Source organism: Paenibacillus sp. FSL R7-0210 (assembly GCF_038009085.1).
GTDB lineage: Bacteria > Bacillota > Bacilli > Paenibacillales > Paenibacillaceae > Paenibacillus_AQ > Paenibacillus_AQ silagei.
The window spans coordinates 5016560-5073155 of sequence record NZ_JBBPAR010000001.1; the positions used below are offsets into that span (position 1 = coordinate 5016560).

The following is a 56596-nucleotide window of genomic DNA, read 5'->3' on the forward strand; positions in this document are numbered from 1 at the left end:
CCTGTAGCGAGCTGCAGATCCTTAGTCGCTGCCAGCGCTTCTGTAATCTTGGCCGGATCAGCTTCACCCGCACGGGTAATCGCATCAGCCACCAGCTTCAGGGCATCATAGCCCAGGGCTGCCATACCATCGGGAACCGCTCCGCCGTTAGCCGCCTTGTAGGCGTCTACGAAGCTGGTAACTTCAGGAGCTGTATCTTCAGGCGAGTAGTGATTGGACATGAACGTGTTCTCCAGCGCTTTGGCACCGGCGATTTCCGCCAGCTGCGGGGAATCCCAGCCATCGCCGCCGAGGAACGGAACGGTGATGCCCATTTCACGGGCCTGCTTCACAATTTTACCTACTTCTTCATAATAACCAGGCAGGTAGATGACATCCGGGTTCGCTGCTTTGATTCGGGTCAGAACTGCTTTGAAGTCCGAATCCTTCTGCTGGTAGGACTCCTGGCTCAGCACTTCGCCGCCTTTGGCCTTGAAGGTCTCTTCGAAGAACTTCTGCAGACCCTTGGAGTAGTCAGACGAAGTATCGGTATAGATAACAGCCGTCTTAGCCTTCAGGGAATCGAGCGCAAAGTTAGCCATTACCTCACCCTGGAACGGATCGATGAACGCCGCGCGGAACACGAATTCATTCACATTGCCGCTGCGCTCATCCACAGTAACCTTTGGATTGGTAGCCCCTACCGAGACAAGCGGAATCTTTTTCTCCGTAGCTACCGGAACGATCCCCAGCGTGTTGGTCGAAGTGGAGGCGCCGATAATGGTCACGACCTTGTCATTGGTGATCAGCTTCTGTGCCGCCTGGGTAGCTTCTTCAGACTTCGATGCATTGTCGGCTACTACCAGTTCGAGCTTCTTGCCGAGTACACCGCCTGCGGCATTGATCTGGTCCACCGCCAGCTTCGCGCCCTTGGAGGCCGAGTCGCCGAAAGAAGCCTGGCCGCCGGTAAGCTCCAGGTCAGCCCCGATTTTGATCGTGCCTCCGGCACTGTTCCCGCCGCTTGCAGAGTTACCGCTGTTCTCTGTGTTGTTGCCGCAGCCGGATGCTAATACCGCAGTCAATACTGTCGACAAGATAATGGCCCCAATTTTCTTCATAGTTTCTCCCAGCCTCCTAATTATTTAGTTTATATATGTTGTTTCTGTGATGCTGCTGTAGTATGGATAGCCTGCTAGTGCCCGAGATAAGCCATTTTGATCTCATCGGAATCGGCCATTTCCTTGGCATCCCCTTCAAGCACTACCCGGCCTGTCTCCAGGACATAGGCACGGTCGGCGATTTTGAGCGCCTGGTGGGCATTCTGCTCAACCAGCAGTACAGTGGTTCCGGCATCGTTGACTTCCTTGATAATCCGGAAAATATCCTGGACAAGCAGCGGCGCCAGCCCCATCGACGGTTCATCCAGCAGCAGCAGCTTCGGGTGGCCCATAATAGCCCGCCCCATCGCCAGCATCTGCTGCTCCCCGCCGGATAAGGTTCCGGCCTGCTGCTTCTTGCGCTCAAGCAAACGCGGGAAGGTGTTGTACACCTTCTCGAAGTCAGCAGCCAGGCTGCTTCCATCCTGCAGGTAAGCGCCTAATTCGAGATTCTCCTCGACCGACATATTGGCGAATACGCGCCGTCCTTCGGGACAATGGATCAGCCCTTCTTTGACAATCGCCTGAACACTTTGATTCGCTATGGATTTATTCAGGAATTCGATACTTCCTGTCTTGGGCTTCAGCAGCCCCGAGAGCGTCTTAAGCAGTGTAGACTTGCCGGCACCATTGGCACCGATCAAGGTCACGATCTCTCCCTGCTTCACGGTGATGCTGAGCTCCTTCAAGGCATGAATCGCTCCGTAATAGACATTAATCCCTTGTACTGTAAGCATGGCGCTACGCCTCCTGTCCCAAATACGCTTCGATGACCTTCGGATTGTTGCGGATCTCCGCCGGCGTTCCGTCAGCAATCAGGATTCCGCGGTCCAGCACGTAGATGCGGCTGCAGACCCCCATAACAAGTGACATATCATGCTCGATCAACAGAATAGTCAGGTCGAACTCCTCCCGGATCCAGGCGATCAGATTCATCAGGTCACGCGTCTCATTCGGGTTCATCCCGGCGGCCGGCTCATCGAGCAGCAGCAGCTTGGGTCCGGCCGCAAGCGCCCGGGCAATCTCCAGACGCCGCTGATTCCCATAGCTCAGGTTGCTCGCCACCTCCTCACTCTGGTCAGCCAGATTGAAGATTTTGAGAATATCCATCGCCTTCCGGGTAATCTCCTCTTCGCCCTGGAAATGCTTCGGCAGACGTAGCATCGAAGAGAACAACGAGTGCTTCGCATGCTGATGGAAGGCAATCTTGACGTTCTCCAGCACGGTCATAGCCGTAAACAGGCGGATGTTCTGGAACGTACGCGCAGCACCTTTATGATTGATCTTGTAGGGCTTCATCCCGCCGATAGACTCATTGTTCAAAAGAATGCTGCCCGACGATGGCGGGTACACTCCGGTCAACAGGTTGAACAGTGTGGTTTTACCGGCACCGTTGGGTCCGATCAGGCCGATCAGCTCGCCTTTATCAATATGAAGGGATACCTCACTGACCGCCTTCAGTCCGCCGAAGGCCCGGCTGGCCGCTTTCACATCAAGGAGTACCGCTGCTCTCGATTGCGTCATTTGCCTTCGCCTCCTTTTTGCCGAACTTGCCAAATGAGAATTTGCTTACGCCAAGCAGGCCGCTCGGACGGAAAATCATCATCAGAATGAGCACAATCGAGTAGATAATCATGCGCCATTCCGGGAATTCACGTAAGTAGGTGTAGAGCAGGGTAACGAACACCGCACCCACGATAGAACCCGCCGTACTGCCCAGCCCCCCGAGAACTACCATGACGATGATTTCAAAAGACTTCAGGAAGTTGAAGCTGCCCGGCGTAATAACATAGAACGTATGGGCCGACAGGCCGCCCGCCATACCGGCAAACAGTGCACCGATGGTGAAGGCGATGATTTTGTAGCGTGTCGTATTGATCCCCATCGCCTCAGCGGCAATCTCATTCTCGCGAATCGCAATACAGGCCCGGCCGTGAGTGGATCTAATGAAGTTATTAATCAGTACGACTGAGATCAGAGTGAAGAAGAAGAGCATGGTCCAGGTCGTCTTGGCCGGAATACCGCTAAGCCCTGAAGCTCCGCCGACATATTCCGTATTCAGCATAATAATGCGGATAATCTCACCGAAGCCCAGCGTCGCAATAGCCAGATAGTCCCCGTTAAGCCGGAGCGTAGGCATCCCGATCAATACGCCGAACACCGCAGCCAGGAGGCCGCCCGCAAGAATCGCAGGAATGAACGGCACATTGTAGTCAAGGGTAAGGATCGCCGAGGTGTACGCACCCACCGACATGAACCCGGCATGACCAATGGAGAACTGCCCGGTAATCCCGGTAATCAGGTTCAGCGACACGGCCAGCATGATATTAACCCCGATGAGGAGCAGCATAGACTGATTTACATCACTAAGTATTCCTGTTGTTAGAAGAACTTTTACGATTCCATAGAACGCAAGGGCAATAAGAATGCCCAGCCAGAATTTTTTATTTATCTTTGTCACGGCAGCTTCCCCCTACACTTTCTCCCGGACATTCTTGCCGAACAGCCCGGATGGTTTGAAGATAAGGATTAGAATCAGTACCGCAAAGGCTACACCGTCACGCCAGGAGGAGAACCCGAGCGAAGAAATCTCTGTCTCAACCGTTCCCAGCAGTAATCCGCCGACAAGCGCACCCGGTATACTGCCAATTCCTCCAAGCACTGCCGCGACAAAAGCCTTAAGCCCGGGCATTACGCCCATGAGCGGATCAACCGAATTGTACGTCATGCCGAAAATCACGCCCGCCGCAGCGGCCAGCGCCGAACCGATGGCGAAGGTGGCTGAAATGGTGCGGTCTACGTTGATGCCCATCAGCCGCGCCGCTTCTACATCGAAGGATACGGCCCGCATGGCTTTGCCCGTTCGGGTGTACCTGACGATATACTGCAGCACTAGCATAAGAATTATCGTTGTTAGCAGAATCATAATCTGATTGGATTCGACCTGGATGGAAGAACCGAACAGGTGATATTGCTTCTTATCCATAATATCCGGGAAGCCCTTGGCCTGCGGCCCGAGGATCAAGACTCCGGTATATTCGAGCAGGAAGGATACGCCAATCGCAGTAATCAGAGCTGCTATCCGTGTGGACTTACGAAGCGGCTTATACGCCAGACGTTCAATGCTGATACCTAGCAGCGCACTGATCGTCATCGAGATCATCAGCGACAAGAGCAGTACAACGATAGGCGGCAATCCCGCATTCGCCAGGTATTTGGCACTGTACAGACCGATGAACGATCCTACCATGAATACATCGCCATGCGCAAAATTAATCAGCTTGATGATACCGTACACCATTGTGTATCCAAGGGCGATCAGAGCGTAAATGCTGCCTACGGATATCCCGTTTATTAATTGCTGAATGAAGTACTCCATCGCCATCCCCTTCTCCCCATATTCATCTTGTATACCCCTTTCTCTGTGCTGCTTCTCTTTTCTTGGATTATGATGTCATTTATATTAACACAAGGTCAGAGAATCGTCACTAATTTTTGTGGGAATTAATACAAAATTCAATAGTTGGTGTTATATTACATAACATGATATATGTAGGATTCGGTAGGTTATTGTAGGTTTACGAAAAATGCGCAGAAAACAGGAGAAAAACAGAGGATTTTTAAGCAGGAACGTTTTAGAAGTTGTTTCCTTTTCTTATACAATACTTTTTTTCTGCGGAATTAATATAACATTTGTCTCTTTACAGCATCATTCCTTCAATTAATTAAAGGGGTAACGGATTGAACCGGTAAATAAGCCGGCCCTCGATCATCGGAGGTCCGGCTTCTTGTCAGATATAGTCTTGCAAAGGTCGTGTAGCGTTAATCCAAATAGACCGCCTTCCCCGTCTGGGCCGATTCATAGATTGCCTCCAGAATCCGGGAGACCACGTAAGCCTGTTCAGGAGTCACGACCGGATCTTTATCCTGTTCGATCGCTTCGATCCACTTTCTTAATTCGATATCCGTAGATTTCTCTTCTTTGCCTTCATAGAAGGCCACTCCCCCGGCACCAAGCTCAATTTCATTCGTGTATAGCTTGCTATGCTTCTCCCCGTTAATCCGGAGACCGTCCCTCATGTCCGCCCCCGCTTCGGTTCCGCTTAAGCTACACTTAGCTTCATCCACATCCAGCGAATTCAGCGCCCAGCTAGCTTCCAGCGTAATCGTTGCGCCGTTCTCCATCACAATCATCCCGAACGCCGAGTCTTCGACGGTGAATTTTTTCGGGTCCCAGGGTCCCCAGGCGTTGGCAGCGTCTTCTTTTTGGGAGAGCTCGTGGTATTTGGTCCCCAGCACAACCTTCGGTTTGTAGTTGTCCATCATCCAGAGCGTCAGATCCAGCGCATGGGTTCCAATATCGATAAGCGGGCCGCCCCCCTGCTTCTCCTCATCCAGGAATACACCCCAGGTAGGGACCGCTCTGCGCCGGATGGCATGTGCTTTCGCATAATAGATATGGCCGAGCTCGCCAGCTTCACAGACTTTTTTCAGATACAAGCTGTCTTGCCGGAACCGGTTGTCGTACCCAATGGTCAGCTTCTTCCCTGCACGTTTCGCTGCTTCAGCCATACGTTTGGCGTCTGCTGCTGTTTTGGCCATTGGCTTCTCACACATCACATGCTTGCCCGCTTCCAAAGCCGCAATAGATATTTCCGCATGCGCATCATTGGGAGTAAGCACATGAACAATATCAATGGAAGCATCCTTCAATAACTCCTGATAGTCCGTATAGACAGCAGCATCCGCACTGCCGTATTGTTCAGCAGCAGCCTCAGCCCGTTCCTTGATAATATCGCAAAAAGCTACCACTTGAACCTTATCCTGTCTGCTTAAGGCAGGCAAATGCTTCCCGTTCGCAATCCCTCCACAGCCGATCACTCCAACACGATACACTTTGCTCATCGCCATCTCATCCTCACTGTTCATGTATTTTTCGGGCCTTGCGGTAGGCAGCCGGGGTCATGCCCAGCCGCTTGCGGAATACCGAATGCAGATAGGTCGCATTGGTGAACCCCTCGGACTCCGCGATGTGTTCGATCGACAGGCTGCTGGCTTCAAGCTTGCTGCACACTGCCTTCAACCGGATCTCTTCAAGAATCCGGCTGAAGGGTTGATCCGGATCAACCTGCTTAAATATCCGCTGTAGCTGCCTCGGGCTGATATTCAGCTTCTCCGCAACATTCTCCAGCGTCACGGCTGCTGAATAATTCGCTTCCATGTACTGAACGGCGTATTGATAGCGGTAGGTCAACATATCCCGTACGGGTGCCGCAGCTCCCATCCCGCCTGTATCATAAGCTCTGGTTACCTTCAGCAGGATACTGATCACGAGATGCTTGATGGATGTATAATATCCCGCAAGCTTGCCGTCACAGGCTTCATAGGCTTCCAGAAAACACTTCATCGCCCTGTGATAATCCTGCGCCGGGATAAGCGGCAGCCGCCTCAGCTTCTCCACACATTCCTCCGCTTCCGCAACCTCCCACGGGTCTGCATCGTCCCTCTGCTTCTCCGCAATATGGATATGCAGACATAGCTCCTCCATCGACTCTTCCGTATCTGCTTCCTGACGATGCATAACGCCCGGTCCGGTCAAATAGAGCATTCCCTCCGATAAAGGATACTGCTGATCGCCAAGAATGACCGTTCCCTTGCCCCGCGGTATGAAATGAAATTCAAATTCAGCATGGTTATGGAAATCAATGACCTTCCCCGGCGGAAAAGAGGTCAAATGAAACCGGAGAACAGAAATTTCATAATGTCCCCACAGGATGGAAATATCCAGTCTTTCCAGCAGATCCATCTTCTCAAACATAATCTCGAAAGGAAAAGGGCTCATGTTAACCTCCTGCTTAAGCTACGTCAGGTATCGGGTAAGTGATCAAGACTTCAGTTCGGCTAACCGGACCACCCGTCCTGCCTTCGCCGAGAGATTCGCCGCCTCCATTAACCGGGTAAGCTCCGTTGCCGCTTGAATATTGTCAGAAGCAAGCGTGTTGTTCTGGATGTGGGCAACCCACTGCTCAAAAGCGCTGTCACGGTTGGCCAGCACAGGCGTATCGTTCCAGGCAGCCCCTTGATCTGCCGCTTTGGTACTTCTGACGAGCAGCTTCGCTTCAGGCGTTCCATAGAGCAGAGTTCCTTCCGTTCCATGCACTTCTATGGTAAAAGGGGAGTAGCTGTTCACGAAGCCGGCTTCCACCACACCGATCGCTCCCGAACCGGTATAGAGCGTCGCTACTGCGTTGTCTTCCACTTCCTTGCCCGTAACATATCCGAAGCTCGCGCTTACTCCGGTCACCTCTTGACCCAGAAACAGTCTGGTCAGGTACATAGGATGACATCCCAGATCAATCAAAGCCCCGCCCTGGCATTGCTCCAGGCTATAGAAATGCTCGGGAAGCCAATTGGCCGTTGCGCCGTTATGGGATAAACGGACTCTGACATAAGTGATCTCCCCAAGCAGTCCCTGGCTTAGAATGTCTGTAACCGATAACGTGTAACCGTCATTTAGCCGCGGCAGAGACACGGTTAGCTTCACTCCATGATCCACGACCTCGGAGAGGATTTCATTCACCTCACTCAGCGTTGCAGCTACAACCTTTTCGGTGAAGATGTGCTTGCCTGCTCTGGCCGCCGCAATCATGACCTCCCGGTGCATATGGGTTGGCGCGTCGACAATCACGGCATCGATATCCTTCCGCGCAAGCATGTCCTCCAAAGAATCATAAAACGGAACATTCAAGCTCTCTGCCGCCTTCCTGCCCCGCTCCGCATCCTCATCCCATACCGCAGCAATTTCCGTATCGCCATGCTCCTGAGCCTGCTTCGTATAATCCCAGGCATGTACATGCCAAAAGCTGATCTTGCCAATCCTAATGCTCACCCGCCTGCACCTCCATATACATTATTCTGACATCACCTATAAAGTATCATATAATAAGCAGGATTTTTAGTAGATAAATGCGACATCGACTATATGGAATTACGACATCAGACAGGGAGATCGTATCATCCAGAGATTCAGCCACTCCCGCTGGGTGGACGCAAAAAAGGAGCTCGTTATGAGCTCCTCCAACGAACCACTGAGGGTTCTCATCCCTGGCTGGCAGGGAAGTTTAATCAGAACGGAGAGAGAGGGATTCGAACCCTCGCACCGCTTACGCAGTCTAACCCCTTAGCAGAGGGTCCCCTTATAGCCACTTGGGTATCTCTCCAAGTAATGGCTCCCCGAACAGGACTCGAACCTGTGACAACTCGATTAACAGTCGAGTGCTCTACCAACTGAGCTATCAGGGAACATTAACATGAACAAGGTTTAATTTATCATGATTCTACAGGTTAGTCAAGCGCGTAGCGAGAGATTATGAGATCGTTTACAAACTCTACCTATCTGTAGGGTATCCCTATAGGTGTCGCTTATGTCAGACCCACTCTCCATCCAGCGGAACAGCCACGCGGCTCAGTAAGCCCTCCTGTTCAAGGCGTTGCTTCAATAGTTCCCTCGTCACATGGCAGTGGTTAATCGTATCCATATGCACAGCAATTACCGAAGCAGCCGGAGCGGCATGGCATACCTCCACCACATCCTGTTCGTTCATGGTAATGGGGCCTCCGCTCAGGAAGCTGGCACCTCCGGCATTGACTATAATGACCTCCGGTGTCTGCGCCGCTATCACCTGCTGAACCTCTTCGCACCAGATGGTATCTCCCGCCAGGTACAGCACAGGTTCGCCCTCCGCCCGGAAGACGAAGCCGGAGACCTTGCCCATTAATTCCCCGATCTCCCCTGTCCCGTGATGCCCGCCTGTACGTGTCAGGGTCACACCGCCGACGGACACAGAGCCGGTATCCATAATTTCTGTAACACGCCCAAAGCCCTGGGCAGCAATTCGCTCCCCATCACCTTCCTGGCAATACACCGGCAACTCCTTGGACAACTGCTCTACTGCTGCAGCATCCCAGTGATCCTGATGCAGATGCGTGACCAGTACAGCATCCGGCTCCAGCCACTGCTGGACAGGCCCCGGCAGAGGCACCAGTGGATTCCGGCGGTCATCGCCTGAATTCATAATCGGCGGATTCACACCCTGCGCACTCAGCATGGGATCGATCAGAAACGTCGCACCGCCGTATTCCAGCCATAGAGTGGCGTGGCGGATCAGCTTAATTTTCATCATATGCACCTCTTCCCGGATGTCTTACTTAAGATCAATTTCTGATACAATAAGTATAAATCAGGGCAAGAATAGAAGACATTGCGCCGCGAAAGAGATTCTTACGTTCTGCTTTCAGCCGGAAAGGAATTCAAGGAAATGACCTCTTACCTCATCGACAATACCGATTACCGCATCCTCCAGCTCCTTATCGATGATTCCACCTTAAGCCATAAGGATATCGGGGCGATGGTCCATCTGACCGGCCAGGCTGTAGGCGCACGTGTCCGCAGATTGCGGGAGCTTGGCATCATTGAAGGCTACACCATCCGGTGGAACCCGCTGCGGATCGGTCAGAATATTCACGCCTTTATAACGGTTTTTCTCAGCAGCAACAAGGATCATCCGCCTTTTCAGGCTTTTGCGAAGACCCATGAGAGTGTCACCGAGCTGTACCGCATCAGCGGGGAGGGCTGTTACTGGATGCGGGTGCGTACGGTGGATCAGGAGGCGCTGACCGCTTTGTTGGATGAACTGCTGAAGTATGGCAATTACCGGGTCAACCTGGACATGGGCCAGATCAAATAAGGACAAATAAGGATAGGAACTGCCAAGGAGGCCGACATGAGTAACAAAATAGAACCACCCAGAATCACAGATCTCGGGCTACTTATGCCGCAGGATATTCACACCCTTGCTTCCAAAGACGAATTCAGCCGCTGCCTCATCGAAGGAGCGCTCATTGAATATCAGGAGGCTACCCGGGTAGCTTTCGACAAGACCATTTTCAAAAACGTCACCATCACGGAATCCTCGCTGCAGCGCATTGAGCTTACCGATGTGGTCTTCGATCATTGCGACCTGTCCAATGTGGATTTCAGTGATGCCTTCATACACCGGACCGAGTTCAGGGATTGCCGCTTGATCGGCACAGACTTCACCAGAGCACGGTTTCAAAATGTATCCATTACAGCATGTATTGGGGAATTCGCGGTCTTCCGTTTTGCCAACTTCAAAGGGGCTTCCTTCGAGCGCAGCTCGCTGGTCAGCGCGGATTATTACCAATCCACCCTGAAAGACCTGTATTTCTCGGAATGTAATCTGGAGCAGGCCACGCTGGCAGGATGCAAGCTGAAGGGCGTTGACCTGAGCGACTGCGAGTTCACCGGCCTGCTGGTGGATCTCCAGGATCTGGAGGGCTGCATCATCTCTGCGGAGCAGGCGGCTTCTTTTGCCGGACTACTAGGTCTGGTTATCAAAAATTAAGTAGCCGGACCCGCGCCCGCCTCTAACGCAATCAGCTTCAGCTTGCCGGAGCATTTACCGCAGCGGTACCGCCCGGGATCGGCCCGGCGCTTACGCAGATATTCAGTGGCACAGACGATGCATACCAGCTTATACCGGTAAGGCTGCGGCTTACGGGCCTTGGCGCCCGGCAGGGTCTGACAATACCGGCTGCCGCCTACGCGGGCCAGCAGTGTTTTGAAATCAGCATCCCGGTGCATATATCCCCGCTTCGCAAGATGCAGGTGGTAGTGGCAGAGTTCATGCTTGATGATCTTCTCCGTCTCCTCCCGTCCGTACATCGCCAGCTGCTGGGGGTTGATCTCTATATTATGGCTCTTGGTAAAATATCGTCCGCCGGTTGTCGTAAGTCTGCTGTTAAAGCTCGCCGTATGCCGGAAAGGCACGCCAAAGCTCTTCAGTGACACCTGCTCAATCCATTGCTGCAGCTCTTCGTTGCTCATACTGGTCATAGCGCTCCTTCACGGTCCTCTCCACCTGAAATTAGATCACTACTTGAATTGTAACTTGCCCATACGCTACACTGTCAAGAAGGAAGACAAGTCCGGAGGGAGAATGAAAGATGCCTAGAATGCGTTACGTAATTATGCAGCAGGATCAGGAATTGCTATTCGTGGAGATGCCGGAGGAATATGCTTACCAGCTAAGCGCCCTCAATCTTCGCCTGAACAAAGAAATCGACAAGCTGACAGCCGAGAATGTACCCGGACTGCCGCGGGCGGTGGCCGAATGCGAGGCGCTGGAGCTGCTGCGCGAAGAGCATCACTTGGAGTCGGGGCTGGCGTATATTAACCGGCTGGAGCAGGCTTTTGCCTCCATTAAGGAGGAGCATTACCCGCTGATCTCACTATTGACCGAAATCCGGGCGCTCCAGGCCCAGCTCGAACAATGGTATGAAGAGGAAGAAGAACGGGTGCTGTAACGCTGGTTCCGGGCGGCCTTGTGAAATTCGGCTTGGCTACCTGAAACTAACCGTGCACCTTTGGGCGTATTCCCCCATATGCTATCTATACACAGGAAGCATGCAGAGGAGGGGTACCCTTGCCACAATGGCTTCGCCAACAGCTCATGAAGGCCTATTTCAAGAAGGACTGCCGTCAGATTAGACTGCTGAATGAATGCTGGTTCTTTTACCGGAATACCGCCGATTCCCACGAGATGATCCAGAAGAACGTATAACGGTTATGTAACAAAAAGCCGCGATCCCCTGAGGGGCATCGTGGCTTTTTGGCGTGAATCCGGCCAAGTCTGCGCTTGGCAGCCGGCTTATTTAAACATCGGGAATACGTATTTCACCAGGAAAAACAGAACTCCGAAGGTGATTATAATGTAGGCTGCATATTTAATGAACGTGGATGCGACCAGACTGGAATCCGATTTGCGGTGCACCTCTGTCCGTTCAACCTCAACACTTCTGTCCTTGTAATTCGGCTCCATCTTCAATCTCTCCTCTCGGGGGTTAGCTGCATGTCAACCATTAACCCGGGGATTTGGAGCTGAAACAGTAGTATAGAGACGCAGACTGCTTGTAAAATATGACTGTCGTCTTAATCGAAACGGCGGGTGCTTGGCCAGGAGCCCTGCAGCTTGCGGACCAGTACAATCTGTCCCGTATGATAGGCATCATGCAGAATCAGGCTCATTACCTCTTCGCCCGGTGCATGCCCGGAGCCGCCCCATTCATAAGCGCCTTCCTCCAGAGCTACAATAATCTCGCGTAGTGAGGCATGAATGGACTTCAGCTTGTCTACCGCCTGCTTCCAGTCCTCTTCCCCGCTTCCTGTTACAGTGAACGTGGCGTCATTGCTCTCCAGATCAGGCAATTTCTCCATCCCCTTAAGCTTACGCAGCAGACGCTCCTTATAATACGTCAGATGGTTAACGTTCTCCCAGATCGAATTGCCCGCCGCTCCCTCCGGCTTCCAGAGGGCCTGCTCACTGTTCACACCTTCAAGCGCAGCACTCAGCGGCGGTTGCCAATCCTCTACATCCATTACATAATCCCAATTCTCCAATAGAACATCGCTGATTTTGTTTTCCATTTGAATTCCTCCTGTAATTTGTGGGTGTTAATGATTTGGTAACGACTAAACAACCATAATAACAGTTACACGAGCACTTTAACATATTTGCCGGAGTGTATCAAGTAACTAGCATAACTCATTTTTAACTGTTACAATCAAGGGAAAGATCATGCGAAGGGACAGATGAAGCTTGCTGTGGGTAGATTTCATGAACAGCTATTGGCGGAATTGGCGGACTAGTGACCGGAGCAAGGACGAGGACCGGCTCGAAGAACCGGAGTGGCTGGAGCAATGGCTGGTGGAGCAGAAACTGCCGGCGGCAGGCCCTCTCCTCCCGGAGGAGCTGGAGCAACTGAAAGAACTACGCGGCTTGTTGTGGGACGAGCTGCAGCGGCTGGTCGCGGGAGAGTCTCCGTCTACAGAACTGCTTGCGCAGTTAAATACTTACATGGGCAACGGGCCGGTTGTTCGCCGTGTGGTCTGGACGCCCGCAGGTGACGCTGAGATCTCCCTCCAACCGCAGCGTGCGGACTGGGGGCAGATTATGGCGGAGATTGCCGCCTCTTTTGCGGCTGCGCTGCTGGAGAAGGAGCCCTCTCGCTTCCGTATTTGCGGGAATCCTGACTGTCTCTGGGTCTATTACGACGATACCCGCAACCGCTCGAAGCGGTACTGCGATGACAAGCTGTGCGGGAATCTGATGAAGGTGCGGCGGTTCCGGGCACGCAAAAAAGCAGCGGAGGGTGAAGCTCCGGCAGAGTAATCTATACCACAATCCGCTGAGTCAGCGGGGTCAGCGTAGTATTTTTGCCGGAGTGCTTGGCCGTATAGAGGAGATTATCGACTTCTTCGAAGAGCGTTTCTTTGGTGGTGCCTTCGGCATAGCTCTTGAGGCCAATGCTGACGGTCACCGCCCCGTTCTCCATCTCTTCATGTAGCGTCTCCGAGAGCTGGTGGCGTATCCAATCCATGAGCGTATAGGCCTCCTCGAAGCTCTTCTCGAACAGCAACACCGCAAACTCCTCGCCGCCGTAGCGGGCAGCAATGTCTGCCGCAGAGAGATGGTCCTTGATGATCTGTGCGACCCGGGCCAGCACCAGATCCCCCGTACGGTGTCCATATTTATCGTTAATTTGCTTGAAATTATCGATATCCACCAGCGCAAGATGGAACGGGGCACCCTGGCTTCCGTATTCCAGCGCTTTTTCATAGAATTCGTGAAAAGAAATATGGTTATACAGTCCTGTCAGTGCATCGGTGGTAGACAGCTTGCGGATCACCGCGTTCTCGATCATCAGATCCTGCTTGGCCGTTAAGGTAGCTTCCAGATCGCTCGCCAATTCACGCCCGTTAATAATGACAATCCCCGCCACCAGGGTCCCGACTAGCAGGAAGAGCGGAATGGCAACCAGGTCGAAGTCTGTAAGGTAATACTTGAACCAGTAATCCCAGCGGTACAGAATGAAGAACGCAGCCGCTTGGAGGGCAGACGTGAACAAGGTCAGATCCAGCCGAAAAAAAATCGCCGACGCAATAATCGGCAGCAGCATCAACGCCCCGATAATCCGGATATCCATATTCAGATGGATAATCATCATGGCAATAATCGTCCCCGCCACAAACAGCAGCACGAAGGAATACCTCGGTGCCGCAACATCCACCAGCTGCGTCAACCCGACCACCGCACTCATCAGCAGCGTCGGATAAAGCAGCACATCATAGTAGAATTCATGCGCTCCCATGGGATACGGCAAACATACAAAAGACCCCAGCTGGGCCAGGAAATGCAGAGCAATCACCAGCCAATACGTATACAGAAACCGCTTGACCCACTTCGCCTGCCGGTGCGCAGAAGTCTCCGAAGGGCCCATGTAATCTCTCAATCTCAACGCTCTCACCTGTTGCCCCCCGATTAAATTCACACATTAGATGTACACATTTCTCCTATTTTAACATGCCAGGGTCCGGGTCGGATACTCACTTGTGGGATATGTACGGGGGTGGGGGGAGTGATTCCCACACTTCTATTTTCAGCTCAGGAAATATGGGATAATTTATAAATAGCGCTTAGCCGCTCCAATGGATGCGTGGATTCAAAATAGTCTGAAACTAACTTCTTTTTTGTGTATGTACTCCCGTATATTCTCAATGTTCCTTTATAATATAAAGTATATTAAGTACAATGGGGTGTAAAAAGTGAGTATCAATTTTTTTGAGCACAGGGAGATAATTTCTAATAACATGGTGATCTTCTTGCGGTTGAGAGGGATTTCTAAACTGTCTTTATCAAAACAGACAGGGATACCCCGCCTTACCATCGACCAAATCATCAGCGGCGAAACTCCAAGCCCCAAGCAGTACAACTTACAACTCACAAATATTAACCATACCTATGAGTTACCCGAAGACTATTTCATCACTTCTCTCCCTTCAGTTCAACCAACCTATGCTTACTCCAGTATTGGTGATTCGGCGAAAAACCCAGTGGTTAGGGAGCTGTTGGATGGCTTGGATAACATTTTAGATATCTATTCTTTGTACCATTTACATTAAGGGAATGGGTATCAACATTATTCTAATGTGCACTTTAGAAGTGTATTTTTTCATGTAGGAGGACCCCTGTGGAATTTGATAAATATACATTGCACTTTAAACTCGACCAAATTTTAAAAGTTCACAATATCTCAGTACTTAAACTGTCTAATGAGATAGGGCATCGAAGAACTACCATTATGGAATTGGTGCACAACACCAACATGGATAAAAAGAAAATATCCGCAGAGTTGATCATGAAGTTGTGTCTCTATTTTGAAGTTAGTCCTAACGATTTATTTGAGATACGCCTGAAGAAATAGAATAGGATTAAAAAAGCACTGAGTCCTGCGGCTGCGCAGATATTCAGTGCTTTTACTTATGAGTAGGGGCTAACCAGATTCTTGTAAATCAGCTAAACAAAAAGTTGGGACCCAACCGTATACGTTATTATCCGCCTTACAGTAAGTCCATTCGTTTAAGTGCTTTAACCCCCACAATATTTCCCCTTGAGTAACTGTTAGTTCATGCGCAGAATAATCTTCAGTCACTTTTGCAATATCATGGCTATCTGGAGAAGTTAAAATCTGCTTCGGCACCCCTCTTTGCTAGTGGACACTGATTTACAAAAAATCCAATTAGGAAATTGAGTCTCCTTTCGTATTTTTTAAAGTCCCAGGTTGGTATTCGCACATAAAAATGATAAATGAAGTGTGTTTGTGATGTTGTATAAGAGGAGATCCCTCCTATAGAGGATATCCCAAAGATATTTCAATCCACGCAATCATACAGAGTGCGACAATGCGCATTTTCCATAGACCACGAATTCAATCATTTCAATCCACGCAATCAAGTAGAGTACGACAGGTGATAGTAGTGAATGTTATCAGGTAATCCTTATTTCAATCCACGCACTCGTGTAGAGTGCGACGCCGAGGTTGTATCAATACTTTATCTACTGGCATATTTCAATCCACGCACTCGTGTAGAGTGCGACAGCGAAAAAAGTGTAACCCATGCTTTTCCCGCATTAATTCACCATCTGTCCCCTTATTCTAATCTTGAAAAGATATACAACCACCCTTGGCTTTTAAAGACTATCCTCTTATTTATAAACTTTCGACAAATTCTGAGGTGCGAAACCCCCGGAGATTTCATGGGAGCTTGGCATTCGCACCGAGCCCTCTCCTTCTATTTTAACCCATTTGATAGGTTCTGTATAACTATAACTTCTTTCAATTTTGTAGTTTTTTTGTCTTATCCACTGCGTTTTAAATTAAGAGACTATTCGATATACTGGGTAGGAATGTAAGCATCATGAGGGAAGAATCCTCGTAGAACATGGGAAGGAAGTAGACTCGATGAAAAAACTAATAGTAAGGTCCGTAGGTATTGTTGCCCTTTTAAGCTACATAGTGGGGTGTACTGATCCTTCTCATATTCAAACTGCTGAGGCAAAAGCAGCTTCAACCCAGACCCCAAAGCCAGTAGCCAAAGCAGATAACATCAACGCACTAATTCCGGCCGGGTGGCACATTTTAGAGCCTGTCCTGGGAGAGAAGGCCATCGCCAAAGGTGATTTGAATAAAGACGGGATCTCAGATCTCGCAGCGGTCATTGAGAAGGATATGGTTATGGACGAGGCGTCTCCACGGTCACTCTTAATCGCTTTTGGCAGCAAAAACAATACGTATACCCTATCCATCATTGCCAAAAATGTCATTTTGCGATCGGATGAGGGCGGCATCTGGGGCGATCCTTTTGATAGCCTTACCATTAATCGGGGGTCTGTCCTGGTTAGCGATTACGGAGGGAGCAACTGGAGATGGTACAACAAGTATAGATTCAGGTACCAGAATCAGGATTGGTTTTTAATCGGAGCGACAAGCGGAAGCTACTTCACTGGAGCAACCACTATGGATCAAGCGGACGAGGATGATATCAATTTTTTGACCGGACAATTTATAGAGCAGAGAACGGACGAACAAGGAAATACCACAACGAAAAAAGGAACTCGGAAGAAAAAGCCTTTGATCCGCCTAACGGAGTTTAACCCGGAAAACGTGCAATAACCGAGGGACCCTAGCAAAACAAAGCGGACAACGCAGCTTTACTCAGGCGTGGTCCGCTTTATTGTGCTAACCAACCATTTTGCCGCATCCAGAAGGTCCTTCGCGATGTAATCTGGTTCTGCCTGTTCATACCACAGGTGACGGTATTTATCCAAAGACTGCATCCCCCAGCCTGTCTCTACCAGAATTCTTCTGGCTCCCACTGCTGCCGCTGCAAGCATATCAGTCGAACCCACATCGCCAATCACAGCACACCGGGTTAAATCTAATCCATGATCGGTTGCCGCTTGCAGAAGCATCCCAGGTTGCGGTTTGTGGCATACACAGCCGTCTTCAGGCTCATGGGGACATATGTATGCGGCGTCAAATCCGTAACTGTCAAATTCATTCCTAAAGTCTAATTCTGTAGCAAGTCCTTTAGATATATTGTGTTGGTTCGTTAGGGCGATGATTGGGATTTCATGTTTTTTGAATAATTGCAATGCTTCTAGTGAGTATGGAAATAATTCAAAATCCCGGGGGTGGATGAAATGACCGTTCCCGCCCAAGGTCCCATCGCGATCCACAAATACAGCTTGAAGGGTCAAGCGGATTCACCTCTTCTTCCTGAAGAATCCAAAGCCACAACTAAAATCAAAACAACTATTACAAAACCTCTCATGGACATCACCTCGTTAGATACTTCAATTCGCGCACTCACGTAGAGTGCGACTTATTTAATAATGTGTTTGTTCCGCTTTAAGTGATTTCAATCCACGCACTCACGTAGAGTATGACACGTAGCGCCTGAGCTTTATAATCTGCTCGGGTAGATTTCAATCCACGCACTCACGTAGAGTGTGACCAAGTAATATCTGTATATGAATTGATTTTCAAACTTATTTCAATCCACGCACTCACGTAGAGTGCGACAATTGCTGCGGGAACGGATAGCGGTTCTGGCGTAAAGATTTCAATCCACGCACTCACGTAGAGTGCGACAATTGCTGCGGGAACGGATAGCGGTTCTGGCGTAAAGATTTCAATCCACGCACTCACGTAGAGTGCGACGCTTCGGACGTTTGGGAGATCAATTGCGATCCTGGAATTTCAATCCACGCACTCACGTAGAGTGCGACAACGTAACCGGCGGGGACGCGGTATATGCCGCGCTATTTCAATCCACGCACTCACGTAGAGTGCGACGTGACACTACACCAATGCTTGGCAAGAGTTTGAAAATTTCAATCCACGCACTCACGTAGAGTGCGACCTGTGGCCCATAGTGCCTATGTACTCCCTTTATACCATTTCAATCCACGCACTCACGTAGAGTGCGACTCAATTAATTTAAAAACAATATCACCAGCTAAAATTTCAATCCACGCACTCACGTAGAGTGCGACAGACAAGATTTTTGATCATGCAAGCAGTACATGATTTCAATCCACGCACTCACGTAGAGTGCGACAGTTGCCGACTGCTTCAATTTGCGCATGTTTAAAATTTCAATCCACGCACTCACGTAGAGTGCGACGCATCCCAGCAAGCATTCCCGGACCTTTCGATTTTATTTCAATCCACGCACTCACGTAGAGTGCGACAGCACGTACCGTTAAAATCACCCTCCCCTCTAAAATTTCAATCCACGCACTCACGTAGAGTGCGACAGACCAAGATCCACCGTGAAGTTAATGCTGTAATATTTCAATCCACGCACTCACGTAGAGTGCGACTGGCTCCGACAAATAAAACCCCGCCTACCAATAATTTCAATCCACGCACTCACGTAGAGTGCGACAAAACAAACAGGCTGAACGCCGCGGCGGTAAGCGTATTTCAATCCACGCACTCACGTAGAGTGCGACGTAGTCCAGGAGATGTCATTTACCACGTGGAGAAAGATTTCAATCCACGCACTCACGTAGAGTGCGACAGCGAAAAAAAGCATAAACCATGCTTTTCCCGTATTAATTCACTATCTGGCTCCTAAGTCTATTCTTGAAAAGATATAAGACCACCCTTGACTTATCAAGACTACCCTCATATTTATAGACTTTCGACAAATTCTGAGGTGCGAAACTCCCGGGAATTTCATGGGAGCTTGGCATTCGCACCGGATCTCTTTTCTATTTTAATCTATCGTAAGTCATTCTGCATGACGATAAATTAGTGTATATTTAGTAATTCCCACATAATCATTCCGTTCTTTACTCGGTTCGTGTAAAATTCAATTTCTCCAAAACTCTGATAGATGGAATGTTATCGATAAGGCACTCGGCCACAATTTTTTGGACTTTTTTGAAGATAAGGCCATCATTAGAAAAATAATCTCATAATAAGCGTGTAGCAGCCAAAGACAGTAAGAACCAGAGCAGTTAATTTAAATAGGGTCTTTAATTTAAAGAATATCAATATAAATTCACTCCTCATTAAATTTGATTACGAAATGTTATATTCAAAATTTATCCGGATTTTTAATTCTAATGGAGGCTGCTTCTCCGCACTTTTTACAAAATGTATAGATAACCGGGGAGCCAAAAGAAAAAGTTTTACCGATCGGCATCACTCTAGCATCCACTGCATTCACTTCACCTTTTACAAAGGTATTACTTCCACATGCTTTGCAAGTTAAATTCTCTGGATTCGTCATATCTTAACACTCCCACCAAACGTAGTATGTGCCTAGCAGCTCTGTAAGCTGGTTAATCGTAGCGAGACAATCTTGCGAATATTCATCTGAATATTCAGTGATCACAACACCCTGGATGAGCGGCATTGCAAGATAGAGCTTACTCAAAACTGCTGTTTCCACTGGAAAAGATGGCTTTTCCCGCGACACGCGAATTCGCCATGATTCCATGAGCAACTGCTCATACTCTTCCCGTGTGTCTGGATCACTACAAAGCAACTGCTCAATATGTGTATCCGTCATGGCCGGCAACTTTGCTGCTTCAATTTCATCCTTATGTATTACGCGGCCAGCCAGTTTCCTCATGATCGCGTTTACGCCGATGTTAGCCGGGGAAGCTTGCATACGGGCTTCTTCCCATATGAGCTCGGTGACCTGCTTGCCAGCCTCCAGTGTGAACTGGAGACTTCCATTTCTATAGCTCATCGCTTCTAAAAGTTCCCCAGTTGTAATAGTCAGATAACCGCCGACAAATGCACTTCTGACCCAGGAGTCCAGATGATCTGCATGAAGAATTCCGTCCTTGTTCCTCAATAGGCTACGCTTCGAACCATCAATATAGTCCATAACATCAGTTGTACGAATATTCGCACGGGCTAGGATGTCAACGATCTCCTGTGAAAACACGGCCTCCCGCGTCCATTCATGATGATCCACGCCTGGAAGGGATTCTAGTGTATGACTGAAAGGCGCATGTCCGATATCATGCAGCAATGCAGCTGCCCGCAACGTACGATTATCCGGCTCAAAATGCGCTGTAAGCGCAAATACACCTAACGTATGCTGTAAGCGGCTGTAGGTATGGTGGGTATTGATAAAAGAAGCTCCTCCATGCCGAATGTAATGAAGCCGCCGCACCTTTTTGCTTCGGAGCAGTGCTTTTTCTTCATCAGTGAGCTGAATCCTGAGCTTCCATAGAGGTTCATAGATTTCATCTAAAGCACCATCCAGTCTTAACCTAAAGTCCATTCCAAGGTTTCCTCCTGTGTTCTTAAATTCTAGATACGGACCAGTGAATAGTAGACGTATACTGCGCAGTAGATGGGAGAGTCAGCTTTTTAAATGGCGGCAGATCTGAACGAGAAAATAAAGTCATAGACTGCAGCTGTGTTGTTGGACTAACGTTCTTCGTTAGTTCAATACTTGAATTGAATCCGAATAATTATCAACACTCTTCTCATTTCTTACCAGAGGGAGGCATGCTTTCTAACGATCTCAATAAAAGCTTCTACTTGAGGAGAGATCCACTTGTTTTTGGGATATAACAACTGCGTAGCTAGATTCTGTTTGTACTGCTGACCTGAAAGTTTTTCTTCCTTCAGCTCCCTCTCTACCGTAATTCGAGGTAACAAGGATATGCCCATACCACTCAATATAGATTGTTTCACGGCTTCAATACTCCAGAATTCAATATTGGAAGTAATCCCTAACTGATACTCCTCAATGCATTGTTCAAACAATGTGCGATAATCGCAACCTCTTTCGGTAAAAAGTAAATTGCTTTGCACAATGTCCAGTTGTAGCTCAAATGAATTTGGATACAACAACATCATGGGCTCCTCAGCCAATTTCTCACTGTACAAATTGGGGTCATGTACCTCTGTCCCCAGCATAAAGGAAATATCACTTTTACCTTGCATCAAATTCTCTTTATAATGTACGGAATCTAATTGGTGCCATTCTATATTGACATGGGGATGTAATTTTTTGAACTCTTCAATAATAGGCGGAAAACGATAGATCAACAAAGTTTCCCCAATACTGATAACGATATTACCCGTTAATTCCCCTTGCGCAGCAGTCACTTCCTTAATCATATGATACAGGTCAAGCATTTTTTTGGCATGTGGCAACAATTTTCTCCCAGTCTCCGTTAAAATAACCCGCTTACCGATTCGATCAAATAAAGGGTAGTTAATCTCCTCTTCCAATGCCTTGATATGCAATGTGATTGTAGATTGCGCGTATCCAAGATGCTCAGCAGCTTTGGTAAATCCCTCGTGTTCTACAATCGCAATAAATGTTACCAAATGACGTATTTCCATCATTGGCTCCCTTCTTTTTACCATCATCAAAACTGATTGTTTACATATAAACTATCAATTTTACTAATAGAATGCAATCGTTTATATTCAATGTAACTCAATAAGAGCTAAATTAATCTCAATCGTTTATAGAAGGGAGTAATCACCATGCAAACAGCAGCAACGTCATCCATGTTGATCAATGGATATCGAATTGCTTATGAGCAATACGGAGAAGGCTCTCCCATATGGCTCCTTCATGGAACACCGTCTTATAGCTATGAATGGAGAAAAGTAATACCCTCTCTGGTTCAAAAAGGGTATAAAATCTACGTTCATGACCTTCTTGGATATGGAGCATCCGAAAGACCACTCGAAACAGATACTTCTGTGGCAGCACAATATACTCTGTTCAGTCAGCTTTTAGACGAACTCGGAATGGATCGTTTACATGTCGCAGCCCACGATCTAGGTGGAATTGTTGGCCTCCAATTGGCTCAGGAACAACCTGAGCGTGTACAATCGCTCACGTTACTCAACATCCCCAGCTATGATTCGTGGCCCTCACCAACCTGGAAGAAAATTATTGAAGAACAGTTCGAACGGGTTGAACAAATGTCCCGTACTGATTTTGATACCATGCTAAAAAAACAGTTACCCATGGCAGTTTATAATAAAGACCTCATGACAGGGGATACACTAGACGCATATCTTGCACCCCATGCCGGTCTATTAGGTAAAGCATCTTTTTTCTCCCATCAGGTAGCTCACTATAATGCAAAATATACTGAATCCTATAAAACAGATTTACCCAAACTGAAGGTCCCCGTTCAAATTCTATGGGGGGAGGAAGATGAATGGCAGCCCCTCGCTTATGCAAAGAGGCTTGTCCAGGATATCCCCCATGCCTGTCTACGTGTCATTCCAAAAGCTGGTCATTTCGTAATGGAAGATGAACCTGGACAATGTTCTGATTATATCGACCATTTTTGCAATAAACATTCGTGATTTAGGGTGACACAGAAAAAACACGAGGCGTGTATGCCACTTCCTCGTGTTTTTCTAATGATGTTACTGTTCAGGTTTGAATTTCTTAATTAGATATGAAAGGACACTCGAGGATAGCATAAACTTGGTTTTTCCATATGGTACCCACTGAAGATGTTATTATTCCTGAGCAAAGCTAAAATCTAGAATTGAATATTAAGGTGAGCTGATTCTACTCCACACATCTACCATTGGATCCTCCGCTATATACTTAGGAACAATCTCCAATGTTTGTATAAGATATCCCTTCAGGACTTTGTACTCTACACCAGATACGGCCAGTGAACACTAGACGCGTATTAATCAGTAAAGAGGCCCCTCCACTCCCTGTGAGTAAAGAGGCCTCTTCGTGCGTAGGATCAGAACTGATTTGCAGCTAAGTTTTGTAGCAGGAGATTGTTATATTTAGCCGCATGTTTTTGCTCATCCAGAATAATGCCATACAGAGTATCCTTGTAAATGCCGTACGGAAGACCGAACCATATCTTTCGATATTTCTCAACAGCAGATAATTCACCTTGGAAGGCTTGTTGCAACCCGGCAATATAAGAATTAACATTATCCGGAGGTTCGTTGCCAACTCCTGTTACTTCATGCCCTGTTAATTCCTTATACATTTGTCGGAACATTTGATTATGTCCTCTTTCATCATTCCGAATAGAGGTAATCACTTCAACTTGTTCTTGGTTCGGGGCAAGTCTGATGAGTTGATCATAAAAAAGTTCATCATTTCGTTCACCTTGTACGGCATTCCTCATTAATTCAAGTGATTCTTGTGTTGTAGTGGCCCAAACGGGGACGAATTGTGATCTAAACCAATACGGATAAATCCTATGCATGAGCTAAACCTCCAGAAATGCAAATAATCATATCATCAATTATATGCACATAAGCCCAGTATGTGATTATTTGAAGAAAGGTTTAATGCACAGTTCCTAGATTAACACTCCCACCAAACGTAGTATGTGCCTGGATGAGCGGCTTTCCAAGGTATCCTCCTGGGTTCTCCTTTATTTTTCAACCTCAAATATTGAATCGATGATGATTGGAAGATTGTCTCTAACCGAAACAGCTCCAAAGACTGAACATGCATGGATACCTTTAGCATTGATCCAATCGCTGACTGTATTTCAAATGGTTCTGTGGTTGTTTCGTAATCATACACTTATTTTCTGAATCTTCGAGCGGGATATTAAATATACCGGGCCCATTATTTCGATTGCGCCGTCTTTTACACGAATCGCACTCTCCTGCTCTGCCGCATATACATCGATCTCCTCCGATAAGGGGAACAGGTAGCCTTGAACGAAAGAGGCGTAATCGCGTTTCGAATGAGATTCATAGGCAAAAGGATTAAAGTCCAACCCATCATGAATCGTATCTATTTCAACGGTATGATCGGCGCTCTGCGAGGTTACCCATTTGGCAGCCATGTTCAACGAACCGGCGCTGGCCCCCAAGATAACGGCATTGCTGTTCTTAATCACATCGGTTAATTCATATTCCGCCAAAAAGTTGTTCTGTTGAACAGGATCTCCGCCGCATAGAAAAATGACCGACGCGTTCTGAATCCATTGCCGGGCCTCATCCTTCGGCATGCGGTAATCGATGAAATGGTTCTCCTTAAACATAAGATTAGCCTGATGGAGCCATGTCCATTCCGTTATATCCTCAAAGTGAATCTGCCCGTCTTCATAATCAGAGGGTTGAGCGCTAATCATAACAAGCGATTGTCTGTCTTGTAGATCCTCCTGCAACCACTCAACCAGCCCCTCTGGTAAAAAATCATTAAACCAACTGAAATAATAGTGAGTACTCAAGCTTCATCACCTCCATATGCAGGGTTTGCCCCGTTAAAGCGGTTTAATTTAGCTTCAGCCGCCAGCATGGCGCTGGTAAGTCTCCGATGATTCCCGTCATGCCGGGCAAGTGTTCTGAAATACAGGCTGCGCACCATATTTTTCCCGTTCACTCTGGCAACTCTCTGTGCGCGTGTATCCGGCCATTCCGTACACTGCGCCAAGCTATGAATCCAGCCGGCAATCTCCTGCTGTGGTAACAGCGATTCACTGATCATCGTGTCCACAACGTTAGCCATACGTTCGTCTTCCTCCTCGTCAAAAATCCGGACACTGTTATGCAGCATTCCTGTAATCGCCATAAGCACCTCGTGCTGCACCTCAATGTCACTTTCCTTATAGCGGATCAGCTCCTCCAGGGCATCTGCCCCGTGAGCTGCGGCATGAGCCCAGCCTTCGGCTGCCAGATAACCGCGCAGGTCCTTCTCCTCCTGATAGTAGCGAAGCAGCGAGCGCTTTAGATGCTGGAAGTCTTTTGGCGTCAAGAATGGTTGAATCCTGTCCCGTTGCATAATAAGAGCGATCGGCAGAACCGCGAATGCCCTGGTGAGTACGCTGTGGTCATCCACGCTTCCAATACGGTAGAACAAATACCGGTCGTCCATCAGGACAGTCAATAGATGCCGCATTTCCTCATCTGTGAACTTATTATCGCGCTTCAGCCATATGTAAAAGGTAGAATAAATATGCTCACGAAGCTCAGGCTCCGGGTCACCAATATGCCGCAGCATCAGATCGGTAAAGTCTTGGATGCTTTCTCCCTCTCGCAGGATATACTGTTCTTCCTCCAATCTGTGCAGCTTGTGTATCAGTTCTGTCCGCGTGTCCTTCGTACCCCGTTCATTGACATCTTCGTCCAAAATGCAGGCTTTCATCTAGTCGGTTCACTCCTAACCCAGTTATAACGGCATTATGTATTTCTCCCGCCGATATCCCTACTATAAAACACAATGACTGACACCAGGGCGTCAGTCATTGTAGGATAGAAGCATATTTTGCATATATTGCTGCAGCTCCGCCCGTAATTCACGAGGCTCCAGCAGCTCGCACTCCTTGCCGAAGCTTAGAATGAATTTCAGCAGGCCCTCCTCATGAGGAAAAATATCCGTAACGAGATAGAAGCCATCTTCACCCCGGCTAATCTTCTCTTTCTCAAAATACTCGGTAAGCTGTGCGCCAATTCGCGAAGTGAATCTGAGCACAACCTGTATGCCCGCCTGCGAATAATTGTGATCAATGACCTCGGCAATCCGCGCATCCGGCACATCTCTTTTTGCAAAAGACAGCCCCAGCTCCAATTGCCTGATCCGCACAAGCTTGAATCTGCGGTAGTCGTTTCTGACCCGGCAGAAGCCGATCACATACCAATGGCCGTGACGAAAGTCAATCCAGCCCGGCTCGACCGTTCGCTCCAGGTATTCCATATCCCTGTTGATATAATCGAACACCAGCACCCTGTTATCCGTGATGGCCTTGCTGATGATCCCAAGGTACTCTTTAATCTCCTGTTTCATACTGAAATGGGACAACTCCAGAGTCAGTTTATCCTTACCCGGCTCCCGCTTATAGGTATGTTCAACCTTGAGCAGGATGTCATTGAAAGCTTCGTTCCGGCCAAACAATCCGTGTAAATTCTTCATTACAGCTACCAACGTATGAGCTTCGTCCCCATTAAGAAAGAGGTTGCTTACATTATAGCTGTCCATAATATAGTATCCTCCGCCCTTACCGCTGGTTGATGCAACTGGTATGCCGGCTTCGCTTATTTTCTCAATATCCCGGTAGATCGTCCGCAAGGATACCTCGAAATGCTCGGCAAGCGCCTTGCCCGTTACCGTACCTTGACCGGAGATGATCAGCAGCATGGAGAGTAATCGATTGACTCGCATGATTGGTGTGTGACGCTAAGTAACGTCTCCTCCTCTGGGTAGAATTTTTTTCATATTACGTCTTTGGGAAACACCCTATTCATTATCTTGTCAGACCTACGGAGTGATGTCCAGAATGACATTTGTGAGAGGAATGCAGGATTGCCAAAACGTCGGAGCTGTGCAGGGGATCTAACATAGAAGGGGACAGTTGTTAAACGCAAATTGTCCCTGCAATAACTTATACCTTCATCTGTCCCTTGATAACCTTCATCATACTTTTGCCTGTGGCTACAATTGCTTCTTCCGCTGGGCGTGGTGCCCATCCCAGTAAACGTTTGGCTTTTTGGTTACTCGTTGACATATCTTGGCGAAAGAATCACGAGCAAAAAATAACAGATTTGACCAACTTTTTTCTAACATTCTCTGATGATTTTCGATTGGCCATTGAGAGTGATTACACAGGGCTACATTATCAAATCTTCAAAACTCATATTACCCAATTTTATGATGAGCTTACTCCCTTTCCAGACTGGACAGGTGCGAAACGAAATTATTGGATTCATTTTATAAGTGCCGGTGTTTTTGAAATTTGGATGATGCGGATAAAGAATGGTCAACAAGAAACCCTAGAAGAAATATCCGCACTCATCCGACTTTTTCATAAATAAAAAACAGAGAAATACGATGGAACGAGTAGGTGAACTGGCTGAGCAGGAACCGGCAATGTTAAGGCGAAAAGCGGATTCGCCCCGATAGCATAACAATCTGTTCAATTAACCCGCTGAATTTGTGCAAAGCAAAGGTATCATACGCTCTTAAGCGGCTCGGAACGATTTACTTGTTTTGAAACACATCAACTGCTCCATTAATCAAAGGATGCACTTTGATGTCGTAGTCAACATTAATTCTCATGTTTTCCCAATGTTTTAACCATTGTTCATCCGTTATTTCCTTGGAAAATGGCTTAAGTGAATGGGTGCCGATCTCTAAGGGATCGACTTTCCAACGTTGCATTCGTTTTAATAAATCTGAAGTTTGTTCCTCAAGGTAGACCTCAATTTCATGAACTAAATGTTCCAATTGTTCCTCACTTTGAATATTCAATTCTCCCTGGTATTCCTCAATTCTTCCTTTCAATCCCACATGTAAGGACAAGGATGAATAGTCGCCCGATAGTTTCATGCGAACATTGGATCGAATACGTCCTAAACTGATAGATAGCTTTGGAATGGCCAAGACTTTTAGGAAATGATTGTTATCCAGAAGTTGAAAAATATTATCGTCCACGTCTTGAATGACCATTACTTCTTTATCGTTTTGGAAGATGCCTGTTCCTACGTAATTGAAATTGTCCTTATCCGAATGAAAAACCGGCAGGACCGGATCTTTAAAAGGAGAATATACCTTCTTCATGAATTTATGAATATTGACGATGCTCATTTCACCTTGATTATGCTCCTCGTAATGCTTTAACATCCGATAAAGGAAATAATCCTGGTTGTCTTGCACCGTCAATTGATTTTTTATGTATTCATCAAAATCGCCTCTGACAATCAACAAATAGACACGCATTGAAATATCAGGATCAACCAGTATGGTATTGATCAGCTTTTCAATGCCTCCTTTTTTTGCCAGCTCCTCATTCATTAATAACATTCGCAGCTGCCCCTGCTTTAATTCCCGATAATAAATTAAATTAAACTTCTGGTCTCCCTGCTTTAACAGATCGACTTCCTTGGAGAGAAGACGTTTTTTTTCTTGGATGAGCGGGGGGACTAAAGTGCTGATTCTCAACTTTCCTTCCGTCCCCTTGTCAACCGACCAGAAAACTACCGGAGCAATCTCTTCGATCTTATTGTTCTCGACATATGGGGAAGAACAGCCGGCCATCCACATAAGGCTTACAACCGCCAATAAACCATAGTGCTTGTATGGTACCATCCCTACATACTCTCCTTTCGTTTAACTGCAATGAAAAGGATCGCAGGAATAAGTAAATAAATGCATGAGCCGGTCCAGATTTGAAGGTTCAGTAACATCTTTTGACCCGGAACCGTTTGCCATAACCATTGATCCATTAAGATGATGCTTATCAAAATGACGAACCAGCTCGACAATAAACCAATCCGAGTTGTGCGTTCTTTCATTTTTCTCATAAAGATTCTTCCGGCTCCATAAAAACACAACAGAAGAATTGAAATGTCAAACACATAATTAAACATATGGAAAGAGATAAGGATGTAATCGATTCGTTCTAAACCGCTCGTTTGAATGTAGCTTCCCATATATCCTATCGGAAAATCGATCTTGCGTAAGTAGTGTGATCCGTAAAACAATACCGAAGCAACGAACAATAATACATATTCCATGATCGACATCATATTTCCAATAACCAGGTATTTCGATATTTTTTTATTGGAGCTTAACCATGGAACCATAAAAACCAAATATACCGGACCGGAAAATGCCGACCAAATAAACAACAAACCTTGCCATGATTGTCCTGACCATTCGGTGGGTATGAGAGGATACAAATCGCGGTAATTGGCATCCGGTTGGAAGAAAAAAGGAATAAACAGGACTGAGATCCAAGCCCCGCAAAGAAAGGCGATGACGACAAAACGCAATGTATTCTCCATTCCATGTGAAGCCACATATAAGCTGATCAAAAGAATAAATAGGATCAGCCACCTTGTATCCATAGATGGAAAAATAAAATTATGAAGCATTTCAATGTATCCCAGTGTGATGATTGAAATTTTTAACAATATTATCAAAAATCCAAGTATTGCGAAAACTTGAACCGTCCGTTTCCCGAAAAGCTGTAAAAATCCTTGATAGCCTTTCGCTGCATAACTGGAAGTAAACCATTTGGACATCATCATCAAATTAAGTTGGGACAGTAGCCCCATCGCGACAATTCCCCAAACCATATACGGATGAACCAAATAAACCGGCATGATCAAAATAAAATAATGCATTTGCATGCGATTCACTAAGAGAAGGAAATAGATACCGCCAAGGGTGGAAGTTCGATTATATAAGGATAAACTCTTCACTTCTTCATCTCCTGTCGCCATTTCCGTAGTGGTTTTAGATATTTCGGACGTGTTTTCATCCAAATTAAAGGGCCGCGGATAAAGAGGTCATTCCAATCCTTTCCATAAAAAGGAGCAATCGGTGCTAAATAAGGTTGACCTAATGACGTTAATGCATGGAGATGTGCAAGAATCCCGATCAGCCCGATCACGATTCCCGGCAACCCAAGAAACGATGCAAGGACAAGAAGAAGAATTTGTATCAGCACCATGGATTTTGTCACTTGATAATTGGGAACTAAAAAGAAAGCAATGGCGGATATACCCATCAGCACTATCAATACTTTACTTGCAAAGCCTGCTTCTACAGCAGCTTGTCCAATGACGATACCACCGATAACCCCTAAAGTTTGACTGGTTTTGGTCGGCATTCGCAAACTTGCTTCTTTGATGATTTCCAGCGTTACGATCATGAAAAATCCTTCCGCAAACGGAGTAAAGGGCAATTTGCCTCTCGATTCCAATAATACGTAAAGAAGCGGCAGCGGAACCATTTGGTAATGAAATGTCGTTAACGCAACATAAAAAGGAATCATCGTCAAAGAAACAATAAAACTTCCGTACCGGATTAAACGTAAAAAACTGGCGACCGGCCAACGAAGGAAGTAGTCTTCCGGAGATTGGAGTAGATGAAAAAAAGTAATGGGAGCAATTAAAGCAAACGGTGAATTGGAAACCAATAGCGTCAGCTTTCCCTCACCTAAGGCGTAGGCGCAGGCATCCGGCCGATCCGTTTGTAGAAACTGCGGAAAGACCGTATGATTATGATCTTCAATAAAAGCTGCAAGCTGAGAGGAGTCTAAAAATTGATCGAAATCCACACTTTCAATTTTCTTTCTTGCAAGGGAAACAAATTCTGGATTAGTTAATCCGTCTATGTACAGTAACACAACTTTCGTTTTACTCAGTGAACCGATAGTAAAGCTTTCCGTTTTTAATGTCGTTATAGGCAAACGTCTGCGCAACATTGTAATGTTTTTATCGATTTGTTCACTGAAGCTGTCTTTCGCTCCATATATAACCGTTTCCGTTTGGGAAGGTTCAACTGCCCGGCCAAGAGGGCTTTCCAGTTGGACGCCTAACCACTGATCGTTGACTGAATCGTTTAGAAGAATAAATCCTTGCATTATTTTTTGCTCAGCATCTTCGATTGATAGAACTTCCGAAACTTTGGCATTGGTTATGCATGAAGAAAGCGAATTGCAAGCAGAACGATGAAGTGGCTGAATAATCGTCTCGTTTAAACGCTCTGGATCGATTAACGTTTTTATGTATAAAAGATGGACTGAGGCACTGGAACCCATTGTGAGCTCAACAATTTCGGCATCATCCATATGGTTTAATTTCTGTTTTAATTCATCAAGCCATGTTTCAACCATAGTCTTCTCCTTCATTTAAGAAATCAAAATCCTGCGGTTTTATCTTGCCCTGAAATGGAAAAATTATACGACCGGGTAGCTGCAAACAGGCTTTTTGATTCCGCTTATATCATGACATGTCTTCGTTCAATGCCAGCCACTGCACCGCCAACCCGAACCTGACACATTATGATCCCGATCCGCAGCTGGAAGCTCTTGAATGAGGCACATTCATGTTCTGATCGTCCTCTCTTTATCTTCGAAAAACTGATGTGCGTAACCGCAATCTTCTCTCTATAACGTCCTAATAGTGCCATTCTTCTTTTGCAAGCAGAACAGTTAATTTCTTGCCCATCCTTTCGACTGCTCCCGGACCAGTGAGAGAAATGCTGCCGCCGCTGGCGACAATGCCTCCTGCTTCCGGGTACAGACGGCAATCGGATTCAGCAGCGAAGTGCCGTTAACCATCACACGCTCCACTTCCCCGCGTTCCACATTATCCCTAACCGCCAGGGAGGAGATGAAGATGGCTCCGTAGCCCGCGATGACGGCCCGAACCATCTCGTTCACCCCATTAAATTGTAGACCTACCTTGGGAGGACTCACGTTCAAAGCCCTACATAAAGAGAAGAGACGCTCCCGGGTAGAACTTCCCTCTTCACGCAGAATGAAGGGAACCTTCATCATTTCCGCTAAAGTAATTTCCTTTCCGCCGTATGGATGGTTTCTCGGGACGATGAACCAGAGCTCATCCTCCAGAAGCTGCTCCCATTCAATACCCGGTTGCTCCTCCCAGCCGCCTCCGTATACGGCTACCTCGGCATCGTACTGTAGCAGACCCTCCACCGCTTCCCGAGAATTCGCAGTATTCAAGACCACCTCCACGGAAGGATGCTCCTGCTTGTAGAGTGCCAGCCATTCCGGCAGCAGCAGATTGGCGGGCAGATAGGTGGCGACAATCCGCAGGATTCCGCTGAACCCGGCCTTGTATTCACGGACTGCCTCATCCAGCTCACGCTCCAATGCAAACAACCGTTTGGCATGACTGGCCAGCATCTGTCCCGCATCGGTCACTAGAATGCCACGCCCCTTAGGGGCTAACAGCTGTATGCCTAATTCCTTCTCCAGATTGCGTACCTGGGCTGTAACTGCAGGCTGGCTGATCCGTAGTTCCTCCGCAGCACGGGTGACTCCGCCTTTTTCAGAGATGGTATGAAATATTTTAAGGGCATGAAGATTCATAAGATGACCTGCCTCCTACATCAAAATTGATGAAGAACGAAATTATATATATTTTTCTGATGAATCATTATGCTTTATTGTAAGGATAAGGGAAAATTTTCACAAGATTAAATAATTTATCGATGAAGGAGAGAATTTCATGAGCAAAACAAAAATCGTCTGTACCATCGGCCCCTCCAGCGAAAGCCCCGAAATGCTCCGTAAGCTGATCCAAGCCGGTATGAATGTCGCCCGCCTGAACTTAGCTCACGGTGATCTGGAGGAGCACACAGAACGCATCCGCCACATCCGGGAAGCAGCCAAGGAACTAAACCAATATGTGGCCGTCCTGCTCGACATCAAAGGTCCGGAAATTCGTATCGGCAAAATGGCCTCGGACTTCGTGGAATTGGTACCAAGTGAAACTGTGATTCTGACCACAGAGGAAGTGCTCGGCACGAAGGACCGCATCCAAGTCACCTATAAGCAGTTGCCCCAAGATGTGCAGCCCGGTAGCAGTATCCTGATCGATGACGGTCTAGTCCGTTTGGAGGTCGTAAAGTCCGAAGGTACCGAGATCACCTGCCTCGTTAAGAACGGCGGCAAGCTGAAGCCGCGCAAGGGCGTCAACGTTCCCGGCATCAAAACCAGTCTTCCAGGCGTAACTGAGAAGGACATCCTGCACATCAAGTTCGGCGTTGAGCAGAACATCGACATCATCGCTCAATCCTTCGTCCGCAAAGCTGCAGATATTCTCGAGATTAAACATATTCTGAGTAAACACAAGGCCGACCATATCCAAATTATCGCCAAAATTGAAAATGACGAGGGCTTGGAGAACCTGGACGCCATCCTGAACGTAGCCGACGGACTAATGGTTGCCCGCGGCGATCTGGGCGTGGACTTGCCGGTGGAAGATGTGCCGCTGGTTCAAAAAGACATGATCAAGAAGTGTAATCTGGCCGGAAAACCGGTTATCACCGCCACTCACTTGCTGGAGTCCATGCAGATGTACCCGCGTCCGACCCGTGCAGAAGCAAGTGACGTCGCCAACGCTATCTTCGATGGCACCGATTCCGTCATGCTGTCTGGTGAATCTGCCGCAGGTAAGTACCCGCTGGAGTCCGTCGAGACTATGGCCCGCATCGCCGCAAGCGCTGAGTCCGTCCTGGGGAGCTACGGCCGCTCCAACTGCAAGAGTAACGAGACTGGCACCAACGTGACCCGCGCCATTGGCGAATCCGTTGTCCGCACTGCCCTCGCGCTATCCGCCAAGGCTATTCTCGCCCTGACCGAAAGCGGCTTTACCGCCCGGATGATCGCCAAGCACAAGCCCGCTGCACCGGTAATCGCCGTATCCACTAAGGAGAGCGTGTTGCATGCCCTCTCCTTGACTTGGGGTGTAATTCCGCTGCTCCGCGACGAGTCTACTTCTAGCACAGATGCAGCCGTAGAAGCCGCTGTTGAACTGGCGAGGTCTGCCGGATACGTGCAAAATGGCGACTTGGTGCTCATCACCGCCGGAGTCCCTGTAGGCTGCGCCGGAACCACTAACCTTCTGCGGGTTCACCGAGTTGGGGAAGGGATTTAAATAAAAACGGAGTTCGCATTTTACTCCAGCCTATTAGAAACGCAGATTGCCCCCGATCAAATCTTTGGTCATTGGATCAAAAAACATTGTAATCGGTCCCAGTTGGCCGTTCATTTCCGTATCAAATTGAACGGATACAACAACATCTAACTTTCTGTCATCAATCCAATAGCCAACGTTTTTTCCAGACTCTAGGATCACTATGGCTTTCTCTTTCTGCGTGGTTAAAGTGCTTCTTTCCTTTTCTGAGATTTGGGCCCAAGCTAGATTCCGAAATTCATCTTCATTTTTAAGTTTGTCATAGTGGAAGACATAATAGTACCAGCCGCCGCCCAGATTCTTATAGTCATTCACATAGTTGAATTTCGAAGGATCGCCTTTGGCCATCTCTGGTAGGCTGAGGTAGGTTATGCCTTGTTGATACAAGTTGTCTTCGGCATCAAACAAAAAGTCAATACTTTTACTAGGGGCATCATTTAAGGAGGATATCCTCTTTACAATACCTTCTCGAAACAAATTTTGAGCGATTTGTTGAATTTCAGGGTCCTGGATGTTCTCGATGGAATAATCTTGTTGAAGTATGACAGGCCGAGTCTGGAACACTTTTTCATTTTCTAACAGATAACGGCCTAGAATATCAAAGTCCTCACGACGGTTCTGAAAATATATAATAACCCCAGTCTCTGGACGCTTCAGCACTTCGCTAACGTTCAGGGGAATAATAAAGTCACTTGCCGTAACATGCTCCTTGCTCTTGCTGTTCAAGCCAGCACATCCGCATACCGCCAATGCCAAACAAATTACAACTGAAATGAATTTCATCGGCCAAAAATTCATAATGCGGCCCCCCATTAAGACAAGAGTTGTGAATTTATGTCACGAAATGGCTTCTAGGTATTGTTGTAACATTGATGCTCACCTTAGGTATGACGGTTGCAGGGAGCGGGCTTCCTGTATATGATTTCTTCAGTTTCTCTATGGTCAGTATCTATGTGTTCTTGAAATCTACTCTCATTTAATGTAGTTATACCTGCTTTTGTATGCTGCTGGTACCAGGCATCATAAGTGTTCCCGCGTTTTTCAATACCTACTACGCAAACCTGCCCGTAAGCTCAGTGAAGTTATCCACACCAGAGCAATATCTACAATGAACTTTACTCCTCAACCTCAAATATAGAATCAATAATGATAGGAAGATTATCTCTAACCGAAACAGCTCCAAAGACTGAACGGGCATGGATACCTTTTTCTCCGAAAACATCCAGCATCAGATCAGAACAGCCATTCAGCACTTTATGATGCTCTTCAAAACTGGCGACCGCATTAACAAAGCCCTGAATTTTAACGACCCGTTTCACTTTATCCAGTGTATCTAAAGCTGTTTGTAATACGGCCAAAATTTCAATCCCCGTTTGTCGTGCAAACTGATAACCTTCTGCGGTGGTATAGTCCTGACCTAACTTACCTTTGGGTGTACCAGCAGGACCTTTGCCTGAAACGAACAATAACCCGTTTACTTTTACGAAGTTTGCATACTTAGCTGCCGGTTCGCTTGCATGGGGGAGAACGATTCCTAATGTTGCTAATCTACTAGCCACTGTTTGATCAGTCATTTTTCAATCTCCTCACTCATTAGATTTGGAAGAATTATAGCAAAACGTTAGGCGGGAGCCGTCCACATGCCAATATACATAAGGCTGGTCCAAACGCTTGCTCGAAGCTTCAAGCTCCCGTCACCATGTCTAAGTATTTCCTTAAGTCTTCTTTAGCTCGCGAATCACTGGTCCAAGCTCCTAAATTCCAGCTGATATATCTAAGTCCTAAATATCGTGAGGCGATTGCATACAGTTGATTGAACTGACTGATAGAAAATTCGATGTTTGAGGCAGCCAGTAGCCGCTTATATTCCTCTAGTTGTTCTGCAGTACGTAACCGTAATGGGATATCTAAAAATATAGATCCGTACCGTGCCTCTTCCCAATCAATAAAGGATACATCCGTATTGTTATGCACCAGCACATTTCCCGGGTTAAGGTCGTTGTGGATTAACGTCTGGCTGGTTTCATCATGAATCACCTGTTGAATATCCTCCAGAAACGTATTAGCTGCTGCTTCAACAGAGAGAATGTAATCCCCGAAGACATCTATAAACTGCTCGTTTTCCTTGGCCGTCTGCCATTGGGGCTTCCAACGTTCATAGATCATCTTTTCGATATGTAAGCTGTCTGCTTCAGGTAACCATGAAAGTTCTTTCTTTTGGCCAAAGTTAGAGAGGTGGATATGTGATAACGCCCTCGTCTCACTGAGCTGAAGTGAATGAATATCCAGACTCCCATAGTCTGTCTGAGCGTCAACGTCCTGTAAACAAACCAGGAATCTCTCCTCTGACTCAGCACCATCTGAACAAGAAAACGGTACATTGGCTCTTTGGGCATAAAGCGTGCGCAATACTTGCCGCTCCAGCCTGGTTGCCTGCTTTGAAACTAGGGACACCCTCGATGTTTTGTCATCCGCCTGGATTATAACCGAATGGCGATTTAACTCCACAGCTTGAGAACCCAAGCCCATAGGCTTGCTCTCAATACTTAGAACTTCTGCCTTAGGGTCTATAAATTCGCTTACAGTTCTCTGCACCAATTTAAGGATATTATTATCCATTAATGTCAAGTCCTCACCCAAATCATTTAGTGTTTTCAGCCCCATTACTTTCAATCCCTTTATAAAGAGCACTGAAATCTTCACCTTCATTTAGAGAATCAATAAGCTGCAATAAACCAGGTGTACCAACAATCCCATACCACCTCGAAACCTCATAACATGCCAGTTCATAATTCATAGTACTTGTAGTATTAGCCTGAAATGCAGAATGGGAGTCCAAAAGAATAAAATCGACGGGTTCTTTGCCATCATTCGTCTGAGTGCTCCAAGTCTTTTCCATATCGGTAAACCGGCCATCCACCATAGCGGCTAAACCCTCGTCGAACCATACTGGCACCTTGCTGCTGTTTTTAAGTCTTTTCCTTAATTCTGCATGGGTAAATTCATGAGCAATGACGTTTACGCTATAACCACGGGGGCCGATCACAATATAGCTATTCCATGGATAATAATAAGTTTGCCCAATATCTGAGTCTGCGTAATTTTCCAGAGTCTCATTGGATTTTGCATAGATTAGAACAGGAATCGACTCTTTCTGGCCAAAAAGTGATTTGATTTTCTCAGCAGAGGTCTTAACAAAATGAATTACTTCTGCTTGCTCACTCTCATTGATATCAGGTTCAACATATACGTTATGAGCAATTTGCTTCATATTGGAGAACTTGACTAATACCGCATGGGTTTGCTTATCATACATTAAATATAAGAGCAGTAAGATGAGAGCGAATCCCAGAATGGTAGAAAAGCCGATTATTTTGATCCTTTTTGATCTGCGTAATGACAATGTAATCTTCTCCAGATAATAAAATTAGTACTCTTAGTCTAGTTGTGAGAATCGGATAAGTGCCATATCACAGAGAGCACCGGGAATGAGGATCTACCACCGCTTAACCCAAATTGGCTCCAGGTTAGAGTAACCCAAGGCTTGCAGCAGCTGCCAAGCGTTCTCTATCGTATGCTGCTTTCCTTTGCGCCACAATTCAGGCTGTTCCCGTTCTATGTAATGTATTATCTCGGAAATATGCCCCGGTTTGCCTAGATGAATGGTGGTATGGGAGTTGTTTTTGTATGCTGAAATATCATAAAACTCCCATGAGGTGTGACGATCCTCTTCGGGTGGAGCGGCTGCGAAAATGAGCGTGATTTTGGTGGTTTTATCTTCCTTGGGCGAAATATTTAACGTGAGGCGGGAACCACCCACATGCCAGTATACAAAAGGCCGGTCTTGGACGGTTAGCTGTCTGATCTGAGTTTTTACCGTAGGACAATCCCCCTCATCATATCATTGTTGTATTTTAACATATTAAGGAATCACCGTCGTCCCAATCCCATTAGTAAATAGGGTATCTATCAGCTTGACCAATTCTTCCGACGACAGATCTTTGTCATTCCGTATCCACAGGCGAAACATCGACATTAGTGTGGATATGTAAAACTCAATGATATAGGGTGCTAAAGCTTCATTTGCCGGAAGGTCGACAATTAATCGTTCAAAAGGAATTTCTCTTTTCAGACGTTCAATAAAACGAACAGAACCATAGTCGCCCAAGAGGGCTTTCAGGATTGAAATTTCCTCTGCATTCTCCAGGCATTGAAGAGCATCTTGGAAGGTATGTGTGGAGAACTCTCTGCTTGCCATTTCCTCTTTAATGGATCTAAAAACACGCTCTTCCACGTAATCCAACAACTCATAGATATCCGTAAAGTATTGATAAAAGGTGCTGCGGTTATATCCTGATCGCTTTGCGATCTCTTGGATGGTTATTTTTTCAATGGGTTTCTGGCTATATAAATCGCAGAATACATTGATGAAGGTTTGTCTTGTTTTATCCGTAATTTCAGGTTGCTTATTCATTATTGGCCTCCAGTTTCTGTACACGGATTACACAACAGATTTTAAAAATCTGATGGTTGATGGTCCTATAGCGCTTCTATACAATAAATTATACAACACGTTGTTGGATAATCAACAAGGATTAATATATAGGCTCAGGAGGCTAATATGAGAATTTTATTTTTCGGCAGAGGTGTCATATCGGTCCAGTATGCTTGGGCGATGGAACAGGCAGGGCATACCGTGGAATTTTACGTTAGAGAAGGGAGGAAAGAAACTTTTGGAAGCAGCATTAAGCTTGAAATGTGGGACGCACGAAAGGGGAAGCAGCTCATAAAAGAAAGCTGGAACGTTACATTGCATGAGAAAATCAGTCCCGGTTATGACCTCATTATTGTGAGTGTCAACACGGAACAGCTTCCGGCAGCAGCACAATTATTATCGGCAGTTGCCGGGAGCACGCCTATCCTCATCTTCAATAACCTTTGGCAGGATTTGAAATCATCGATCTCGCCCCTGTCTATGAACAATGTGGTCTTTGGATTCCCGGGAGGCGGCGGTGGCATTGAGGACAACAGGCTTAGAGGCGGCTTTTTAAAAATGCTGTTTCTGGAGCAGCCACGGGCAGGCACTGAAGCTATTAACAACAAGGTCAAAGTGCTATTGGAAAGTGCCCATTTTAAAATTCGTTGGATCAAGGATATGCAAAACTGGCTCTGGAATCACTTCGCCATGAATGCGGCAATGGAAGCCGAGGTGTTGAGACTGGGAAGTTTTGCGGCAGTCTTGGATCATAGCGACTCCTTCGCAAATGTTGGCAGGAGTATGAGGGAGATGATTCCGGTAATAAAAGCCAGAGGCGGAAAAGCTGATGCGACTTCTCTGCTGCTGACTAAGATCCCGCCGGCACTGCTCGGCACGCTGTTTAACAAGCTGGTTTTTGCAAAGGGCAGCTTAGCACGGCTTTTCATGGAATACAACAATAGCAAAGCAGGCTTTGCGATACATGAAGTTGTGCGGGAAGCGAAAAAGTTAGGTATAGCTTTGCCTCGGCTTGCTGCGGCTTTGGAAAATGCTAGGCAAAACATAGCAGAAGTATCAGGATAGGAAGGGTTTAAGCTATTTTTCGAAACAGAGTAATTCTCGATTAACATCTCCACACTCCACACAGGGTATGGACTGGGTCGGTCGCATAGCGGTCGGCCTTTTTGGTGCATTTCAATTACGCACTCACACGGAGTGCGACCTGCGGTAGCAGAGTAGCATTTGCTGCTCTTAGGATTTCAATCCCCGCAATCACACGAAGTGCGACATTGCCTAGCCCTCGTAACTGCACCGCGCCCTGAATTTCAATCCACGCACTCACACGGAGTGCGACCAGCAAATCAGCGACCAGATTGCTTACCTGATATTTCAATCCACGCACTCACACGGAGTGCGACATTCCGCCGGATGGTGGCCTATCGGCCTTCTATCAATTTCAATCCACGCACTCACACGGAGTGCGACCTAACCTGTACGGTGTCCATCCTCTTTCATCAAGATTTCAATCCACGCACTCACACGGAGTGCGACGATATTGACAAAAAAGCGCGGTACTCCTTTATTCATTTCAATCCACGCACTCACACGGAGTGCGACCTTATATTGCTCTACGATAGCCAATATCTTAGGGTCATTTCAATCCACGCACTCACACGGAGTGCGACTCAATTGGATTCCTCTATAAAGGCATCATTCATCCTATTTCAATCCACGCACTCACACAGAGTGCGACATTGATTTAATAAGTACGTATCAGGTTTTGAGAATTTCAATCCACGCACTCACACAGAGTGCGACTGGTAGTAGATGGTAACAACCGCACAAAGATGCATTTCAATCCACGCACTCACACAGAGTGCGACCGCTTCTGGGCGGCAGTGCCGAGTCATGGCCTAGATTTCAATCCACGCACTCACACAGAGTGCGACATGGATTCCGATCATGTGATCCCCACCTTCATCTTATTTCAATCCACGCACTCACACAGAGTGCGACAGCGGAAAACAGCATAACCTATGCTTTTTCCGTATACATACACTATACATTCCTTTGTTCCATTCTCGAAAAGGTATCTGTCCACGCTTGACTTTTCAAGTACTCCCTCGATTCCTGAGAGTTTCGACAAATTCTGAGGTGCGAAACCCCTGGGGATTTCATGGGAGCTTGGCATTCGCACCGGCTCTTTGTTTCTATTGTACCTCTTCGGCTATATTCTGTATAATCCTATATTGTCTCAACACGTTATCCGCCGAAGTAGTTAAACACACTGCAAATAAGCCAGACCGCATACTCAGTATGCAGGCCGGCTATCTCTGTTTCCTTTACTTGACTAGGACCTCAGCGTGGTGCTCTCTTCCACTCTTCCAAGTGGACTCAGAGGCCCTTATTTCGCGAAAAATCCAACTTTTCCAGCATTCGCGGACTACAGGGCGCTTATTGATGGATATGCCACCTAAAAACGCCTCGCTGAGAGACAATAAGCGCACTACAGTCCGCCTAGCCGCAAAAAACAAGGTTTGTTTAAAAATAACGGCCCTCAGGTCCGCGAAGGAGCATGGAGCAGCAGAGTTGGGTAACCAGACGGGTTCGCTCCCTCAACAAGCGTATTTCTCAGGAGCAATACGCTGCACCTACAATCCACGACGAGGTCGCATCACTCGCCCCCATCAAGCATTCATCAACACCTGAATGCGCTCCACATCCTGGCTGAATTTCTTCGCCAGGCGGGCTTTGCCGAGGTTGGACTTCACGATCTTCTGCATCCGCTTGTCATCCGTTACTGCGAACTTGGCGAGCATGCGGAAGCCTTGCTCGGGGGCGCGTTCCACAAAGACGCTGAGCGCATATTCCAGACCCTTGGAGAGAACGCGGAATTCTTCCGCGCCGTAGCGGGTCTGTCCGGCGGCAATCTGGTCCAGGATCTCCTCAGACAGCTCCAGCGCATACAGGACATTGGCCTGCTCCTTCAGCATCGGCGGATGGGCCAGGGCGGCAACGAAGGCCCGCTGCTCCAGCGCGTTAGCCGTGCCTTTCATGCCATCGAACAAGGCGCGGAGCGCGCCAAAGTCCTGCTCCCCGATGCGCTGCAGCGCCATCGCTGCCGCCTCGCGCATCCGCCAGCGGGCATCATTCATCGCCGCCCGGCAGCGCTCCAGAATGGTCTCCTGGCGGGCAGGCTCCGCATAACGGTAATAGCTGCCCATCGCCTGGAGCGCGCAGAACGGCAGGAACTCGCGGGGATCATCCGTCGGCGCCTCCGCCTCCGTCTTGCCGGTCCACTCCACAAGCAGCTCCCAGGCTTCGCTGGCCACCCAGTCCGATGCGAAAGCATCCGCGAAGGTGGAAGCCGCGCCCAGATTCGCCCGGGGTCCCGGCAGGTTCGACTCGCCCATGAGACGCTGCTCCAGTTCCCCGAACCTCCCGGCCTCCTGAAGATCCTCATAGAAGACGTTTTTGGTTACTTTACTATTCATCTCAGTACCCCTCCATCATTTTGGAAAAGCCATCTTGATCTGCTCCTCGCAGAACTCCTTACATACATTGTTGCCCCAGAACAACCCGTGGAAACGCGTTAGCGCGATGGTGTCCTCGCGGATCTCGATCAGCCCTTCCTTCACGAACTTGTCAAACAGCTCGGGGAAATGCTCCTCCGGGAAAACGCCGAATTTGCGGCGGAACTGCTGGCGGTCAATCGCTGTACGGCGCAAGCCCATCGCCAGGAACTGATTGGGCAGATCCTCTGCCTTCACTTCGTAGCCTAAAGCAATGGGCAGGTCGCCGGATGTAATCTTTTTCACATATTCAGGGAGTAATTTCACATTCTGGTAGGCATACCCGCCCACATCACCGAACGCCCCCAGTCCCACAGAGAGCAGGTCCAGGTAATCGTCAAAATGCTTGCGGCTATACACATGATGGCCTCCCGGCCGGACGAAATCATAAGTCGATTCCACCGAATATCCCTGCGACTCCAGATAACGGCAAGCCTCTATATACATCTGCTGCTCCAGCTCAAGTCCGCCGCAGGCCGGAAGCTCGCCGCTGGCAATGCGCTTCGCCAGACCGAAGCCGGGAATAATCTTCAGCGGAAACAGCGTGACATGACCGATATCCAGCTCCACTACCTTCGCCAGATCCTCAAGCCATTCCTGCATCGTCTGGCCCGGCAGATTGTACATCAGATCCAGGCTGACGTTCGCGATGCCCGCCTCTCTGGAATCCTGAATCGCCCGCAGGGAATCCTCCCCGGTCTGAAGCAGCCCGAGACGTCTGCCCAGCTCATCGTTGAACGTCTGCACCCCGAGACTGATCCGGTTCACCCCAAGCGCCTGAAGCAGCTTCAGCTTAGCAGCGGTGAACGAGGCGGGATTGCCCTCGAATGTGATCTCTTCGATATTATGCATAGGAAGTGTAGCCTGTAGCTGCTCGAATAATGCGGTAATCTCTTCCTCGTCCAGCACGCTTGGCGTCCCGCCGCCGATATATAGCGCCTCCACTGAGCAATTGCGGATCTGCGGCGTCATCCCGTACATCTCCAGCTCGCGGAACAGTGCAGCCAGATAATCCTTGCGGGCTCCCTGCTCGTTGAACGCCTTGGGGTACGGGCAGAACGGGCAGATCGAGTCACAGAAGGGAATATGTACATAGACCAGCTTGGAGCTTGCCGCAGCTTGATTCAAGTTCATGAGTGACGGCAGCCGTTTGCTGTCCTCTGGCGACACCGGTGTGTTCCCCATGGGATAGTGCCCTATCCCGATCTCCCGGAACGGGTACACAGGCTTGTTCATTCTATCAAGTCCTTCCTCCAATTGAATTCATAAGCATATCTTTATAGATGTGGCGTGATGCGGACAGAGCATCGGTGAGCAGGTCAGCGCTGTAGTCCTTGGACTGATAGTAGGCTGGAAAAAGCAAGTTATCCTCAGCCCGGATCACCTGCTCCTGTAGAGCGATATGGTAGAGTGCGGTGTGAGGGTAGACACGAATGCCTTGGCTGGCCAGAATATACACAGGGTTCATCTGATTGACCACCTGGACCGTCTCTTGCACCGTCTCCGCATCCTCTCCCGGCCCGCCGAACAGCAGCGATACCGAATAGGGAAGCTGATAGTGTTCCAGCAGGTGTCCCAGCTCAACCAGCTGCTCCGGGGTGAATTGCTTGCCCATCCGCCGGAGCATCTGCCGTGAACCCGAGTCGGCCCCGATGTCCACGAAGCGGCAGCCGTTCTCCTTCAGCGAGCGGATCAATTCCTCCGTAACTTGAGCCGGGGTCAAGGCGCAGCTCCATTCCAGCGAGGGGCTTGTGCAGCCGATCAGCTTACAGAACTCCACCGTCTCCTCCACCTCATGATTGAATACCCCGTCTACAAAAGTGATGTTATGCACCTGATAGTCATTCTCCAGGATCTTCATATCTTCACTGAACTGCTCCGCAGGAATCCGGCAGGCACCGGCATTCATGTAGCCCTCCGAGCAATAGATGCAGTGCCGGCTGCAGCCTCTGGAGGCCTGGTAGCCCATCGAGGCTTTTTTGATGCGGGGGTTCGGGATAAAATACTGCGGAGCGAACAGCGGCTTCGGCGGAATACGGCTGTACACCGGATGATAGGCGGGATCTGCATTACGTACCGTGCCTGTCTCCGGGGCCTGACCCCGCTCGATCTCTCGGGCCAGCCGTACCGCTTCCGCTTCGCCCCCGCTCCCCTTGATGCCGTAATCTGCCCCCAGCTCCTTCACCAGCTCGCCCGGCATCACCAGCATTGCAGCCCCGCCAAGCAGTACCTTGGCTGAACTGCAAGTACGGCATACCTGCATGACTTGCTGTATAAAAGCGTGATAGCTCTCCGGCTGCTGGATCACCTGATTATCGATGTTGCGCACCGAGAGGCAGATCAGATCTGCTCCGTTAACCCGCAGCTCCTCGCGCAGCGCCTCCAGTGGCTCAGCCATAAAGGCCAGATCCAGAAAGCGTGTCCTGAATCCGGCAGCGGTCAGAGCCGAGTAGACCATCCCCGCCCCGACGGGAAGGACTGGCAGCGGCTTCAGCAGTGTATTCGTAGACACCACCAGTATTCTCATGCTTCACTCCACCCGCTCTTCCTCTTTCATATGAACATCCAGTCCGGGTTACGCTCCCGGTACGGCGCACAGATGCTGTTCGCCTGCTCCAGACTCAGCTGCGGAGACATGAAGAACTTCGGATGGAGCAGATCATCCGGCTCCGGCGAACCTGCATAGCTGTACATATCGGTGGACGGCAGAATACGGATGCCGAACAGGCCGAAGATGCGCTGCACCGCAAGCTCCTCCATCAGCTCCAGCGTCTCGTGCAGGGTCTCCGGCGTCTCCTCCGGCCCCCCGATCAGCAGGCAGAAGCTGAAGTCCAGCGCCTGATCGCGGCAGAGCTGGACCACCGACCGGATCTCGGCCTGCCGGAAGTTCTTCTTGAACGACCTGAGACAGATATCGCTGCCTGAATCGATGCCGAACTCCACCTCCGTACACCCGGCCTGCTTAAGCAGCCCGGCGAATTCTGCCGTGAAGAACCGCGGATTCAGGAAGCAGCCCCAGGATAACGGAAGTGTCCGCCCGATCAGCTCCCGGCAGATTTCTTCGGCATGCTCCAGGGGATAGTTGAACACACTGTCCACGAAATCAAATGAGCCGATGTCATACTGCACCACCATCTGCTCAATCTCATCAGCCACCCCCTTAGGCGACCGCAGGCGGACGGCCCGGCCCTCCAGTGACGGGTAAGCACAATAGGTACAGCTTAGCGCACAGCCCCTTTTGGTCAATACATTATGACGGACCCTACGGTCCACATCATAGCTGTGCAGAAACCCGCTGCGGCTGGGAAAATACTCCTGATCCAGCTGTTCAGGCGCATACGGCGACCAGTAATTCCATTCCCCGGCCCTTGTCCTGAACATGAGCCCGCTTACTGCGGATGGCACCTGCCCCGCTTCCAGCTGGCTAAGCAGCTCCACGATACTGTCACAGCCGTCACCGACAATGCCGTAATCGGCTCCCGTCTCCTGCAGCCACTGCCGGGGCAGGAGCGAGAAGCCCGCCCCGCCCAGAATGATTCCGGTCCTGCTATTCCATTCCCGCACCCAATCCACCATCAAGCAGACCTGATCCACGAAGCTCCGGGGATACTGCATGCAGCAATTATCCAGGTTACGGATCGACAAGCCGATGTAATCGGGCGCATAGGCGTTAAGGTAATTCGTAACGGCCTCCCGGGTGTACTCCAGCTGAGTCATGTCCAGCATGCCTGCCTCCCAGCCGGAAGCGACAAGACTGGCGTGAATATAGCTAAGACCCAGCGGGAATACAGGGGGCCGCTTCTCCGTATTCGCCGAGATCAGCAGCACTCTGCCCATGCTCACTCCCCCTTAAGAAAAGTGAGCGCGGCAGCAGCTACGTCTTCGCCCGCCTCAAGAAACATAAAGTGTCCAGCTCCTGGAACCGAATGCATCCGGGAGTCCGGCAAATACCGGTTCAGCTCCAGGGCCTTGTGCAGCGGCGTAATCCGGTCCGCCTCCCCGGTAATAATCAGCGATCTCTGCCGGATGCCCTGAAGAATCGGCCGGAGATCGGGATGCTTGATCTGAATCATCAGACGGTGGGTCGCGGCAGGCAGCCGGGACCAGCCCTCCAGAATCTGATGCTGAACCTCCTCATGGCCCTCGGTGAAAAAATACGGAACCGCCGCCGCATTCGTCTGCCGCACAGCATCCGGCGTGATCTCTTCCCCGTGCTCCGGCCGCTTGAACGGAACCGCGAAGGTGGCGGCGGCCCCCATCAGCACCAGCTTCTTCACCCGGTCCGGCTCACGGGCGGATAGCAGGAGCGCAAGCGTGCTGCCCAGGGAATGCCCGATGATCGAGACCTGCTTCAGCCCCTGCTCATCCAGCAGCCTGAGAATATCATCAACCATGTCCTCCAGGGTGAAGGCCGGACCGGCGTATTCCGATTGGCCGTGTCCGCGCAGGTCCGCGCGGATCACCTGGTAATGAGGCTCCAGTGCCCGGGCCAGGTCCCCGAAGACGAGCGAAGAGTCCCGGTTGCCGTGCAGACACAGCACGGCCTCCCCGGCGCCCTGCCGGCTATAAAATAAAGGTATCCCCTTAGTCTTCAGCATGTAGTGTGTATCCTCCCTTGAACTTCCCGGCCGGGCCGCTCATACGACAGCTTCCTCCAGATAGTCCACGACCCGGTCTATATCCCGGCCGTCTGCTTCATCGACTGCAAACAACCTCCACTCCCCGGGGCTTCTGCCTACCAGAATAGCCGGCTGTCCAGGCGCCAGGGTGCAGCGTGAGGCCAGCTTATCCTCCCAGTCATAGTAGAGCATGAAGCCGGGAACGGTCTGGCTCGTCTTCTCCTTCACGAATTCATGCGTGATGAAGTGGGGCAGCTGCCCGACTCTTGCAATCAGCGCACAGTCTGCGCTCCCGCCGAACTGCTGCTCCAGCTGTTCCAGCAGCGGCCCGCAGCGGAGGCTGGCCTGCTGATCGCCGATAACGAAGATGCGCGGGTGAATCGAAGCCAGATCACCGAGCGTAACCTCCTCATCCCGGACGTCCTGCACAGTGAAGGCAGACCAGACTTCAGCCTGCACCCCGCGTTCCTGGCTCGGCTCCATAGGGTCCTGGCTCGGCTCCATAGCATCCTGCCCCCCGCTTCCCTGCTCTCGCCCTGCCCCCGACTGCCCGGGAAGGTCGAAGTATGAGAAGCCCAAGGAGGAGGCTACCCGCATCCCAACCGCCCGGGCCATCATCTTCGCCTCTTCCGCTTCTTCAATCGGCTTGCTCCAGGAGCGCTTGCGGATACCCGGCTGGCCGTCATATTCAATCAGGCTGATGCCCGCGCTGGCAATCATCGACAGCTTGATCGCCGTGAAGCAGGGCATCAGCGAGGCCAGCGCCCATTCATGCCCCGGTCCCGCTGCGACAACAATCTGTCCGGCGACCTTGCCCTTGAACGCTTTGCCCTTCACTCCGGCCACCCGGTCGTAATTGTAGTACTCGAAGTCCAGATCCTCGTCGCTGCACGGCTCGCAGCGGTCGATCCAGTTCTTCCAGACGGCCGGAAGCGAGAGCGCATAGACCGGGGAGGCGAAGACGAACCCGTCCGCCTCCTTCAGCTTGTCGTACAGCTCCGTCAACTGGTCCTCCGGGTCCTTCAGCAGGTGGCAGTGCTTGCCGTTCATGCAGTTGCCGCAGCCGTCACAGGGCAGAATGTTGTAATCATTCAGCCGCAGCAGCTCCGTCTGCACCCCCTGCTCCGCTGCGGCTTCAAGCGCAACGGAGAGCAGATATTCGCTGGAGCTGTGATGCTTCTTCATGGACCCGGCAAGCCCGATGATCTTCTTCATCCGGCTGCCTCCTCTAAGTCCAGCTCAGCCGTATCGAAGCCCAGTGCCCGCAGATCGCTAAGCGCGAACATCCGGAAGTCTGCCGGGGTGCACAGTACATTGGCCTTGGCGACATCCTGCCGTAAGACCTGGGCACTTCCCCGGGCAGCCGCCAGCTCCTCGGCCTTCTTCCGGATCTCAGGCCCGGCCATATCGCGGATGAACTCAGGCTTGCGCCCAATGACCGCGCCCAGAAGACTCTCGCCCTCCGCGCTCCAGACTGCCTTCGCCCCGGCCGCTGACCCGAAGAAGCTTCCCGAAGCGAGCGCCGCGAACAGCTGCTCGAATTCCTTCAGCGCTTCATCTCCAGGCTTCGCCATGGACACGGTCCGGCTGGCCCATTCAGCACAGTAGCCGCACTTGTCACAGTCCATCCGGTCGCAGCGCTTCGAGCGGAAGCCCTCCAGGAAGCCTTCCATACTCTTGTTGTCGATGCTGGCCTGGAAGCTGAACAACAGGCGGTAGACCTGTCTCATTTTGTCAGACGGTGCGAAATCCTCCTTGATGTTCTTCGAGAAGTTCGGCATTTCGAAGTCAGCCTCGGCCATCCGCGAATTAAGCAGGCTAAGCAGGTTCCCCTCATACTTCCGCTCGGAGTAGGACTGCGCAGTCGCGGCAATCTTCTCCGTGGTCTTCATCCGCTCGGTCAGCTTGAACTTGTGGTAGCCCAGCTCTTCATAGATATACATGTCCTCCGGGCGAATCCACTGCGACTTCAGCAGCTCCTCCGGGTGCTGGAGCTTACGCTCCGTACAGCGCAGCATATAGTAATCCAGCGCGAAGCCGTCCGTCACATGGTTACACTGCGAGGCATGGCTCTGAAAGTTCGCATGATTCTGGCGCATCGGGCAATCCAGCATACAGTCATTGGTCGCAATGAGCTGATAGTCGAGGCGGGTATTCTTGCTCAGGCTCTCCAGGAAGGCGAAGTCACGGTTCCGGCTCTCGGGCAGGGTAATCTCGCTGACACCCTTTTCCTCGAAATACCGGGCTTGTCTCAGCGTATTCACATTAGCAAAGGTAGACAGGCTGATCTTCACATCCGGCAGCGCGGTGCGCACCATATCAATCAGCATCGGGAGCGATACCGTCACATATTCCGGCTGCAGCGTGCCGATCCATTCCAGCAGCTCGCGCAGGCGGTAATGGAAATCCTTCGTGGTCTCCAGGTTATCCAGACAGGTAGCGTTCAGCAGATAATTGAACTTGAACCCGTAGGCATGCAGCAGCTTCACATGCTCCTCCACCCTCGCCCGGTCTATGGTTGGCAGTGCAAAGGTTGGTCTTCCGCCGCCCACCAGATCTGAGGACAGCTTGCCATAGAAAACATCCACATGCGAATCCTTCAGCAGGATAGGCAACCGGTCATCAAAGTTCGTGCCGACAGACAGCTTCATCCCTTCAGCTCCTCTCCGGCAGCCTCAGCCGGCTTTTGTCCGCGTGCCAGCTTCACACGGCTCTCGAAGGTCTGCTGGTTCGCTTCCGAGAAGAATTCCTTGCAGACGTTGTTGCCCCAGACAATACCTCTCGCGGACAGGCGGATCTCATGCTCATCCGTTTCCAGCAGGCCTTTGGCTACCAGCTCATCGATCGTCGTACCGAAGACCTCCTCCGGCTGGAATCCGAACATGCCGGTGAAATCCTTCCGCTTCACGGACAGCATCCGCAGGCCCTTGGCCATCATCCCGTGCATCGCTTCCAGATCATCCGCCTGGCTGGCGATGAAGACGGACAGGAGCTGCTGCTGGAGCCGGTCACTGTACTCCTGGATATCTCCCTGGTTGATATACATCAGCTTATTGACATAACCGAAGGCGGCCGGGCCGTGCGCGAACAGATCCTTCTGCTGGGTATAGTACAAGAGGACATGCCGGTCCTCGAAGCCCGGCTTGGCGAAATCCCACACGCTGTACTGGACATAACCCTCTTCCTGCAGCAGCCGCTTGGCTTCCAGGTACATATCCACTTCCAGCTCGACACTGCCGGTAGGGGGAATCTTGCCTTCCTTGATCATTTTGAACAGGGCAGTAAAGGGTACTACACACAGAGAGAATACCGTGATATGGTCAATGCCCAGACGTACCGCCGTACGGACATCCTCTAGCCATTCCTCCATGGTCTGCTCAGGCAGGTTGTACATCAGATCAATCCCGATGTTCTCGAAGCCCGCCTCCTTCGCTTCCTCCAGCACCTCGAAAGCCCGCCGGGAATCATGGCTCATCCGCAGATGATGCCCCATCTTGTCATTGAAGGTCTGGATGCCGATGCTGATCCGGTTCGCCCCCTGGGCGCGGATGGCCTGCATTTTCTCCAGCGTCAAGGTTGCCGGACTGCCCTCGAAAGAGATCTGCGCATCCGGCGTCACCCGGTAATTCGCCTGGACACTCTTTAGCATCTCCACCATCCGTTCAGCCGACAGAGCCGAAGGCGTTCCGCCCCCGAACGTCACTGCACTGATCGTGGACTGCGAACCATACGGGGAAGAGGCATAGATGCCGATTTCGGCCTTGACGGCCTCCATGTACTGCTCCACCTGCTTTTCCTGATAGGCCATCTTGTTGAAGGGGCAGAAGATGCAGACCGAGGCGCAGAAGGGAACATGGACATAGACTGCGCCAACATTATGCGCCGGCGGCTGGTCACCAAGGCCCATTGTTCCGTAAATATCAGCCGGGGTAACCTCGGTCACAGGATTGGGATAGTGGGACACACAGATAGGATCTCTATGGGGATAGACATTGTAGAAGGATTCACGGGTTGTGGTCTTAACGGCCATGATGAACACCCCGCTTGGCTTCCACAGCCGACAATGCCGCAGCAAGGCCCGAGGAGACCGCCTCAATCCCTGCCACCGGCAGACAATTCATCACGGTCTCTGTCACTTCCTCCGCGCTCGCACCCAGCTCATAAGCCTTCAGCGCATGCAGCCGGATGCCGTAGGTAGAACGGTCTGTAACTACGCAAGCCAGCCGGATCAATTCCCGCACCTTAGGCTCAAGCGTCCCCGTATCCTCAATCGACTTGCACATGCTATCAAAAGCGGCCCCTACCTGCGGATTAACTCTCATCAACATATCGCTCATCAGCTATACCCTCCTTATGATTGAACCGATTGTACCGGGCGTCCCTTAGCCAGCTTCATCCGGTGCTGCAGCCCGTAATCCGCATATTTCGCGGAGAAAAATTGCTTGCTCACATTGTTGCCCCATATAATGCCATCCTCGGTCAGGCGAATCCCTTCGGCATCCTGAATCAGCAGCCCGTCCTGCACCAGACGCTCTATCGTCTCCGGGAACAGCTGCTCCGGCTCCTGCCCGAACATCTTCACGAACTCCGCACGGTTAACGGACAGCATCCGCAGACCCTTGGCCATGGCCCCATGCGCCAGCTCCCGCTCATCCGCCTTCTCTCCGCAATTGACCGGCAGCAGCCCGTCCTGCACGCGGGTCATATATTCATTCAGATTGCCGCTGTTGATATACATATAGCCGTTGATAATGCCAAAAGCAGCCGCGCCGATCCCGATCATATGCGCCTGCTCCGAGAAGTATAGGGTGGCGTGCCGGTCCGTCTTGCCCGGCTTGGCGAAATCAATGACGCTGTACTGCTCATACCCGGCTTCCAGCAGCATCTCCTTGGCGATGGTGTACAGCTCGATCTCCCGGTAGACATCCCCGATGCCCGGAATCTTCCCTTCCGCTATACGCGAAGCAATCTGCGTATGCGGCACCACACAGAAGGAAATCACACAGATATGGTCAATCTCCTGCTCGATGGAGGTGAGAATATCCGCCCGCCATTGATCCAGCGTCTGACCCGGCAGATTGTACATCAGATCAATCCCAACATTCTCAATACCGCTGTTACGCGCATTCTTCACTAACGCGAACGAGTCCTCCACACTGTGGTACAGTCCCAGCACCTCGGCCAGCTCCTCCTGGAAGGTCTGCACGCCCACGCTGATCCGGTTCAATCCCTGCAAAGCCAAGGTCTCCAGCTTGTCCGCCGTGAAATTCCGGGGGTTGCCTTCGATGAAGATCATGGCATCGTCGTCCACACGGAAGGACTGCTTCATATATTGCAGGAGTCCGGTCAGCTCTTCCGAGGACAGGCAGGAGGGTGTCCCGCCGCCGAGATTAATAGACGAGACGGTAATGCTGCTGCCGAACGGCGTAGCTGCATAGCTGTCCATCTCCTGCCGGACAGCGGCCAGGTAGCGGTCCACCTGATCCTGCCGCTTCAGATAACGGTTGAACGGGCAGAACGAGCAGGTCGCATCGCAAAAGGGAATATGCAGATACAGCGCCACCGGCGTATCCTTGGTATTCACCTGATCCAGCTCCATCAGCGACCGGACCTCAGGCTCTGTGTGCTGTGAGACAGGCACCGGATAATGCGAGACGCAGATCGAATCTCTCTCCTTGAACATTTCAACGTATGGCTTCGCATTATTCATATGGAGCGGTCTCCCTTCATTTGGATTGCAGCATCCGGCCTGCATATGGAGAATCTTCGGACGGCTCCACCGGGATGCGGCGGATTTCCATAGTCATCTGGTTGCGCATATCCGGGCAAGCCGAGTGTACAATATTGCCCTCCGGGTCCCACGGCAGCTTCGCATCCATGTTCAGCGCCAGCAGCATCGGGAAGACCGCATGAAAGGCCGTTCCGCAGAGATTGCCTGCGTTCAGCGGGGAGACCTTCATGATATCCCCTTCCTTATGTCCTGCTCGGCAATGCCCCTTAACACCCGTAACCTTAAGCTCAAATTCATAATTCATCCCTAATTCCTCCTCATATAATATGTGATTCGTTTCACTTGCAATGAAATGCGCTACTCGATAATCGCTACTGCCCGTACCCAGGCCGCACCGGCCTGCCTGATCTTGATCGGAAAGCAAGCCACCTTGAACCCGTACGGTACCGGAATCTGCTCCAGATTCGCCAGGCGCTCCATGTGGCAATACGTCTGTTCTCTGCCCCAGAAGTGAGCAGGGAACAGATAGGCGTTATCCCCGGTCCGCTTATAATCGCTGATCATATGCTTAAACGGACGGTCGAACCCGTAGCTGTCGATGCCCATCAGCCTGATGCCTTGGCCGGTCAGGAATGCCGTAGCCTCCCTGCTCATCCCCGGATAATCCGTGAGATACTTGGAGGTCCCCCAGTGCCGGTCCGCACCTGTACGGATCAGCACAATATCCAGCGGCTTCAGCTGGTAACCGATCCGCTCAAGCGCCTGCTCCACATCCTGCTTCTCAATCGCCCCGCCCGCCTGGATATGGGTGAAATCCAGCACCACTCCGTCGCCGAAGCACCACTCCAGCGGCACCTCGTCAATGGAGGCTGCCAGCGCTCCCTCACTCCTGGAGCCGAAGTGCAGGGGGGCATCGAAGTGGGTTCCGGTATGAGTGGACGCGGTGATCATCTCCATATTCAGGAACTCTTCGCCCGGGAAGTCCTTCCGGCTCCCGTCGAATTGGCGGGCGAAGCGGTCCGCCCCCTCCTGATGGCCGGTCTGCTCGAACCCGTATGGGGCCAGCTCGCCCGGATTCTGCTCCATAGGCACACTTAAATCTATGAACTGAACTGCCATGTCCTCACCTACTTCATAATTCTGAGTGCGTTGCGTCCCAGGATGTTCTGAACATCCTCCCGTTTGATCTCCTTCACCCCCATCATCAGCTTCATGGGCAGCGGGATCACTACCTTTTGCATGTAATTCAGCACCTCGGCGATGTTCGGGGTAACCGTCCAGTCCGAGCCCCAGAGGATCTTGTGGCTGCCGCAGACCGAGATCATCTTGGCCAGCTCCATCCGGAATACCTTCGGATTATTGTGAATCAGGATATTGGCAACCGCCGTGATCGTCACATACATATTGTCGTGTCTGCCGACCATGTAATAGCACAGGTCATTCCAGGGATGGCCCATATGCTCCACAATCAGGGTCAGGTCGGGAAAATCCACAGCAACATCATCAAGCAGTATCGGGTAGTTATGCTTCATCCGAAAAATACTGCCCGGCGTAATCCCGGTATGCACGCTGACCGGAACGCCCAGCTCGCTGCACCGCTCATACAGCGGATACAGCAAATCCCGGTCATTCAGGACGAAGCCCCCGTAATCATTGGGGTTCAGCTTGAAGCCCTGCATGCCCAGCGTCTTAATGGCATAATCCAGCTCCGCCAGCGCCTCCTTCCCCTTATAGGGATTGACGCTGGCGAAGCCGCGCAGCTTGTCGGGGTGGGCGCGGACCGCCTCGGCGATTTTCTCATTGGACAGCACCTCATAGCCGTAGACATCCTCGAAGCTCAGCTGATGAACCCAGCTCATGGCGATCTGATTCTCGTCCATACAAGCAAGGTAATCCTCCAGCATATTGTTCTCATCCACGAAGCCGTCTCCGCCAGCGCCCACCATCTTTTTCAGATATTGCAGGTCATCGAAGCCCTTCTGCTTCTTGTAATCCGGGACGGTCCCGGCCGCGGCCAGGCTAAGCTCCAGGCTCTTATTCTCCTTGACGGCGAAATGGGCATGGGTATCTACAATCACAAGATCACTCTTCACGTTTGTCTTCTCACCACTTTGCTTAGAATTGGTATTGCCTAGAAGGGAGGTCAGACCTCTCTGTGCCCGATCTCCGGCCTGGGGGCCAGCGGCGCTGTAGCGAAGACCAGCTCCAGCTCGCCCGGACCCTCATTGACTACCCGGTGCCGCTCACCTCTCCGCGCAATGAACAGGCTATTCTCCCGGATGGCATGCGGAATATCCTCAATGAACGCCGTTCCCCGGCCCCGGACGACGTAGACATTCTCTTCGCCGTAATCATGAAGATGCTCCTTGATCTCTTCTCCCGGCTGGAGCAGGACATGGCCCATGATCAGCTGGGTGGACCCGACTGTCGCCGGACTCGCCAGTACGCGCATCTGTCCTCCTCTGGAATGAACCACCGGCACTTCATCCATATGGACCACTGTTTTCGTGTAGACCTGGTTCATACTGCACCCCTTATCCCGCAGATTTATATTCGGTGACGCCAGCTTTTTCCTTCTTACCAAGGCTCAGTGAGATCAGCAGCGTCAGCACCATCAGCCCGGCGGCCACCAGATAGCTGGGATGCGTTCCGATTCTGCTGTAGAAGAATCCGCCAAGCGTGGACCCCAGCGCAATCCCGACCCCCTGTAGGGTCCGGAAGGTTCCCAAGGCCGCGCCCATCTCCATCGGATTAATCTTAATGACCTTATCCGTAATAATCGTATTGACCAGGGTAATAATTGGCCCTTCCGTAAGTCCGATCAGGGCATATCCGAAGGTTAGCAGCCAAGGATTGAAGTCAAGTGCATACAGCAGCACAAGCGCTCCTACACAGATCGACTGGGCCCAGATCAGCGGTGCATGTCTGCCTACCTTGTCTGAGATCCAGCCAACGAAGACTGCTCCGAACGAGGCTACTGCTTCATACGGAATGAAGAGCAGACTGAGCAGCACCAGGGAGATATCCTGTTCCTTAGCCGCGAACGGCACCAGGAAGGTGGTGAAGACCCCCACCATGAAGCACAGGGTTCCGACAATACCCGCCAGCAGAATTTCGCGGACGCCCAGCCATTTGAAGGAGCTTTTGAAGGCTTGCCCGATGCTTCTGCTTGTATTCTTGACCCCGGTCTCCCTCAGCAGCACCGTGGTAACCAGCGTGGACAGCAGCAGCAGTGAAGCCAGCACCGCGAAGGAGGTATGCCAGCCGAAATAATTGCTCAGCAGCCCGCTCACCACATACCCCAGCACCGACCCGGCGCCAATCGCCCCGGACACAATACCCATTGCTCTGCCCCGTTCCTCGGGCTTGCACACATCCATCACCACCGCGAAGATCGGTGTGGACACGAAGCCTCTGGCGAAGCCGAACAGCAGCCACCCCGCCGTGAACAGCAGGACTCCGTGGGATGCAGCCACCATAAATACAGCCACTGCCGATAATGCCATGGAGGCGATAATAATCTTCTTCCGCCCATACCGGTCTGCGAACACGCCGGAGGGAATCGACAGAAAGGTCATCACCAGCGAGGCAATCCCCGCTATCGTTCCAATCTCACCGGAGGTCATGCCGAGATCACTGCTGATCAGGGGTGCGATGGGGAAGATGCTGACCATAATTGAAAATACGAGTAGAATGTTGATGGCCAAAAGTGTGAATATTTTGTTGTTGCTCATGTGACTCGTCCTCCTCACAGTCATTGACTGCTCTCAATAATGATGAATGCAGCAGCATAATCACCGTGATGACTGATGCTTACATGGATGGAATCCTGCTGCTGTACATAAGGCTCCAGGCTGGGGCTGCGGACCAGATAGGGCTGGCCGCCGGGATGGTTAAGGAACTCCAGCTCATTCCAGTCCAGCTCACAGTTCATTCCGGTGCCGATGGCCTTCAGCAGCGCTTCTTTGGCGGCGAATCTGCCGGCCAGGAAGTGTTCGGCATGTCTTTTTTTACAGGCGAACAGCTCCCTCTCTTCCATGGAATAATACTGCTGTACGAACAGTTCACCGCATTTCTCCAGCATCTGCTCGACAAAGCTGATACTGACCAGATCCATGCCGATCCCTCTAATCATGCCTTCAAGGCAACGGCTTCGATCACTTGGGCTACAGAATACGTCTTAAGCACCC

General features: G+C 50.0%; 59 protein-coding genes, 2 tRNA genes and 2 CRISPR repeat arrays (2 of these 63 cut by a window edge). Of the genes, 12 read left to right on the forward strand and 49 right to left on the reverse strand.

Going from position 1 to position 56596, the window contains the following annotated elements; all coding sequences use genetic code 11:
• The 11 genes from MKY64_RS21190 to MKY64_RS21240 form a co-directional block, all read right to left on the reverse strand.
• A protein-coding gene (locus MKY64_RS21190) for an ABC transporter substrate-binding protein (RefSeq protein WP_076086759.1) crosses the window boundary here: on the reverse strand, window positions 1–1097 show its 5' portion. 100 nt of this gene lie to the left of the window's left edge; only the first 1097 of its 1197 coding nucleotides appear in the window; its start codon is at window positions 1095–1097; the stop codon falls past the left edge of the window.
• Window positions 1098–1171: 74 nt separating this feature from the next.
• A complete protein-coding gene (locus MKY64_RS21195) occupies window positions 1172–1873 on the reverse strand; it encodes an ABC transporter ATP-binding protein (protein ID WP_036723349.1) in 702 nt (233 codons plus the stop codon).
• Between the two features lie 4 nt (window positions 1874–1877).
• Window positions 1878–2660 (reverse strand): ABC transporter ATP-binding protein, encoded by a 783-nt coding sequence (locus MKY64_RS21200; protein ID WP_076086757.1) that lies wholly within the window; start codon window positions 2658–2660, stop codon window positions 1878–1880.
• Window positions 2629–3597 (reverse strand): branched-chain amino acid ABC transporter permease, encoded by a 969-nt coding sequence (locus MKY64_RS21205; protein WP_076086737.1) that lies wholly within the window; start codon window positions 3595–3597, stop codon window positions 2629–2631. The genes MKY64_RS21200 and MKY64_RS21205 overlap by 32 nt, the downstream gene beginning before the upstream one ends.
• Before the next feature lie 12 nt (window positions 3598–3609).
• A complete protein-coding gene (locus MKY64_RS21210) occupies window positions 3610–4515 on the reverse strand; it encodes a branched-chain amino acid ABC transporter permease (protein ID WP_036723345.1) in 906 nt (301 codons plus the stop codon).
• 443 nt (window positions 4516–4958) lie between these two features.
• A complete protein-coding gene (locus MKY64_RS21215) occupies window positions 4959–6041 on the reverse strand; it encodes a Gfo/Idh/MocA family protein (RefSeq protein WP_340955511.1) in 1083 nt (360 codons plus the stop codon).
• Between the two features lie 13 nt (window positions 6042–6054).
• Window positions 6055–6978, reverse strand: a complete 924-nt coding sequence (locus tag MKY64_RS21220) for a helix-turn-helix domain-containing protein (protein ID WP_340955512.1) — start codon at window positions 6976–6978, stop codon at window positions 6055–6057.
• 42 nt (window positions 6979–7020) lie between these two features.
• A complete protein-coding gene (locus MKY64_RS21225; protein ID WP_340955514.1) occupies window positions 7021–8025 on the reverse strand; it encodes a Gfo/Idh/MocA family protein in 1005 nt (334 codons plus the stop codon).
• A gap of 242 nt (window positions 8026–8267) precedes the next feature.
• A tRNA-Ser gene (locus MKY64_RS21230) sits at window positions 8268–8356 on the reverse strand.
• A gap of 6 nt (window positions 8357–8362) precedes the next feature.
• Window positions 8363–8438, reverse strand: a tRNA-Asn gene (locus MKY64_RS21235).
• A gap of 125 nt (window positions 8439–8563) precedes the next feature.
• On the reverse strand, window positions 8564–9316 hold the full coding sequence (locus tag MKY64_RS21240) for an MBL fold metallo-hydrolase (RefSeq protein ID WP_340958143.1): 753 nt from the start codon (window positions 9314–9316) through the stop codon (window positions 8564–8566).
• 138 nt (window positions 9317–9454) lie between these two features.
• On the opposite strand from MKY64_RS21240, the gene MKY64_RS21245 reads away from it, so the two are divergent.
• Both MKY64_RS21245 and MKY64_RS21250 read left to right on the forward strand, forming a co-directional pair.
• Entirely contained in the window at window positions 9455–9883 is a 429-nt protein-coding gene (locus MKY64_RS21245) for an Lrp/AsnC family transcriptional regulator (RefSeq protein ID WP_339254181.1), read from the forward strand.
• Between the two features lie 36 nt (window positions 9884–9919).
• Complete coding sequence (locus MKY64_RS21250) at window positions 9920–10561, forward strand: pentapeptide repeat-containing protein (protein ID WP_339254179.1); 642 nt, start codon at window positions 9920–9922, stop codon at window positions 10559–10561.
• On the opposite strand, the gene MKY64_RS21255 is transcribed toward MKY64_RS21250, so the two are convergent.
• On the reverse strand, window positions 10558–11043 hold the full coding sequence (locus MKY64_RS21255) for a SprT family protein (protein WP_339314774.1): 486 nt from the start codon (window positions 11041–11043) through the stop codon (window positions 10558–10560). The two genes, MKY64_RS21250 and MKY64_RS21255, sit on opposite strands and share 4 nt — an antisense overlap.
• A 119-nt stretch (window positions 11044–11162) precedes the next feature.
• Between MKY64_RS21255 and MKY64_RS21260 the strand changes: the two genes are divergently transcribed.
• Both MKY64_RS21260 and cmpA read left to right on the forward strand, forming a co-directional pair.
• On the forward strand, window positions 11163–11522 hold the full coding sequence (locus MKY64_RS21260) for a hydrolase/acyltransferase (RefSeq protein WP_340955518.1): 360 nt from the start codon (window positions 11163–11165) through the stop codon (window positions 11520–11522).
• A 119-nt stretch (window positions 11523–11641) separates the two neighbouring features.
• A complete protein-coding gene (gene cmpA / locus MKY64_RS21265) occupies window positions 11642–11779 on the forward strand; it encodes a cortex morphogenetic protein CmpA (RefSeq protein ID WP_143803736.1) in 138 nt (45 codons plus the stop codon).
• A gap of 87 nt (window positions 11780–11866) precedes the next feature.
• Here the strand turns inward: cmpA and MKY64_RS21270 are convergent, their stop codons facing one another.
• Both MKY64_RS21270 and MKY64_RS21275 read right to left on the reverse strand, forming a co-directional pair.
• On the reverse strand, window positions 11867–12037 hold the full coding sequence (locus MKY64_RS21270) for a hypothetical protein (RefSeq protein ID WP_200869223.1): 171 nt from the start codon (window positions 12035–12037) through the stop codon (window positions 11867–11869).
• 110 nt (window positions 12038–12147) lie between these two features.
• Window positions 12148–12642, reverse strand: a complete 495-nt coding sequence (locus MKY64_RS21275) for a DinB family protein (protein ID WP_339254173.1) — start codon at window positions 12640–12642, stop codon at window positions 12148–12150.
• Window positions 12643–12814: 172 nt separating this feature from the next.
• Here MKY64_RS21275 and MKY64_RS21280 point away from each other — a divergent pair, with 172 nt between their 5' ends.
• On the forward strand, window positions 12815–13387 hold the full coding sequence (locus tag MKY64_RS21280; RefSeq protein ID WP_340955519.1) for a CGNR zinc finger domain-containing protein: 573 nt from the start codon (window positions 12815–12817) through the stop codon (window positions 13385–13387).
• Window position 13388: 1 nt separating this feature from the next.
• Here the strand turns inward: MKY64_RS21280 and MKY64_RS21285 are convergent, their stop codons facing one another.
• A complete protein-coding gene (locus MKY64_RS21285) occupies window positions 13389–14522 on the reverse strand; it encodes a GGDEF domain-containing protein (protein ID WP_340955522.1) in 1134 nt (377 codons plus the stop codon).
• A 298-nt stretch (window positions 14523–14820) separates the two neighbouring features.
• Here MKY64_RS21285 and MKY64_RS21290 point away from each other — a divergent pair, with 298 nt between their 5' ends.
• The 3 genes from MKY64_RS21290 to MKY64_RS21300 all read left to right on the forward strand — a co-directional run bounded on the left by MKY64_RS21290 (window position 14821) and on the right by MKY64_RS21300 (window position 17228).
• Complete coding sequence (locus tag MKY64_RS21290) at window positions 14821–15177, forward strand: hypothetical protein (protein WP_340955523.1); 357 nt, start codon at window positions 14821–14823, stop codon at window positions 15175–15177.
• Between the two features lie 68 nt (window positions 15178–15245).
• Window positions 15246–15479, forward strand: a complete 234-nt coding sequence (locus MKY64_RS21295) for a helix-turn-helix domain-containing protein (protein ID WP_209876390.1) — start codon at window positions 15246–15248, stop codon at window positions 15477–15479.
• 1038 nt (window positions 15480–16517) lie between these two features.
• On the forward strand, window positions 16518–17228 hold the full coding sequence (locus MKY64_RS21300) for a hypothetical protein (RefSeq protein ID WP_340955525.1): 711 nt from the start codon (window positions 16518–16520) through the stop codon (window positions 17226–17228).
• A gap of 38 nt (window positions 17229–17266) precedes the next feature.
• Here MKY64_RS21300 and MKY64_RS21305 read toward each other — a convergent pair whose 3' ends face one another.
• From MKY64_RS21305 to MKY64_RS21320, 4 genes are all read right to left on the reverse strand, one after another.
• Complete coding sequence (locus MKY64_RS21305) at window positions 17267–17815, reverse strand: HAD-IIIA family hydrolase (protein ID WP_340955527.1); 549 nt, start codon at window positions 17813–17815, stop codon at window positions 17267–17269.
• Between the two features lie 93 nt (window positions 17816–17908).
• Window positions 17909–19143: direct repeats of the CRISPR family, unit length 32 nt; unit sequence ATTTCAATCCACGCACTCACGTAGAGTGCGAC.
• Between the two features lie 522 nt (window positions 19144–19665).
• Window positions 19666–19860 carry a hypothetical protein gene (locus tag MKY64_RS21310; protein ID WP_340955528.1) on the reverse strand — a complete coding sequence of 65 codons (195 nt, stop codon included), beginning with the start codon at window positions 19858–19860 and terminating at the stop codon, window positions 19666–19668.
• Window positions 19861–19863: 3 nt separating this feature from the next.
• Complete coding sequence (locus tag MKY64_RS21315) at window positions 19864–20868, reverse strand: HD domain-containing protein (protein WP_340955529.1); 1005 nt, start codon at window positions 20866–20868, stop codon at window positions 19864–19866.
• A gap of 215 nt (window positions 20869–21083) precedes the next feature.
• Complete coding sequence (locus MKY64_RS21320; protein WP_339254158.1) at window positions 21084–21947, reverse strand: LysR family transcriptional regulator; 864 nt, start codon at window positions 21945–21947, stop codon at window positions 21084–21086.
• Between the two features lie 144 nt (window positions 21948–22091).
• On the opposite strand from MKY64_RS21320, the gene MKY64_RS21325 reads away from it, so the two are divergent.
• Window positions 22092–22931: an alpha/beta fold hydrolase gene (locus MKY64_RS21325; protein WP_340955533.1), complete on the forward strand. Its 840-nt coding sequence runs from the start codon at window positions 22092–22094 to the stop codon at window positions 22929–22931.
• A gap of 398 nt (window positions 22932–23329) precedes the next feature.
• On the opposite strand, the gene MKY64_RS21330 is transcribed toward MKY64_RS21325, so the two are convergent.
• From MKY64_RS21330 to MKY64_RS21345, 4 genes are all read right to left on the reverse strand, one after another.
• Window positions 23330–23809 carry a ferritin-like domain-containing protein gene (locus MKY64_RS21330; RefSeq protein WP_340955535.1) on the reverse strand — a complete coding sequence of 160 codons (480 nt, stop codon included), beginning with the start codon at window positions 23807–23809 and terminating at the stop codon, window positions 23330–23332.
• A gap of 318 nt (window positions 23810–24127) precedes the next feature.
• Window positions 24128–24790 carry a Type 1 glutamine amidotransferase-like domain-containing protein gene (locus MKY64_RS21335; RefSeq protein WP_340955537.1) on the reverse strand — a complete coding sequence of 221 codons (663 nt, stop codon included), beginning with the start codon at window positions 24788–24790 and terminating at the stop codon, window positions 24128–24130.
• Window positions 24787–25704, reverse strand: a complete 918-nt coding sequence (locus MKY64_RS21340; protein ID WP_340955538.1) for a DUF2785 domain-containing protein — start codon at window positions 25702–25704, stop codon at window positions 24787–24789. The genes MKY64_RS21335 and MKY64_RS21340 overlap by 4 nt, the downstream gene beginning before the upstream one ends.
• 93 nt (window positions 25705–25797) lie before the next feature.
• Window positions 25798–26718, reverse strand: a complete 921-nt coding sequence (locus MKY64_RS21345; protein WP_340955539.1) for a helix-turn-helix transcriptional regulator — start codon at window positions 26716–26718, stop codon at window positions 25798–25800.
• Window positions 26719–26984: 266 nt separating this feature from the next.
• On the opposite strand from MKY64_RS21345, the gene MKY64_RS21350 reads away from it, so the two are divergent.
• The gene (locus tag MKY64_RS21350) at window positions 26985–27368 is read left to right on the forward strand and encodes a hypothetical protein (RefSeq protein ID WP_340955541.1); all 384 of its coding nucleotides are present in this window, start codon (window positions 26985–26987) and stop codon (window positions 27366–27368) included.
• A gap of 166 nt (window positions 27369–27534) precedes the next feature.
• On the opposite strand, the gene MKY64_RS21355 is transcribed toward MKY64_RS21350, so the two are convergent.
• The 4 genes from MKY64_RS21355 to MKY64_RS21370 all read right to left on the reverse strand — a co-directional run bounded on the left by MKY64_RS21355 (window position 27535) and on the right by MKY64_RS21370 (window position 32398).
• Entirely contained in the window at window positions 27535–28641 is a 1107-nt protein-coding gene (locus MKY64_RS21355; protein WP_340955544.1) for a Ger(x)C family spore germination protein, read from the reverse strand.
• Between the two features lie 2 nt (window positions 28642–28643).
• Window positions 28644–29759 (reverse strand): GerAB/ArcD/ProY family transporter, encoded by a 1116-nt coding sequence (locus MKY64_RS21360; protein WP_340955547.1) that lies wholly within the window; start codon window positions 29757–29759, stop codon window positions 28644–28646.
• Window positions 29756–31177 (reverse strand): spore germination protein, encoded by a 1422-nt coding sequence (locus tag MKY64_RS21365; protein ID WP_340955550.1) that lies wholly within the window; start codon window positions 31175–31177, stop codon window positions 29756–29758. Before MKY64_RS21365 ends, MKY64_RS21360 begins: the two co-directional genes overlap by 4 nt.
• A gap of 318 nt (window positions 31178–31495) precedes the next feature.
• The gene (locus MKY64_RS21370; RefSeq protein ID WP_340955553.1) at window positions 31496–32398 is read right to left on the reverse strand and encodes a LysR family transcriptional regulator; all 903 of its coding nucleotides are present in this window, start codon (window positions 32396–32398) and stop codon (window positions 31496–31498) included.
• Window positions 32399–32537: 139 nt separating this feature from the next.
• Between MKY64_RS21370 and pyk the strand changes: the two genes are divergently transcribed.
• Window positions 32538–33968 (forward strand): pyruvate kinase, encoded by a 1431-nt coding sequence (pyk, locus tag MKY64_RS21375; protein WP_340955555.1) that lies wholly within the window; start codon window positions 32538–32540, stop codon window positions 33966–33968.
• A gap of 33 nt (window positions 33969–34001) precedes the next feature.
• Here the strand turns inward: pyk and MKY64_RS21380 are convergent, their stop codons facing one another.
• From MKY64_RS21380 to MKY64_RS21400, 5 genes are all read right to left on the reverse strand, one after another.
• A complete protein-coding gene (locus tag MKY64_RS21380) occupies window positions 34002–34805 on the reverse strand; it encodes a hypothetical protein (RefSeq protein WP_340955557.1) in 804 nt (267 codons plus the stop codon).
• A 317-nt stretch (window positions 34806–35122) separates the two neighbouring features.
• Window positions 35123–35581: a RidA family protein gene (locus tag MKY64_RS21385; protein ID WP_340955558.1), complete on the reverse strand. Its 459-nt coding sequence runs from the start codon at window positions 35579–35581 to the stop codon at window positions 35123–35125.
• Between the two features lie 109 nt (window positions 35582–35690).
• On the reverse strand, window positions 35691–36671 hold the full coding sequence (locus tag MKY64_RS21390) for an aminoglycoside phosphotransferase family protein (RefSeq protein WP_340955560.1): 981 nt from the start codon (window positions 36669–36671) through the stop codon (window positions 35691–35693).
• Window positions 36649–37410 carry a hypothetical protein gene (locus MKY64_RS21395; RefSeq protein WP_340955563.1) on the reverse strand — a complete coding sequence of 254 codons (762 nt, stop codon included), beginning with the start codon at window positions 37408–37410 and terminating at the stop codon, window positions 36649–36651. Before MKY64_RS21395 ends, MKY64_RS21390 begins: the two co-directional genes overlap by 23 nt.
• A gap of 519 nt (window positions 37411–37929) precedes the next feature.
• Window positions 37930–38481: a TetR/AcrR family transcriptional regulator gene (locus MKY64_RS21400; RefSeq protein ID WP_339313030.1), complete on the reverse strand. Its 552-nt coding sequence runs from the start codon at window positions 38479–38481 to the stop codon at window positions 37930–37932.
• Window positions 38482–38628: 147 nt separating this feature from the next.
• On the opposite strand from MKY64_RS21400, the gene MKY64_RS21405 reads away from it, so the two are divergent.
• On the forward strand, window positions 38629–39567 hold the full coding sequence (locus MKY64_RS21405; protein WP_340955566.1) for a ketopantoate reductase family protein: 939 nt from the start codon (window positions 38629–38631) through the stop codon (window positions 39565–39567).
• Between the two features lie 173 nt (window positions 39568–39740).
• A CRISPR array of direct repeats spans window positions 39741–40500; the repeat unit is 32 nt; unit sequence ATTTCAATCCACGCACTCACACGGAGTGCGAC.
• A gap of 671 nt (window positions 40501–41171) precedes the next feature.
• On the opposite strand, the gene MKY64_RS21410 is transcribed toward MKY64_RS21405, so the two are convergent.
• The 17 genes in view from MKY64_RS21410 to MKY64_RS21490 are tightly spaced (at most 53 nt apart) and all read right to left on the reverse strand, a layout consistent with a single transcriptional unit that may run on beyond the window.
• The gene (locus MKY64_RS21410) at window positions 41172–41978 is read right to left on the reverse strand and encodes a hypothetical protein (protein ID WP_340955568.1); all 807 of its coding nucleotides are present in this window, start codon (window positions 41976–41978) and stop codon (window positions 41172–41174) included.
• Between the two features lie 15 nt (window positions 41979–41993).
• Entirely contained in the window at window positions 41994–43292 is a 1299-nt protein-coding gene (gene hemW, locus MKY64_RS21415) for a radical SAM family heme chaperone HemW (protein WP_340955570.1), read from the reverse strand.
• Between the two features lie 4 nt (window positions 43293–43296).
• Complete coding sequence (locus tag MKY64_RS21420; protein ID WP_340955572.1) at window positions 43297–44583, reverse strand: B12-binding domain-containing radical SAM protein; 1287 nt, start codon at window positions 44581–44583, stop codon at window positions 43297–43299.
• Between the two features lie 26 nt (window positions 44584–44609).
• On the reverse strand, window positions 44610–45893 hold the full coding sequence (locus tag MKY64_RS21425; protein ID WP_340955577.1) for a B12-binding domain-containing radical SAM protein: 1284 nt from the start codon (window positions 45891–45893) through the stop codon (window positions 44610–44612).
• A 2-nt stretch (window positions 45894–45895) separates the two neighbouring features.
• Complete coding sequence (locus MKY64_RS21430; RefSeq protein ID WP_036723297.1) at window positions 45896–46654, reverse strand: alpha/beta fold hydrolase; 759 nt, start codon at window positions 46652–46654, stop codon at window positions 45896–45898.
• Between the two features lie 39 nt (window positions 46655–46693).
• Entirely contained in the window at window positions 46694–47890 is a 1197-nt protein-coding gene (locus tag MKY64_RS21435) for a flavodoxin family protein (RefSeq protein WP_340955579.1), read from the reverse strand.
• A complete protein-coding gene (locus MKY64_RS21440; protein ID WP_340955581.1) occupies window positions 47887–49326 on the reverse strand; it encodes a U32 family peptidase in 1440 nt (479 codons plus the stop codon). Before MKY64_RS21440 ends, MKY64_RS21435 begins: the two co-directional genes overlap by 4 nt.
• Window positions 49323–50705: a radical SAM family heme chaperone HemW gene (gene hemW, locus MKY64_RS21445; protein ID WP_340955583.1), complete on the reverse strand. Its 1383-nt coding sequence runs from the start codon at window positions 50703–50705 to the stop codon at window positions 49323–49325. The genes MKY64_RS21440 and hemW (MKY64_RS21445) overlap by 4 nt, the downstream gene beginning before the upstream one ends.
• Window positions 50695–51012, reverse strand: a complete 318-nt coding sequence (locus tag MKY64_RS21450) for a carboxymuconolactone decarboxylase family protein (RefSeq protein WP_076079596.1) — start codon at window positions 51010–51012, stop codon at window positions 50695–50697. The genes hemW (MKY64_RS21445) and MKY64_RS21450 overlap by 11 nt, the downstream gene beginning before the upstream one ends.
• A gap of 14 nt (window positions 51013–51026) precedes the next feature.
• Window positions 51027–52385, reverse strand: coding sequence for a radical SAM family heme chaperone HemW (gene hemW / locus MKY64_RS21455; protein WP_340955585.1), 1359 nt, complete (start codon window positions 52383–52385; stop codon window positions 51027–51029).
• A 16-nt stretch (window positions 52386–52401) separates the two neighbouring features.
• Window positions 52402–52710, reverse strand: coding sequence for a TIGR04076 family protein (locus MKY64_RS21460; protein WP_036723289.1), 309 nt, complete (start codon window positions 52708–52710; stop codon window positions 52402–52404).
• A gap of 53 nt (window positions 52711–52763) precedes the next feature.
• On the reverse strand, window positions 52764–53525 hold the full coding sequence (locus MKY64_RS21465) for a cyclase family protein (RefSeq protein ID WP_340955588.1): 762 nt from the start codon (window positions 53523–53525) through the stop codon (window positions 52764–52766).
• Window positions 53526–53533: 8 nt separating this feature from the next.
• Window positions 53534–54499, reverse strand: a complete 966-nt coding sequence (locus MKY64_RS21470) for an amidohydrolase family protein (RefSeq protein ID WP_076079592.1) — start codon at window positions 54497–54499, stop codon at window positions 53534–53536.
• Window positions 54500–54549: 50 nt separating this feature from the next.
• Complete coding sequence (locus tag MKY64_RS21475) at window positions 54550–54930, reverse strand: cupin domain-containing protein (protein ID WP_036723287.1); 381 nt, start codon at window positions 54928–54930, stop codon at window positions 54550–54552.
• A gap of 10 nt (window positions 54931–54940) precedes the next feature.
• Window positions 54941–56140: an MFS transporter gene (locus MKY64_RS21480; RefSeq protein ID WP_340955590.1), complete on the reverse strand. Its 1200-nt coding sequence runs from the start codon at window positions 56138–56140 to the stop codon at window positions 54941–54943.
• 20 nt (window positions 56141–56160) lie between these two features.
• A complete protein-coding gene (acpS, locus tag MKY64_RS21485) occupies window positions 56161–56523 on the reverse strand; it encodes a holo-ACP synthase (protein WP_445323312.1) in 363 nt (120 codons plus the stop codon).
• Window positions 56524–56537: 14 nt separating this feature from the next.
• A protein-coding gene (locus MKY64_RS21490; RefSeq protein WP_036723283.1) for a phosphopantetheine-binding protein crosses the window boundary here: on the reverse strand, window positions 56538–56596 show its 3' end. It continues 160 nt past the right edge of the window; 59 of the gene's 219 nt are visible here — the last part of the coding sequence; its start codon lies beyond the right edge, outside the window — the gene reads right to left on this strand; its stop codon occupies window positions 56538–56540.

Excerpts from the sequence above, each read along its gene's own strand:
- MKY64_RS21410 (WP_340955568.1), bottom strand. The coding sequence starts at position 41,978 with ATGAATAGTAAAGTAACCAAAAACGTCTTCTATGAGGATCTTCAGGAG.
- MKY64_RS21425 (WP_340955577.1), bottom strand. The coding sequence starts at position 45,893 with ATGGGCAGAGTGCTGCTGATCTCGGCGAATACGGAGAAGCGGCCCCCT.
- MKY64_RS21355 (WP_340955544.1), bottom strand. The coding sequence starts at position 28,641 with ATGGTACCATACAAGCACTATGGTTTATTGGCGGTTGTAAGCCTTATG.
- MKY64_RS21330 (WP_340955535.1), bottom strand. The coding sequence starts at position 23,809 with ATGCATAGGATTTATCCGTATTGGTTTAGATCACAATTCGTCCCCGTT.
- MKY64_RS21365 (WP_340955550.1), bottom strand. The coding sequence starts at position 31,177 with ATGGTTGAAACATGGCTTGATGAATTAAAACAGAAATTAAACCATATG.
- MKY64_RS21200 (WP_076086757.1), bottom strand. The coding sequence starts at position 2,660 with ATGACGCAATCGAGAGCAGCGGTACTCCTTGATGTGAAAGCGGCCAGC.
- MKY64_RS21435 (WP_340955579.1), bottom strand. The coding sequence starts at position 47,890 with ATGAAGAAGATCATCGGGCTTGCCGGGTCCATGAAGAAGCATCACAGC.
- MKY64_RS21440 (WP_340955581.1), bottom strand. The coding sequence starts at position 49,326 with ATGAAGCTGTCTGTCGGCACGAACTTTGATGACCGGTTGCCTATCCTG.
- MKY64_RS21320 (WP_339254158.1), bottom strand. The coding sequence starts at position 21,947 with ATGATGGAAATACGTCATTTGGTAACATTTATTGCGATTGTAGAACAC.
- MKY64_RS21250 (WP_339254179.1), top strand. The coding sequence starts at position 9,920 with ATGAGTAACAAAATAGAACCACCCAGAATCACAGATCTCGGGCTACTT.
- MKY64_RS21405 (WP_340955566.1), top strand. The coding sequence starts at position 38,629 with ATGAGAATTTTATTTTTCGGCAGAGGTGTCATATCGGTCCAGTATGCT.
- pyk (WP_340955555.1), top strand. The coding sequence starts at position 32,538 with ATGAGCAAAACAAAAATCGTCTGTACCATCGGCCCCTCCAGCGAAAGC.
- hemW (WP_340955585.1), bottom strand. The coding sequence starts at position 52,385 with ATGAATAATGCGAAGCCATACGTTGAAATGTTCAAGGAGAGAGATTCG.
- MKY64_RS21390 (WP_340955560.1), bottom strand. The coding sequence starts at position 36,671 with ATGGGGCTGAAAACACTAAATGATTTGGGTGAGGACTTGACATTAATG.
- MKY64_RS21270 (WP_200869223.1), bottom strand. The coding sequence starts at position 12,037 with ATGGAGCCGAATTACAAGGACAGAAGTGTTGAGGTTGAACGGACAGAG.
- MKY64_RS21480 (WP_340955590.1), bottom strand. The coding sequence starts at position 56,140 with ATGAGCAACAACAAAATATTCACACTTTTGGCCATCAACATTCTACTC.
- MKY64_RS21475 (WP_036723287.1), bottom strand. The coding sequence starts at position 54,930 with ATGAACCAGGTCTACACGAAAACAGTGGTCCATATGGATGAAGTGCCG.
- MKY64_RS21210 (WP_036723345.1), bottom strand. The coding sequence starts at position 4,515 with ATGGAGTACTTCATTCAGCAATTAATAAACGGGATATCCGTAGGCAGC.
- MKY64_RS21345 (WP_340955539.1), bottom strand. The coding sequence starts at position 26,718 with ATGCGAGTCAATCGATTACTCTCCATGCTGCTGATCATCTCCGGTCAA.
- MKY64_RS21310 (WP_340955528.1), bottom strand. The coding sequence starts at position 19,860 with ATGACGAATCCAGAGAATTTAACTTGCAAAGCATGTGGAAGTAATACC.
- acpS (WP_445323312.1), bottom strand. The coding sequence starts at position 56,523 with ATGGATCTGGTCAGTATCAGCTTTGTCGAGCAGATGCTGGAGAAATGC.
- MKY64_RS21315 (WP_340955529.1), bottom strand. The coding sequence starts at position 20,868 with ATGGACTTTAGGTTAAGACTGGATGGTGCTTTAGATGAAATCTATGAA.
- MKY64_RS21385 (WP_340955558.1), bottom strand. The coding sequence starts at position 35,581 with ATGACTGATCAAACAGTGGCTAGTAGATTAGCAACATTAGGAATCGTT.
- MKY64_RS21325 (WP_340955533.1), top strand. The coding sequence starts at position 22,092 with ATGCAAACAGCAGCAACGTCATCCATGTTGATCAATGGATATCGAATT.
- MKY64_RS21420 (WP_340955572.1), bottom strand. The coding sequence starts at position 44,583 with ATGAGAATACTGGTGGTGTCTACGAATACACTGCTGAAGCCGCTGCCA.
- hemW (WP_340955570.1), bottom strand. The coding sequence starts at position 43,292 with ATGAACAAGCCTGTGTACCCGTTCCGGGAGATCGGGATAGGGCACTAT.
- MKY64_RS21460 (WP_036723289.1), bottom strand. The coding sequence starts at position 52,710 with ATGAATTATGAATTTGAGCTTAAGGTTACGGGTGTTAAGGGGCATTGC.
- MKY64_RS21260 (WP_340955518.1), top strand. The coding sequence starts at position 11,163 with ATGCCTAGAATGCGTTACGTAATTATGCAGCAGGATCAGGAATTGCTA.
- MKY64_RS21245 (WP_339254181.1), top strand. The coding sequence starts at position 9,455 with ATGACCTCTTACCTCATCGACAATACCGATTACCGCATCCTCCAGCTC.
- MKY64_RS21220 (WP_340955512.1), bottom strand. The coding sequence starts at position 6,978 with ATGAGCCCTTTTCCTTTCGAGATTATGTTTGAGAAGATGGATCTGCTG.
- MKY64_RS21340 (WP_340955538.1), bottom strand. The coding sequence starts at position 25,704 with ATGAAAGCCTGCATTTTGGACGAAGATGTCAATGAACGGGGTACGAAG.
- MKY64_RS21400 (WP_339313030.1), bottom strand. The coding sequence starts at position 38,481 with ATGAATAAGCAACCTGAAATTACGGATAAAACAAGACAAACCTTCATC.
- MKY64_RS21380 (WP_340955557.1), bottom strand. The coding sequence starts at position 34,805 with ATGAATTTTTGGCCGATGAAATTCATTTCAGTTGTAATTTGTTTGGCA.
- MKY64_RS21240 (WP_340958143.1), bottom strand. The coding sequence starts at position 9,316 with ATGAAAATTAAGCTGATCCGCCACGCCACTCTATGGCTGGAATACGGC.
- hemW (WP_340955583.1), bottom strand. The coding sequence starts at position 50,705 with ATGGCCGTTAAGACCACAACCCGTGAATCCTTCTACAATGTCTATCCC.
- MKY64_RS21300 (WP_340955525.1), top strand. The coding sequence starts at position 16,518 with ATGAAAAAACTAATAGTAAGGTCCGTAGGTATTGTTGCCCTTTTAAGC.
- MKY64_RS21450 (WP_076079596.1), bottom strand. The coding sequence starts at position 51,012 with ATGAGCGATATGTTGATGAGAGTTAATCCGCAGGTAGGGGCCGCTTTT.
- MKY64_RS21370 (WP_340955553.1), bottom strand. The coding sequence starts at position 32,398 with ATGAATCTTCATGCCCTTAAAATATTTCATACCATCTCTGAAAAAGGC.
- MKY64_RS21255 (WP_339314774.1), bottom strand. The coding sequence starts at position 11,043 with ATGAGCAACGAAGAGCTGCAGCAATGGATTGAGCAGGTGTCACTGAAG.
- MKY64_RS21195 (WP_036723349.1), bottom strand. The coding sequence starts at position 1,873 with ATGCTTACAGTACAAGGGATTAATGTCTATTACGGAGCGATTCATGCC.
- MKY64_RS21275 (WP_339254173.1), bottom strand. The coding sequence starts at position 12,642 with ATGGAAAACAAAATCAGCGATGTTCTATTGGAGAATTGGGATTATGTA.
- MKY64_RS21430 (WP_036723297.1), bottom strand. The coding sequence starts at position 46,654 with ATGCTGAAGACTAAGGGGATACCTTTATTTTATAGCCGGCAGGGCGCC.
- MKY64_RS21465 (WP_340955588.1), bottom strand. The coding sequence starts at position 53,525 with ATGGCAGTTCAGTTCATAGATTTAAGTGTGCCTATGGAGCAGAATCCG.
- MKY64_RS21215 (WP_340955511.1), bottom strand. The coding sequence starts at position 6,041 with ATGAGCAAAGTGTATCGTGTTGGAGTGATCGGCTGTGGAGGGATTGCG.